The following is a 48,572-nucleotide window of genomic DNA, read 5'->3' on the forward strand; positions in this document are numbered from 1 at the left end:
TTCCGGCCCCGCGACAACTCGCAGTACCTTACGGACCGGCGGCGGCCGCGTCAACCCCCGCCGGTGGGCCGCCGGTACGGGCGTCAGTCCAGGTCGTCGGCCAGCAGATCCATGAGCAGTCCGTCGTGCCACGTGCCGTCCGAGCCTCGCTCGTAGTCGCGCATGATGCCCACAGGGCGGAAGCCGGCCTTGGTGTAGCAGCGGATGGCGGCGGTGTTGTCCGCTGCCGGGTCGATCACGATCCGGTGATGGCCGAGATCGGTGATCAAGTGACGGGCGAGCGTGCGCACGGCGTCGGTGCCCAGGCCGCGGCCGTGGACCGCGGGGTCCAAGTAGATGTCGATGTTGGCGTGCCGGTAGTCCGGGTCCTGCTCCGCGCCCCACTGAATGGCCCCGGCGGTGCGGCCGGCGTACTCGATCACCAGTGTGGTGACGTCGGGGTCGCCGAGGTCGTCGGTGACTGCCGCCACCAGATCGTCGCCGCCACGCCAGGTCGCATGCACCTCGGGCGTGGCGCGGATGCGGGCCAGTGCGGGAATGTCGTCCGTCGTAGCCGGGCGTAACACGACATGGGCGCCATACAGAGTCTTCGTCATGCGCAGCACGCTAGCGCGGCCGTGCGGGCTCGCCTTCAGCCGGCGTCGTCTCCCGCATGGGCATGCGCCTCCGGTGTTCTCGGATGTCAGTGGTTGTCGTCCGGTTCCGCGCCGTGCCACACGGTGGTGACGTTGCAGAATTCGCGGATGCCCTGGCCGGACAGTTCCCTTCCGTAACCCGAGCGCTTGACGCCGCCGAAGGGCAGGGCGGGGTGGGAGGCGGTCATGCCGTTGATGAAGATGCCGCCCGCCTCCAGGTCCCGCACGAACCGCTCGACTTCCCCGTCGTCGTGCGTCCACACATTCGAGCTCAGACCGAAGGGCGAGTCGTTGGCGAGGGTTACCGCCTCTTCGAGGTCCGAGACCCGGTAGACCGCGGCCACCGGGCCGAAGGCCTCCTCGCGGTGGATGCGCATGGCGTCGGTGACGCCGGTGAGGACGGTGGGCTCGTAGAACCACCCCTTGTCCTGCTTCTCGGGACGCTGTGCTCCGCACTGCGCCGTGGCGCCGAGGCGCAGGGCGTCGTCGACGAGCGCTTCGAGATCGGTACGTCCCTGTTCGCTGGCGAGCGGTCCGACGTCGGTGGATTCCTGCATCGGGTCGCCGACGGCCAGTTCCCGCATTCCGGCGGTGAAGCGCTCGCAGAAAGCGTCGTAGACGTCGGTGTGGACGATGAAGCGCTTGGCCGCGATGCAGGACTGGCCGTTGTTCTGGACCCTGGCCGTCACCGCTGTGCGGGCAGCCCGTTCGATGTCGGCCGACGGCATGACGACGAAGGGATCGCTGCCGCCGAGCTCCAGGACGGTCCGCTTCACCTCGTCACCCGCGACGGCGGCGACGGAGCGTCCGGCCGGTTCGCTTCCGGTGAGCGTCGCGGCGGCCACCCTTCGGTCGCGCAGAATGCCCTCGATCGCGCCGGATCCGACGAGCAGCGTCTGGAAGCACCCTTCGGGAAAGCCGGCGCGGCGGAACAGGTCTTCGATGTAGAGGGCGGTCTGCGGGACGTTCGAGGCGTGCTTGAGCAGGCCCACGTTGCCGGCCATGAGTGCGGGGGCGGCGAAGCGTACGACCTGCCACAGCGGGAAGTTCCACGGCATCACGGCCAGGACGACACCGAGCGGGCGGTAGCGGACGCTCGCCCAGGAGGCGCCGGAGTCCGTCACGTCGGCGGCGGAGGGGTGCTCGTCCGCCAGGAGCTGCCGCGCGTTCTCGGCGTACCAGCGCATCGCCTTCGCGCATTTCGCCACCTCCGCGCGGGCGGCCACGATCGGCTTGCCCATTTCGGTGGTCATGGTGCGGGCGATGTCCTGCTGGTCCTGGTCCAGCAGGTCGGCGGCGCGGTTCAGGAGTTCCGCACGCCGGTCGAATCCGGTGGTGCGGTGGAGGGCGAAGGCGGTCGCGGCGCGTGCCAGGCGGCGCTCGATCTCCTCGGCTCCGAACGCGTCGAACGTCTTGAGCGTTTCTCCGGTGGCGGGGTTCACCGTGGCGATGGGCATGCTGCCGTCCTCCTCGGACTCGGTGCTTCGAGATTTGCGCGGTCCGGGCGCTCTCGCAACGCGGCGGGCGCCTCGTTCCCTTCATCTGTCGGGTGGAAGTCCGCCCGGGTACGGGGGGCTCCGGGGAACGCTCCTGGAGCCCCTCGGGCCGTTCCCCGGAACCGGGGGCGGGAGGTGGTTCCTGCGATGCGCGCCGTGGGTGCGGGTCTGTTCGCGGCGCCGGCATGGATGGCTCTCCCGGGCTGTTCCTCTCTCGGCGAGTGGAAGGAGGCCGCCGCGGCTGCTCTGCGTTTCGAGGAGAGCCTGCGTGGGGCGCAGACCCTGCCGGGGTGCGACGGCCTGGCTCCCGGTACCCGTGAGGAGCTGGAGGAAACAGCCGACTCCCTGCGCCCTGCGGCCCTGGCGGAGCTGGAGCTGCCGTCGGCGGATGAGGGGCGCCGGGTGGACGTGTACGGGCATCGTGCCCGCGTCGTCCTCGACGCCGGCACGCTCTTCCTCTCGGCCTTCCGGGACGAGTGGAAGGCCGTCGCGGGCCACGCCGATTTCAACAACCGGCTGGTCGCGGAGAGCCTGCAGTCCGTCACTTTCTGGGGCTGTCTGCACACGTCCGATTTCGCGGTGGACGTGACGGGGAACGGGCAGTCGGAACTGCTCGCGGTGGCCTCGGTGGTCATTCTCTCCGTCTACCTGCGTCAGCGTGGTTCACCCGAGTCGAAGCCGGTCGGCGCACCTCACCGGGCCACGGACATCGGGGGCTGACGCGCACCACCGTTAACCGGAACCCAGAAGGGGAAGCCGAGAAGCATGGCTGCAGAACGCCGGACCGTCGACGAGTCGTACTGGATGGCCACGGCCCCCGGTACCCGCTATCCGCCTCCGGACACCGACCTGACCGCGGAGGTCGCCGTGATCGGTGGTGGCATCGCCGGCCTGTGCACCGCGTGGGAGCTGGTCCGGGCCGGCCTGGACGTCGTACTTCTGGAGGCGGACAGGATCGCCGCCGGAGTGAGCGGGTACACCACGGCGAAGCTGACGGCGTTGCACGGTCTGGGGTACGCGAGGCTGGAGGCGAGGCATGGTCCGGACAACGCCGCGCTGTACGCCCTCTCGCAGCAGGACGCCGTCGGGCGGACCGCGGCGCTCTGCGACGAGCTGGGCATCGACGCCGATCTGGAGCGGGCGGCCGCCTGTACGTACCTGGAGGACCCGCGGCGGGCGGGAGAGCTCAGGGACGAGGCCGAGGCCGCCCGGCGGGCCGGGCTCGACGCGTCGTTCGTGACCGAGACGGAACTGCCGTTCCCGGTGGCCGGGGCGGTGCGGGTGGAAGGGCAGCTGCAGTTCCACCCGCGCAAGTTCCTGCTGTCCCTGGCCGAGCGGATCACCGGTGCGGGCGGGCGCGTCCATGAGCGCACGCGCGTCACCGGGCTCCACGACGGTGCGCGCTGCCGTCTGTCGGCCGAGGGCGGGCTCACGATCGAGGCGCGCGACGTCGTCGTCGCGACGCATTACCCCGTCTTCGACCGCACGCTGCTGTTCACCCGTTTGAAGCCGAGGCGGGAGCTGGTGATCGCGGCGCCGGTACCTTCCGGTGCCGCGCCTGCGGGCATGTATCTGAGTCCGGAGGACAGGGTCCGTTCGGTGCGCAGTGCGCCGTACGACGACGGACGGCGGCTGCTCGTCGTCACGGGTGAGACGTTCGAGCCGGGTGCCGGGGACGTACGGGAACGGTTCGCGCGCCTGGACGGCTGGGCGCGCGAACGGATGCCGGGCTTCGCTCAGGCGGAGCGGGTGTACCGCTGGTCGGCGCAGGACAACGACTCGAGCGACCACCTGCCGTACGTCGGGCACGCGCATCCGGGCACCCAGCACGTCTATGTGGCGACGGGCTTCGGCGGCTGGGGCATGAGCAACGGTGTGATGTCCGGCCGCCTGCTCGCGGCCCACATCGCGGGCGGCCCCCGGCCCGCGTGGACCGATCTGTACGACCCGCGGCGCCTGCCCCAGGTGCGCGAGACGGCGGAGCTGGCGAAGTTCCAGAGCACTGTCGCCCGGCACTTCGTGGGCGACCGTCTGCACACCGGGCACGTCGACTCCGTGGAGGAGATCCCGCCGGGCAGTGGCGCGGTCGTTCGTCTGGAAGGCAACCGCTGCGCCGTGTACCGCAACGAGTCGGGCGGGGCCTCTGTCGTTTCGGCGCGTTGTACGCACCTGGGCTGCCTGGTGCACTTCAACGATGCCGAGAAGGTCTGGGAATGTCCTTGCCACGGCTCGCGCTTCGGGACGGACGGCTCGGTTCTGCACGGGCCTGCCACGCGTCCCCTGGAGCCGCGGCATCCCCCGGAGCCGCGCGGCCGCCCGGCCGATTGAAGGCTTCCGGCGCTTCCGACGGGAGGCTCTCGTCGCTCAGGACTCTTTGAGAGAACGCTGGAGCTCGGACTTGTTCATCGACGAGCGTCCGTGGATGTTGCGGCGCTTCGCCTCCGCGTACAACTGGTCGTACGTCTGCCCCTCCGAGCCGCTGTGGGACCGCTTCCCGCCGCGCTTCGAGGGCGACTCCCCCTGCGTGGAGCTCTTGCTCGCCGTCTTGGACTCGCCGGAGCGCGCGCGCTCCTTGTTGACGGTGCGCGAAGCGATCTCCTTGGCCCTCTTGCTGCTCTCGCCGCGCTCTTCGGCGCCTTCCTTGATGTGCTCGTACTGGCGTTCCCTCTTGGAACTCGAACCCTTGGGCATTTCCACTCCTTCGAACATCGAATCAGGGGGGCTGCTTCCTTCGGATCAGCAGCTTCCGCTCACCCTGCGTCCGGTTTCTCCTCTCCGCAAACGCAGCGTCCATTCATTCCCACCGCTGGGTTTGCGAGCCCGCTTCCGGCATTCGGCGTGACCACCGGCAGACCATTCGGAGCGCGTAAAGAAGCGTCGCAGTCCAAGTGAGCGCGAAGGCCGAGACGAGCACCGGTGCGGATGTCCTGAACGCCGGTACGAACAGAAAGGCGGAGAACGCCACGAGGGCACACAGGAAAACGCCGCAACGCCGGTCCCTCAGCCCTTTGAGAACCTGGGCCGCGGGCGCCGGCCGGCGTCGCATCGTCCGGAGCTTGAGATCCAGCACGGCGTCGCTCCGGCGCGCCACGTCCTCGATCCCGGTCAGGATCTGCCGTTCGTGATCCGTGAGGCCGGCTCCGTCCATCTGTGCATCCTCCCCACGGCTTTGCGGTCACCCCGGGTCACCACCCCGGGGCACCGTGCGCGCATCACGGCCGGATCAATGAACGGCGAGTACCCTCCGAGCACAGGACCAGACACCCGATTTCATGATCGGCCGCCTGCTCCGGGCGTTCACGTGGCTCGCCACTACGACGGCCCGGAGGCAGGATGGAATACGAAACCGGCCCTACACGCCCCCATTCGACCAGGACACAGTGCGATGGAAATGGAAACGACGGCCGCAGGCACCACATCGAGCCACGAGGTATTCGGCGCTCCGTGCTGGATCACCCTGATGGCGCGCGCTCTGGAGCCCGCCCAGGCCTTCTACGGAGCGGTTCTGGGCTGGGAATTCCGGCATGCCGGACTCGGTCGCGGATTCAGCATCGCTCTGCTCGACGGGGCGCCCGTCGCCGGAATCGGTGTACTCGACACCGCCTTGCAGGCACCTGTCACCTGGACGCCCTACTTCGCCGTCTCCAGCGTGGACGAGACCGCGAGCCGGATCCGGGAGCGAAGCGCCACCGTCGCCGTGGGACCTCTGCGGTTCGCCACCGGCCGCGGAGCCATCGCGGCGGACCGGGACGGCGCCGTCTTCGGCATCTGGGAAGGAGAGCTCTTCTCCGACTGGCACGTGTGGCGCAAGAACGCACCCGTCTGGCTGCGCCTGCGGACCCGGGACGCGTTCGACGCGGCGATCTTCTACGGACAAGTCCTCGAATGGGCGAGCGGTCGCCCCGGCTGCTGCGAGGTCGAGTACCAGGAGGACGAAGTCGTACTGCTCCAGGACGGACACATCCTGGCGCGGCTGAGTTCCGGTGCGGTCGACACGGCGCCCGATCCGCTGATCCAGCCCCGGTGGCACGCCCACTTCCCCGTTCCCGACGTGGAGGCCACCGTACGGGCAGCGCTCCGGCACGGCGGCTCCGTCCTCGGGCACGGCCCCACCCCCTATGGCACGGAAACGACGCTGCGCGATCCGAACGGTGCGCTCTTCACCGTCACCAGCGCAGCGCCCGGATAACCGGACAAGGCGACGAGGAAGGTGCACCCGTGCGCGGTTACTCACAAGACGCCTCTCCGCCCGGAGGCCGGACCGGGCCGGCCGGTCTGGGACCGACCGGCCTGGGACCGACCGGCCTGGGACTGACCACGGGAAGCCCTGTGAACAGCGGACGCGCCGGGGCGCAGATCGCCGGGGCGCACGACGGTACCTGGCCGTACGGCGATGCCCGGCCCCTGCCGCCGGACCGCACCCAGGCCATTCTGGAGGCCACCAAGCACGTGGCAGCCAGGCTCAAGGGCGGTGGGTACCCGTTCGCGCTGGTCGGGAGCGTCGCCGCCTACGCGCACGGCGTGCCGGTCAGCCTTCAGCACGACGCCGACTTCTGCATCCTTCGTGAGGACGCGGAAGCCGTGACCGCGTCACTCCAGGCCGCCGGGATCGAGGTGCGCGTCCCGCCGGAGGACTGGCTGATCAAAGCACGGAGTCACGGCGAGGAGATCGACTTGATCTTCGAACTGGCTCAGCAGCCGGTGACCAGAGAGCTGCTGAGCCGGGCCCAGACCCTTCCGGTGGACTCGGTGCACATGCCGGTGCTGTCGCCCACCGATCTCATGGGCAGCCTGCTCGATGCCTTCTCGGAGCACCACTGCGACTTCGGGGCCGTACTCCCCATCGCGCGGACGCTGCGGGAGAAGATCGACTGGAGCCGTCTGCGCCGCGAGCATCAGGACTCACCGATGCCGGACGCGTTTCTCTACCTTCTCGAACGTCTGGACGTCATCGAACCACGGGAGGCAGCACCGTGAACGACACATGCGCCGCCGAGTACCGCATCGCCCATCTGCGGGAGCATCTGGCAGGCGGTGACTTCGCCGAAATGGGCGTACGGATCGAGCTGCGCGGAAACAGTGTCCTGATCGCCGGCACCGTCTCCAGTGCCGCCTGCCGGGACGAGATCCTCCGCATGGCCGAGGACGAGCTGGCCGGACTTCCGCTGCACGAGGACCTGGTCGTGGTCTCCGCCGCCGCCCCCGACCGTCCGGAGGAGCTCGCGTGATCCGGATCGCGGCCGTCGGCGACATCCATCTGGGGCCGGACAGTGCGGGGGTGCTCCGGCCCGCTTTCGAAACCGTGAGCGACTACGCGGACCTTCTGCTGCTCGCCGGAGACCTGACGCGGCACGGCACGGCCGAGGAGGCGGCCGTGGTCGCCCGGGAAATGGCCGGGCTCGGTGTGCCGGTGGTGGCCGTCCTGGGCAACCACGACTACCACAGTGACCAGGAGGCCGAGGTGGCCGAGGTGCTCGGTGAGGCGGGCGTGACCGTTCTGGAGGGCCGGGGCACCGTGCTGGACATCGGCGGGGTGCCGGTCGGCGTCGCCGGGACGAAGGGCTTCGGCGGCGGATTCGCGGGCCGCAGCGGTGGCGAGTTCGGCGAACCGGAGATGAAGGAGTTCATCCGGTACACCCGGCGGTGTGCGGAGGGTCTGCGCCGCTCCCTGGACGAGCTGAAGGAGCGCGGTTGCGCCGTACGCATCGCGTTGACGCACTTCGCTCCCGTCCCGGACACCCTGGCGGGCGAACCCCCGGAGATCTTTCCCTTTCTGGGCAGCTATCTGCTGGCCGAGGCGGTGGACGAGTCCGGGGCCGACCTCGCGGTCCACGGCCACGCGCACCTGGGCACCGAACACGGGATGACCAGCGGCGGGGTGCGTGTGCGCAATGTCGCCCAGCCGGTGATCGGCCGCGCCTTCGCCGTCTACCACCTGCCGGTCCGCGCCGCGGCGGACAGGGCGGCGAACAGCGTTCCTGTCGCGGCCGAATGACCCTGCTCCGGGATCTCCGGGAAAAAGGCGTCCCTGGCTCGCGCGGCTCGGCGGCCTGCGCGTCCAGTACCTGGCCACCTGCGCAGGGGCGACTCCTCCTCAAAGAGCCCGGAGTTCCTCGGGGACACGGGCCTGCCCGTACGTGCCCCGGGAGCGGGCGGGGGCCACTGGTGCGTCCCCGGCCGCGCGTGCGAGGACGAGCGCCGCACCCTCGTCGAGATGATGGCCACACACACCTACGGCTGGATCCTGCCGGCCACCGAGGACCTGGACACCACCTTCGAGAAGGTGCGGGCCCGCGACGCCGACGTCGCCCGGGAACCGACCGAGCAGCCGTACGACCTCCGCGACTGCGCCTTCCGCGATCCCGCGGGCGACCTGACCCGGGCACCTCGGCCGCCAGTTCCGGCCGGCGTACGGCGAGTCGCCGTACGCGTACCTGACGACGCGTCGCATCGAGCGCGCGACGGCGCTGCTGCGTCGTGGCGACCTCGGCGTCACCGGGGCCTGCTTCGCGGTCGGCTGCTCATCTCCGGGAGGCTTCCCATTCCGCAGCAGCTGCCGTGCCTTCGGCGCCCCGGGAGAGGAACCGCACCAGACGTTCCTTCGCCCGGTCCCAGGACTCCGAGACCATCGGTCCGGCCGGTGTCGTTGCCCTCGACGCAGCCGCCGTGGCCGGTACCGCCGACGTCCCCGGCACCCGCCGAACAGGTCGAGCGGACCGGCCCCCCTCCCCGGCTGGGCCCCGGAAACGATCAAGGGCCGGTTTCAGATTCCTCTGAAACCGGCCCTGAACTGCGACTCTTTCGAGTCGGGACGACAGGATTTGAACCTGCGACCCCTTGACCCCCAGTCAAGTGCGCTACCAAGCTGCGCCACGTCCCGATGCCCGTCTGGCCTGGGGTTTCCCCTGGCTGAACGCGCTTGAGAACAATACCGCACTTCGGCCGGTGATCACGAACCCCATTTCGCGCCCCGGACGGCAAGCGACGCGAAGCGCACGTCAGAGGTGCTTGTCGAGCCAGGCGGTCAGGTCGTCCTGGACCTCGTCCCGGTTGGTCTCGTTGAGGATCTCGTGGCGGGCGCCCTCGTACCCCTTCCAGGTGAGATCCTCGGTGCCGAGATAGCGGAAGTCCTCCAGGAGCTCGTACACGAGGGTCATCCTCTGGTTGCAGGGGTCCTCCGTGCCCACGGCGATGTGAACGGGCAGGTCGGCGGGGACGCGGGCGAGATTGCGCGGGTCGTTGATCTTGCGGATCGCGTGCACCCAGTCCAGGGCGAGGCCCGCGCTGAAGGCGAAGCCGCAGCGCTCGTCCGCCATGTACGCGTCGACCTCGGCCTCGTCGCGCGAGAGCCACTCGAAGCCCGTACGGCGCGGATACGCGTCGTTGAAGGAGGAGAAGAGGGTGGGGATGTACGAGGAGAGGGCCGTGCGGCCGCGCTCCGCGACCTCCGCCTCCAGGCCGGCGATCGACTCCTGGAGCTCGGCCCCCGGGAGCGTGCGGAAAGTGCCGGACAAGATGATGCCGGCCAGGCCGTCCGGGTACTCCTGGGCGTAGTCGCGGGCCAGCATCGAGCCGAGGCTGTGGCCGAGCAGTGCGACGGGCAGGCCCGGGTGCAGCGCCCTGGCCTGGTCGCCGACCGCCTTGAGGTCGTCGACCATCGCGCGCCAGCCGTTCTCTCCGGCCACGCCGTAGCCGCCGGTGGCGGCGGCGGTCGCGCCGTGGCCGCGGTGGTCGGAGGCGATCACTCCGTAGCCGTGGGAGACCAGGTGCCGGGCGAACCGGTCGTAGCGCAGGGCGTGCTCGGCCGCGCCGTGGGCGATCTGGACGAGGGCACGGGGTCGGCCGCTGTCCGGCAGCCAGGTGTACGCGGCGATCTGTGCGCCGTCGGCGGCGGTCGCCGTTCCCGTGCGGTACGGAGTGCTCATCGGGCACGCCTCCTGGTGTCTGTGGTCCGGGTGGTGAGTGTGCTGAGGCTGACTCTCCCCAGGGCCGAACGCCTCACACCGGACCTCTGCCGAACATCGGGCCTCTGCCGGCCCATTGACCCCTTTGCGGGCGGGAACCTACTCTGAGCGATGCACTTCAGAAAGCGCTTTCTAGCCCCGTTGGCCGCCCCATCCGCACCGGGAGCGCCCAGGAGTCATCCCGCGTGGAGATTCCTTCTGCCCTTCACCGCCGTCGGAGCCCTGCTGGCGCTGACGCTCGGACTCGGGGTGACCTCGGCTCCCCGCGCCGAGGCAGCGCCTTTCCGCGTTCTGGTCTTCTCCAAGGTCACGAACTTCGTTCACGACTCGATCCTGGCGGGGGTCTAAGCGGTCAAGAAGCTCGGCCGCGAGAACGGTCTCGAGGTCGAGGCCACCGAGGACGCCCTCGGTGTGCGGGGTCACGGCGCGGGCACGGCGCATGTCCTGGCCCTCGCGGGGGAGGCAGGTGACCGTGCGGGCGGCCGCGTCCCAGACGAACCCGTCCGGTTTGTCCGGCAGCTCGCGGACGTTCCCGAGGAAGGCGACTCCGCTGTAGCGGGCAGAGTCGACGGTGGCGGTGTCCCAGGCGGGCCCGGCCCCCGCCCCACCCCGCACACGCTTCCCATCCCCCTCCGAGGAGCCCCCGCGATGCCCGCTCCCTACCTGCGACTCCCCCCGACAGACCGCCTGCGATCGCCCCGCACCGGATGGACCCGCGCCCACTGGGAAGCCATGGCCGACCACCTCCTGGACTCCCTCGTCCCGTACGCGACACCGGGCTTCGCCCAGTACCGGCTCCCCGGCCGTGGCAGCTGGTCGGGAGTGGTCTCGGACGGCCTCGAAGGCTACGCACGCTCATTCCTGCTGGCCTCCTTCCGGATCGCCGGATCGGGCGGTGACGTCGATCCTCGCCTGATCGAAAGGTACGTGCGGGGTCTGACAACGGGCACCGACCCGGACTCGGGCCCGGTCTCCCGCTCCGGCTCGGTCTCCGGCGAGGCATGGCCGCGCCTCACCGACTGCTCCCAGCAGATGGTCGAGGCCGCCTCGATCGCCGTCGGCCTGCACGAGACCCGCCCCTGGATCTGGGACCGTCTCGACACCCGCGTCCAGGAACGGGTGACCGACTGGTTCTCCGGCTTCGTCGGCGGCCGTACCTGGGACAACAACTGGCGGCTCTTCCAGGTCGTGTCCGAGCAGTTCCTGGCCTCCGTCGGTGCGCCGCACAGCCGCTCCGACATCGAGGGCGGCCTGGACCGCATCGAGGACTGGTACGTCGGCGACGGCTGGTACACCGACGGCGACGGCCGGAACTTCGACTACTACACCGGCTGGGCGATGCATCTCTACCCGCTGCTGTGGTCCCGGATGGCAGGTGCCGACGACGGCGGCCGCACCCCCGCCTACCGGGACCGCCTCTCCCAGTTCCTCACCACCTACCCGCACTTCTTCGGCGGCGACGGCTCCCCCGTCCACCAGGGCCGCTCCCTCACCTACCGCTTCGCGTCCGTCGCCCCCGTATGGATGGGCGCGCTCGCCGACTGCACCCCGCTGGAGCCGGGCGTCACCAGGCGCCTCGCCTCCGGCGTGCTCCGGCACTTCGCGGAGCGCGGCGTCCCCGACGAGCGGGGACTGCTGACCCTGGGCTGGTACGACACCTTCCTCCCCTCGACCCAGCCCTACTCGGGTCCCGCGTCCCCCTACTGGGCGAGCAAGGGTTTCCTCGGCCTCCTCCTGCCCGCCGACCACCCCACGTGGACCTCGCGCGAACTGCCGCTCCCCGTCGAGGAGTCCGACCAGTACACCGCGCTGCCAGCTCCCGGCTGGCTGCTCCACGGCACCCGCCACGACGGCATCGTGCGCCTCGTCAACCACGGCAGCGACCACAATCCGCTCACCGGCGGCGCCGAGGACGATCCGCACTACGCGAAGTTCGGCTACTCCACGGTGACAGCGCCCGACGCCGCCGCGCACGCCTGGACGCGCGCCGTCGACAACCATCTCGCGCTCCTCGCGCCCGACGGCACCCCTTCGCGCCGCCGCCGGATCAACCCCGGCGACTGCACGGGGCGTACCGCCTCCTCCTGGCACGTCGCACACCTTCCCGGCGACGAGCGGGAGTTCCGTATCGACACGACCAGCGTGCTGTACGGACCGTGGGAGGTGCGCGTCCACCGGGTGGAGGCCCCGGAAGGGGCGGGCGTACGCGAGGGCGGCCACGCGGTGGCGGGGTCCGAGCGCCCCCGGGCGGAAACGGGCCCCGGCTGGGCCCTGGCCCGTACGGCCGACGGCCTGACCAGCGCGGTCGTCGCGCTGTACGGCTGGGACGGGGAGGAGGCCGCGGTCTCGCGCGACGTACAGGCCAACGCGTACGGTCCGCACTCCGCGACACCGTGTCTGCGGCTCGGCGCCCATCCGGGCGGGCACAGCGTCCAGGTGTCCCTGATCACGCTGTCCCGGGACACGGTCCACCCCCAGGCGCTGCGCGAGGCCGTCACGGTCGAGGTCGAGGGCGTGGCCGGATCGGTCCGGCTGGGCTTCCCCGACGGATCGGTCGCGGACGTATGACGTCACCGCGCGGCGTGTGCGGTGTGCGGACCTCCGTCAGAGCCAGATCCCGCCGTCCTCCCGGCGCCGGATCAGTTCGGCCAGCTCCGCGGCCATCGCCTTGATCGTCTCCAGTCCTGCCCGCCCCCACTGGCGCGGCTCGGTGTCGACGACGCAGACGGTGCCGAGCAGGATGTCCGTACGGTCGATGACGGGCGCGCCCATGTACGACCGGATGCCGATCTCGTCGACGACCGGGTTGCCCGCGAACCGCGGGTAGTCGCAGACGTCCTCCAGGACGAGCGCCTTGCGCCGCGCGACGACATGCGGGCAGTAGCCGTGGTCGCGGGCGAGGAACCGGCCGATGAGGCTCGTCGCGGCCACCGCGCCCAGGTCGGTACCGCTGTGCGTGCCGGCCGGGGTGTGCAGTCCGGCGAAGAACTGCCGGTTCTCGTCGATGAAGTTGACCATGGAGTACGGCGCGCCGGTCACCTCCGCGAGCCGGTCGGCGAACGCGTCGAACGCGGGCACGGCCCGGTCGCCCAGCCCGAGCTGGTGGAGCCGCTGGACACGGGCGGGCGCCTGAGGGTCGGCGGGGGGAAGCAGCAGGGGGCCGATCCTGTGGTGGGTCATGTGGGAGCTCCGTAACTCGGCAGGGCCGGGGTGAGGGTGAGGAGGTGCCGGACGAGGGTGACCAGCGCGTTGATCCCCGAGGCGGCGACACGGGCGTCGCACAGCACGACGGGGATCTCGTGGCCGAGGTCGAGCGCGGCCCGCACCTCCCCCGGTGCGTAACGGTGGGCACCGTCGAACTCGTTGACGGCCACGACGAACTCGATGCCGCGCCGCTCGAAGAAGTCGAGGGCCGCGAAGCAGTCCTGGAGGCGGCGGGTGTCGGCGAGCACGACGGCGCCGAGGGCACCCTTGGAGAGTTCGTCCCACATGAACCAGAAGCGTTCCTGGCCGGGGGTGCCGAAGAGGTACAGCACGTGCCGGTCGTCGAGAGTCATCCGGCCGAAGTCCATGGCGACGGTCGTCGTGGACTTGTCCTCGACACCTTCCAGGCGGTCGGTCCCGACGCTCAGCTGGGTGAGCAGTTCTTCCGTGCTCAGTGGTGCGATCTCGCTGACCGCTCCCACAAAGGTCGTCTTGCCGACGCCGAACCCGCCCGCGACGAGGATCTTGAGTGCGGTGGGAAACAGATCAGAGCCGTCGTCGTAGGCCATCGAGCACTGCCTCCAGCAGGGATAGGTCGGTGGGCTGGTCGTCGAAGCGGGGGGCGTGGGTGGTGAGCGCTCCGCAGCCGACCAGGTCGGACAGCAGCACCTTGGTGACGACCACGGGAAGCCGCAGGTACGCCGCGAGCTCCGCCACCGAGGTGGGACGTGCGCACAGCCCGAGTGCCTGGGCGTGCTCGGGACCGAGGTGCATCAGCGGCTCCACTCCGGTGGCCCGCACCATGGACAGCAGGTCGAGGGCGGTGGTGGGACGGGTGCGGCCGTCGCTCACCGCGTACGGGCGGACGAGCCGGCCGGCCGCGTCGTCGAGCCACGGCACGTCCTGCGAGGGCGGCACCCTCAGAATCCCGTGGCGCTCGGTGCGCCCGCCCTCTGCCTGGCCGGTGTCGCCAGGTACGGCCGTACGCTCTTGACGAGCATCGCCATCTCGTAGCCCAGCACCGCCGCGTCCGCATCGCGGCCCGCGAGTACCGCGAGACAGGTGCCGGAGCCCGCGGTGGAGACGAAGAGGAGGGTGGAGTCGAGCTCCACGACGATCTGGCGGACCTCGCCGGCGTCACCGAAGCGGGCGCCCGCGCTGCGGCCGAGCGAGTACAGGCCGGAGGCGAGGGCGGCCATGTGGTCGGCACTGTCGTTGTCGAGGCCGTGGACCGATTTCACCAGGCCGTCGGCGGAGAGCAGAACCGCGTTGCGCGTGAAGGGAACACGTTGGACCAGGCCGCTCAACAGCCAGTCGAGGTCGGACACTCGGCCGGTCGGCGCATCACTCGCCATGGTGCATCTACTCCTTGGGGTACCGCGGGACGGAAGGACGGGGAGGACGACGGGAGCGGTCAGCCCGCGTCGTCCCCTCGCGGGTGGTACGGCTGCGGCTGGTGCTGCTCCAGGGCCGGTGCCCAGTCCGGGGCCGGCGCCCAGTCCGGGGCCTGGTGGTCCGGCTGTGGGAAGAGGTGCGGGTCCGGCTGTGCCTCCGCCAGGCCGATGCCTCGCTGGAAGGCCGCCATCAGACCCGGGTCGTGGAGGGCGGGGTACTCGTCCTCCTGGCGAGCGGCGGGGGCTTCTCTCAGCTCGGGCACCAGGTTTTCCTGGCTGCGGCGCCTGGGCAGCCGGGGGCGGCCGCTCACCGCGCCGCTCCCGTATCCGTCCGCGGGCGGCTGCGGCTGTGAGTGCGATTGCGCGGGGACCGGTTCGACGGGGAACCCGGGCGCGGTGGAGCGGTTGACGCCCGGGGGGGCGGCGGCCGGGGTCGACCGGTCCTCCCGGTCGCCGCGCACCGGGAGCGGCGCGTTGCCGTGGGCTCCGGTCAGGTGAGCGGGAGTCCGGGGGGCGGCGGGCGCGGGGGCGGGTACGGACGTGAGTGCGGGGGCGCCCGGCGCCGGTGCGGGGGTTTCCTGCCGCGTCCCGGCGGTCGCCACCCACGCGAGACCGTCCTGGTCGTCCCCGCCCAGCAGCACCTGGGGCAGGACGAGTACGGCCTGGACACCGCCGTAGATGTTGGCCTGGAGCCGGACGGTGATGCCGTGTCTGCGAGCCAGCGCGGACACCACGAAGAGGCCGATGCGCCCGTCCTGGAGCAGGTGACCGACGTCGACGTTGTCCGGGTCGTGGAGCAGGGCGTTCATCTTGTTCTGCTCGGTGACGGGCATGCCCAGGCCCCGGTCCTCGACCTCGATGGCCAGGCCCGCCGTGACGTGCTGGGCGCGGAGCAGCACGGTGGTGTGCGGGGCGGAGAACACCGTGGCGTTCTCGACGAGTTCGGCGAGGAGGTGGATGACGTCGGCGACGGCGTGGCCGCGCAGGGTGCCGTCGATCGGCGGCACCAGCTTGACCCGTGAGTACTGCTCGACTTCGGCGATCGAGGAGCGCAGTACCTCCGTCATGGTCACCGGGTTGCTCCACTGGCGCCGGGAGACCGCGCCGCCGAGAACGGCGAGGTTCTCCGCGTGCCTGCGGATGCGGGTGGCCAGGTGGTCGACGTGGAAGAGGCCCTTGAGCAGGTCGGGGTCCTCGACGTCGTTCTCCAGCTCGTCGAGCAGCTGGATCTCGCGGTGCACGAGCGACTGGAGACGGCGGGCCAGATTGACGAAGACCTCGACCTTCTGGTCCGCGTCGGCGCTGCTGGACAACTGGGCGACCTGCACGACGGCGCCCACGGCGGCCTCGTGCGCCCGCCCGAGCTCCAGTTCCAGCAGGTCGAATTCGCCGCCGCCCTGCGCGCCGGGCGGCGGCGTGCGCCGGACGGACGGCTCCTCGCCGCACCGCAGCTGCTCGACGAGCGCGCGCAGGTCGGCCTGCCCGCGGGCGCTGGACCTGCGCAGCGCGTCGCAGCGGTCGAACACGGTCTTCGCGGCCCGGTCGGCGCCCACGACGGCCGCCGCCAGCGCGACGACGGCGAGGGCCGCGGCCCCGGCGAGCGCGACCCATAAGTCGCGCGTCGGCCCGGTGGCGCCGGAACGGAGGGTGAACAGCACGGCAGCGGCGCCGCTGAGAGTGACCACGACGGCCGGAAGCACGGCGGCACGCAGGAGCTGAGGGCGCAGACGGGCATCGGGCATCGGCTGCGCGGGGTGGGGGCGTGCGCCCGGCCGTCCGTGCCGTCCGCCCTCACGGCGGTCTGCGCGCGCGGCGGGTGCGCGGAGTTGAGACATCAGTGTCCTTGGTACGTGGGCCCCAGGGATCGACGCACTACGTCTGTTCGACTGTTCGACCACTGCCGGTCTGGGCTGTTCAACCTGGGCGATGTGGCCCCATGTCGATCACCGGACACTCACAGTAGTCGGCAACCTTTCATGATCGACGGGCAGTTGCCGAACTTGCCCGCACAGCTCCCCACTCTGGTATGACACCTCGCACGCCAGGCCGAAAAACTTACGGCCCGGCCCCCGGCCGCCCGGCCCCCGGCCGCCCGGCCCCCGGCCGGGGCCGCCTCCGCGCCCGGGACCGCGCCCGCCTCCGGGGCCGCTCCGGGACGGCGCGCAGGGCCGGGCGGGGGGAATTCATTCAGCGCCCCCGGAATGGAAACAGGCGCATAACAGCAGACGGTATAAAGCTCGGCAGGGAAGACCACCGGTTTGTCACCCACGGAGTCCCGGAACGCCGCCGTACGGCTAATGGCGCTCCGCTCTTTTTTACGAGCGACCACGGCACCGACGACCCCCTGGATTCACCTTCCGCAGAGCAAACCCGTCCCATTTGAGCGTTACGTCCCGCTTGAGTGGCAGGCGGTCCGTAACTTCGGGCAGGGCATCAGGTGACTGGCTCCCGCCACGGCGAGTAGGCTATTTTTCACAAACAGGAAAGGGACTACTCCGATGGTTCAGCGCACCGTAACGATCTATACCGACGATCTCACCGGAACCGAGGGCGAGGACATCGCCACTCACGCCTTTGGCGTGGACGGCGTCAACTACGAGATCGACCTGGGACCGGACAACTACCAGAAACTGCTGGATGCCCTGGGGCCTTTTATGGGTGCGGGCCGCAAGGTCAACGGCGGTGGTGCCCGCCGGATCGCCAAGCGCGCACAGTCCGGCGGAACAGATGCGGCCAAGGTTCGCGAGTGGGCCCAGAGCCAGGGCATTGAGGTGAACAGTCGCGGCCGTATCCCGGCCGACTTGATGGAGAAGTACCAGGCGGCTCATTGACGTATTCAGCCTTGAAGGAAGCAAAGTCCCCAACCGTGCGAGCGGCGGGGGACTTCGTGTTTTCCGCTGATGCTCCGGCCGCTGACCGCAGACGGTTTTCACGTACGCCGGGGAAGCACTGAAACGCAGTGCCCGGAACCTCCACCACCGAGCCGGTGCCGACGTACAGGAATGGCGTCCTTCCGGCCGGCACCCCAGAAGTGTTCCAGCCGGGCTCGCAGACCGGCCGCCGCGGATCACCGGCACCTGCGGATCACCGGGGCTTGCGGATCACGGCACTCAGTCGGCCGCGAGGTCCAACTGGGCCGACTCCACCGGCGGCCAGACAGGCCAGCCGCCCTCGACGGGTCCGGCCACGGACCGCCACCACGGGGTCACCGCCGGCCTGTCGGCCGGCTGGAACGGCTCCCCCGGCCGGGGCGCGGCAGTGGCCACACCGGCCTCGTGCGCGGCGAACATGGTCCGTTCGGCCGGCTCCGCCCACGGGTGGAAAGCCAGGTTGAACGTGCCCCAGTGGATCGGCAGCATCACCCCGAGCGGCTGCCCGCCCTGCACGTCGAGATGGGTACGGATTCCCTGCTCAGGGGTCATGTGAATGTCCGGCCAGTACGCACTGTAAGCACCGATCTGGATCATGGTCGCGTCGAACGGGCCGTGCTCGGCGCCGATGTCCCTGAAGCCTTCGAAGTAGCCGGTGTCGCCGCTGTGGTAGATCCGGTGCTCCGGCCCCGCGACGGCCCAGGAGGCCCAGAGGGTGTGCTGCTGATTGCGCAGGCCGCGGCCGCAGAAGTGGCGGGCGGGGGTGGCGGTCAGGCCGAGTCCGGCGATCTTCGCCGTCTCGTTCCAGTCGAGCTCGTGCATCCGGTCGGCGGGTACGCCCCAGCGTTCCAGGTGGGCGCCGACGCCGAGCGGCACCGCGAAGACCGTGCCGGTGCCCGCGAGGGCACGGATGGTGGGCATGTCCAGGTGGTCGTAGTGGTCGTGGGAGATCACCACGGCGTCGACGGGGCCGAGCGAGGCCAACGGCACGGGAACGGGATGCAGCCGCTTGGGGCCCGCGAAGGCGAAGGGGGAGCAGCGCTGCCCCCATACCGGATCGAAGAGCACGCGCCGCCCGTCGATTTCGGCGAGCACGCTCGAATGACCCATCCAGGTGAGACGCAGCCCTGTGACCGGAGGCTGGGCCAGATCGGCGAGGAGCGTGGCGTGGAGAGGCACCGGCCCGACAGGAGACCTGCGGCGCCGCTCCTCCTTGCGGAAGTAGAGCTTCGCGAATTCCAGAGTCGTCGCGGAGGCCCTCGGCCCGGCACCCACCGGGTTCTGGAAGACCCCGTCGGCGAAGTGGGGCGAGCGGCGGATGCGCTCCATCCGCTCTCCCGCCGGATCCGCGCCGAAAGCGGCGGTCCGCAGCGCGCGCAGCCGGGATCGCAGCGACGGCAGGGCGTCAGCACCGGTCACAGGGCCTCCAGAGGTTCAGTCTCTTTTCCATTATGTGCGCCGGGTCCGACAGGGCGGGGACGAGACCGTCGCGGGAGCTCCTGCTGGGCGAGCGGGCGTCGTACCTGACGGGCGAGTGTCTGACGCTGGACGGCGGGCAGTGGCTCGGCAAGCAGGTGTACGGACGGACCGCGGCGGCCGTGGCCGCCGCGCGGTAGCACCTGGGGGCCCTCTTCCCCGACCCTGCCCTTCCTGAACGGGGAAGGAGCACGCCCCGGACCCCCGAACGCCCTCCGGGGTGTCCTCAAACGCCGGACGGGCAGGATTCTCCGGTGAGGGCCGCACCATGGCACCGCGGGAAGGGGCGGGTGGAGGAACAGCCCCGCAGGGCCCGGCAGCGGTCCGTCAGACCGTGGTCCTCGCGGTCACCAGCCGGTGTCCGCCCAGCACCCCGGAGAGTTCCGTCAGGAACGGCTCGGCCGGCGGCGGCCAGTTCCACAGCACCAGCCCCAGGTGTGCGACCGCGACCGGCGGGTCCATCCGCCACGCGAGGAAGTCGGCCCGCTCACCGCAGCGCACACAGGTCCCGCTGCCCGGGCCCGTACCGCCGAACCAGGCGTACAGGTCGTCGAGCAGCGGGGCCCACGTGTGCGTCCACATGTCGGGGCCGCTGTCCGCGTGCTCTGTCTTGGCACCGCAGTGCGGGCAGGCGGCGGTCCAGAGGCCCGCGCCCACGTACACACGGCGCTCGATCTCCACGACCACGCCGCACGCCGCGCCCGTCGTCACCGCGTCCTCGGTGACGGCGTGCGCGGCGTGCGCGGCGTGCGGTCCCGGTGGCCTGCCGAGTTCGTCGCCGGGCAGGCAGTTCGTCAGCTCGCCCCGGACGATGCCCCGGTGCTCCAGCCAGTCCATGACCCGGCCGGCGAGCACGGCGGCTTCCTCCGGCCGGGCGTCCAGGTCGGCCACCCACACGTACGCGTCACCCATGCCACGCACGCTATCCCGTCACCGGATCGCTCATCCCTTGGAGCGCCGCGTCTTCGCACCCAGCGCGTAGAAGACCAGCCCGGTCGCCAGGAACAGCAGCAGCGGCACGACCTGGCTGAGCGTGTACTGGAGCCGTTCGCCCGCGAAGGCCTCGGGCAGCGAGGCGGCGGCCGACCCCTCGGTGCCGAACCAGCCGACGCCGAAGCCCGGCCGGATCAGCACGACGACGGTGAAGGCCACGAACCCGGTCGCGAACACCGTCACCAGCCATGTCCCGGCGCGACCGCCGGGTACGGCGTACGGACGCGTGACGTCCGGGTACTTGCGGCGCAGCACGACCAGGCTGGGGAAGGTGATGACGTACGAGACGAAGGTGGTGGAGATCGTCAGGCCGAGACCGGCCGCGAAGTACTTCTCGCCGTCGCCGCCGGACAGGTTGAGCGCGACGACGAAGAGGAGGGAGGCGAGGACGGCGGAGAGCAGGTTGACCCGTACCGGCGTGCCGTGCTTCTCGGAGATGGCGCCGAGCCAGGCCGGGCCCGCCCCGTCGGCGCAGGCGACGGCCTGCGCGCGGTGGGCGCCCATGGCCCAGGTGACGCCGCTGGTCAGCAGTCCGACGATGAGCCCGGCGGCGGCGATCCCGCCGAAGACGGAGCCCGCACCGGTGAGGGTGACCGTGCCGTCGGCGGCGATCGATCCTCCGTAGACGGTGAAGACGGCCTTGCAGGCGTCGATGAAACCGCCGAGGCTGCCGATGTCCTGGCTGGGGAGGACGAAGAGGATGCCGAGGATCGGGCCGCCGTACAGGACGAGGGAGGCGAGACCGGAACGGAGGATGGACAGGGGGATGTCGCGGCGCGGGTTCTTCATCTCCTCGGCGGCGGAGCTGGGGAGTTCGAAGCCGACGAAGTTGAAGATCAGGACGGGGACGAGGGCGACGAAGCCGACGTAGGTGGGGGGCGAACTCACCGGCCGGCAGGGGGTGCACGCCGTGCCGCGCGGCGAAGACGGCTACGGAGACGAGGAAGAAGCCGAGCAGTACGATCCGCGCGACCGCACCGGCGATCGGCACCCACTTGCCGATGCGCACGGACTGTACGACGGCGAGCGCCCCGCCCCGGATGAAGACGAGTCCTGCGGCGTACTTCCAGCCGCCGGGCAGCGGGGTGAAGAACTCCTCCCAGGTGGTGAGGGCGATGATGCACAGGCTGCCGCCCACCCAGACGGGGTTGGAGATCCAGTAGAGGATCTGGTTGAGCCCGGCGGTGAGCCGCCCGAAGGCGAGCCGCGTCCAGACGTACGGGCCGCCCTGCACCGGGAAGGCGGACCCGAGCTCGGCGACGAGCAGCCCGTACGGGAGGAAGAAGACGACCGCGAGGATCGCCATCCAGGTCAGGCCCTGGGGGCCCTGCGCCGCCACCGAGCCGATGGTGTCGAGGCCGACCAGTGTGCAGATGAGGAAGAAGAGGACGTCGAGGCGGCGCAGGTCCTTGCGGAGCCTGCCCCGTTGTTCGCCCCAGCCCTCGGAGAGGTCGGGCGCTTCGGCGGCGGTCCCTGCTGCTGTCGCTGCTGCTGTTGTCGCTGCTGCTGATCGGGAGGGAGGTGCTTGGGTCACGGGGCTGACTCCTACGGCGGTACGGGGAGTGCGTACAGGCGCGGCACTTCGCACTGACTGAATAGACAGTCAGTAGAGGCGGCTGTGGCCCGCGCCACAGCGCACTGTCAAGGGCTCGACGGCACCCCGGCGACCGGCCTGGCCGGGCGGCCCGTGTGTAGGGTTGTCGCGTGGCAAGGGTCCGGTTGAGCGTGGAGGAACGGCGCGAGGAGATGCTGCGCGCCGCGGTCGAACAGATCGAGGCACGGGGTGTGGGCGCCGTACGCATCGCCGATGTCGCCTCGGCCCTCTCGGTGAGCAACGCACTGGTCCTCTACCACTTCTCGACCAAGGAGAAGCTGGTCGCGGCCGCTTTCACGTACGCCGCCGAGGGTGATCTCGCACAGCTGCGCAAGCTGCTCGGCCGTCGTACCAGCGCCGTCCGCAGACTGCGCGCCGCGGTCCGCTGGTACGCGCCGACCGGGCAGGCCAAGGGATGGAAGCTGTGGATCGAGGGCTGGGCGGCCTCGCTGCGCGAGCCGGCGCTCCGCGCGGTGGCCCGTGACCTCGACCAGCAGTGGAAGGCGGCGCTGGCCGAGGTCATCACGGAGGGCGCCGAGGCCGGTGAGTTCCGGTGCGAGGACCCCGCGTCCGCGGCCTGGCGGCTGACGGCCCTGCTGGACGGCCTCGCCGTTCAGATGACCTCGTACGCGGGGTCCCTGTCCCGCAGCGCCATGCTGGAGTGGACCGACGACGCGCTGGCGCGCGAGCTGGGCATCGACCGCACGGTGCTGGCGGCCGCCGCCCGCTGAAGGGCCGGACACGTCACTCCAGTTCGTACACCGCGGTGACGGTGACCTCTTCCTGGACCTCACCGGGCGCCACCGGCACTCTGCCCTCGCTGAACGCCGCGGTGGGCACGTCCAACGGGCGGTGCGCCCCGTCTCCCGTCTCCGCCAGCGAGACGAGCCGCCCCAGCCGGTGGCCGCTGAGCCGCGCGTACTGCTCGGCCTTCGACCGCGCTTCGGCGTGTGCGGCCTCGCGGGCCCTGGCGCGCAGGGCGGACGGGTCGGCCACGTCGAAGGCGACGCCGCTGATCCGGCCCGCGTCACCCGTCGCGTCGGTCACGGCTTCCATGACCGCGCCGGTCCTGCCCATGTCCCGGATCGTGATGGAGAAGGACTGGCCCGCCTGGTAACCGGTCAGCTTCGAGGCCCGGTCGGTGTGCTGGTGGACGGCGTTCAGGGAGAGGCTCTCGGTCCGTACGTCGCTGTCGTCGATGCCCTGCTCGCGTACGGCGGCGAGCAGCGCGTCGGCGGCTGCGGACTGGGCGGCCAACGCCCGCTTCGCGGTGGGTTCCGTCGTCTCGACCCCGGCGGCGAGGACAGCCGTGTCGGGGGCGGTCGAAGCTCTGCCTTCGCCGCTCACGGAGACGGTGGCGGCGGCAGCGGGCGCGGCTGCCGGGAGGACTGTCGCGGGGGCGGACGGCGGCGCCGCCATGGCGGGTGCGGCGGCGCCGGTCACCAGCAGTCCGCCGGTGAGTACGACGGCGGTGAGGGCTCGGGCCGCGGCCGACGAGAGGAGCGACGAGGGGAAGATGGCGGACGTGGACGCCGTTGATGCCGTTGATGCCGTACGTACGGACATGGAGTTGGTCCTTCCGGAGTCAGGAGGCCATCCCAGCATCGGCCGCCACCGGACCGGTCGCACCACTCCAGCCCTGTCACCTCTCCGTACCATCCATACTGTGCCCAGCGGAACCGGAAGGGGTTGCGGTGTCGGAACAGCAGTCTGAACGCGCGAGGTACGACGTCCTGGTGGTCGGCGGCAGCGGGGTGGACACGGTCGTCCGCGTCGACTCGCTGCCCGTACCGCTCGCCGACTCGATCGGCGTGCCACCCGTCCGCGAGTGGCCGGGCCACACCGGAGGCAATGTCGCGCTGGGCTGCCGGGCTCTTGGGCTCGAAGTGAAGTTCATCGACTTCATCGGCGACGACTGGGTCGGCGGGCAGGTCAGGGAGCGGCTCGCCAAGGGCGGTGTCGATTTCGAACCGCTGATCTCGCCCGCGGGCACCCGCCGGGCGGTGAACCTCGTCGACAGCTCGACGGGCCGCCGGATGTCCTTCTACGACGCCCGCGACCCCGACGGTCTGCGGATGCCCCGCGACTTCTACCTCCCCCACCTGCGGCGGACCGGGCATGTCCACCTGTCCATCATGAACTTCGCCCGGCACCTGCTCGACGACATCCATGAACTCGGCGTCCCGGTCTCGACCGATCTGCACGACTGGGACGGACTCACCGACCACCACAAGGAGTTCGCCCTCCGCTGCGACCTGGTGTTCCTCAGCGCGGCGGGCGCCGGCGAACGGATCGCCTCCGTGATGCGGGACATCCTGCGCGAGGGCCGCGCCGAGGCCGTGGTGGCCACGGCAGGCGCGGGCGGCTCGTACCTGCTGACGCGGGACGGCAGCCGCACCCCGCACCCGGTCCCCGCGACCGTGCCGCCCGGCCCGGTGGTGGACTCCAACGGCGCCGGGGACGCGTATGTCAGCGGGTTCCTGTACGGGCGCCTCACCGGCCGGGGCCTGGAGGAGTGCGCCCGCCTGGGCGCGCGGGCGGGCGCCCACGCCTGCGCGACGGAGGGCAACACGGACCTGATCGGACCGGGCGACCTCCTCTCCGCCTAGAGCCCCTGGAGCTCGTGGAGCTCCTGGCGCTCCTGGCGCTCCTGGAGCTCCTGGAGCTCCTGGAGCCCGCGCGGGCTTCTCTCAGGTCTGACGCACCGGTTCGTACTCCTCCTGGCCGAGACCGAACGTCCAGGCCACCCCTTCCTTCGCCGTCCTCGTCCTGGGCGGCACGCGCAGCCAGTACGTCCGGCGTGTGCCGTCCGGCTCGGGCGTGGAGTTGACCACCTCGACCATCACCACGTCCTCGTCACCCTGCAGGGCTATGCGCCAGAGGACGCCGGTCTCGTCGCGGTGGACGGGCTGGGCGCCTGATTCGGTGAGGTAGCGGTCGTAGCCGTAGTGCTCCAGCATCACGCGCCGCAGCTCGGCGTTCTCCTCGGCCCGGATGCGCGCGGGCCTCAGTGACGTCAACTCGTCCAGGAACGCCGCCGGTACGGGCATACCGCGCCAGGCGTACAGCGCGAACCCGTCGGGGAAGGCCAGGGCGGGGCCGTCACCCCGGTCGAGCCGTCCGGCCTCGTCACGGTGCAGCTCCACCGGTCGCTCGCTGATCACCACGGCGTTCTCGTACGGCCACCACCAGCCCGCGTGCCTGGCCACCTGCGCCAACCCCGCGAGCCGGTCGCCCCGGCCGTCGAACGCCGCGAGCCAGGCGGCGTCGTGCTGGCCGAGCACCGCGTCGAGCAGGACCAGCCGTACGTCGGACTCGTCCTCCGGCCGCTCCATGAGCTCGGCGACGACTCCGGTCCGTATCCGCTCGGCCAGTTCCCTGGTGGTGTCCCACAGCTGGGCACCGGTGGCGGACCACAGTTCGGCCCAGCCCGCCGGCCCCAACTCGTCGTGCACGCGGCGCCGTTCCTCGGCCCACGGCCCGGTGCGCACCTCGTCGCGCACCGAACGTCCCGCACCGGTGAGCCGTTCGACGGCCTCGACCGCCGCCTTGGGCGAGGCGGCCCAGACGATCCGCTCCGGCTCCGCCAGCCCCGCCGTGCGGTAGGCGAGCCGCACGCCCTCCTCCGCGGCCGCGCGGTCCGCCGCACCGGTCGCCGCCGCGACGGCCCGCCAAGTGTTCACATGCTGCATCGAATTCCCTGTCCCCTGATCCCTGGCCCGTGGTTCCGTGTCCCTGGTTCCGCGTCGCTCAGTCCGCGACGATGCGGACCGATCCCGGTACGTACTCGCGCTGGCGCACCACCCGGTACCAGCCCTTGGGCAGCGGTATCGCCGCGTGCTCCTCGTGCACGACCCGTCCGCCCTCGGGCAGATGGAGCAGCATCGGATCGAGGGGGCCCGCCTCCCGCAGCAGCCTGCCGGGTCCCTGCACCGCGTGCGCGTGCCCGGTGACTTCGCCCAGCGCGAGCACCAGCCGGCCTCGCGCGTCGCGTCGTTCACCTGAGGCGTCCGCCAGATGCGCCGGCACCGCCGATTCATCCAACGGCACGATCAGTACGTCCCCTTGCCGGTACATGGCTGTCTCCCCTCCCGGGCCGCACACTCTGTGCCGACCCCGTGGAAAACGCTACGGCCCGGGTCTGACAATCGTGGCTGACCTGCGGAAACGAGCCCGCTCACGGGATTGTCAGTGTCACTTGATAAACCTTTCGCACGTCAGTCGCTCGTACAGTGTCAACAGCGTCAGGAGACCAGGGTCATGTCCGGTGTGGACCATCTGCAGGAACTGCTCGGCCTCCCGGCCGTCGACTTCCGTCCCGGCCTCCCGGCGTCGTTGCCCGCCGCGGACGCGGCGGCGTGGCGCATCTCCGTGGATCCGTTCGAGGACGAGGACGGCCCCTGGGAGGAAAGGTTCGACACGTTCCTGAAAACCGTCGATCCCGCGGGGGTACGCGCGCTGATCATCGGCCAGTGGGGCGAGACGTACGAGAAGGACTCGAGCTACCCCGTCAACCTGGTCATCGCCGCGGCCGACCGGCTCACCTCCCTGGAGGCCGTCTTCATCGGTGACCTGTCCCAGGAGGAGGCCGAGATCTCCTGGATCGAACATTCCAACGTCACGGGCCTGCTCAGCACCTTCCCCCGTCTGCTGGAGCTCGGCGTGCGCGGCGGCCCGGGCCTGGGTTTCCCGCCGGTGCGGCACGAGCGGCTGCGCTCGCTCGTCTTCGAGTCGGGCGGCCTGCCGGCGCAGGTCGTGCGCGGCGTCACCGAGAGCGAACTGCCCTCGCTGGACCACCTGGACCTGTGGTTCGGCATCTCCGAGTACGGCGGCAACACCGAGACCACCGACCTCGCGGCGCTGCTCTCCGGCACCCTCTTCCCCGGGCTGCGCCACCTCGGGCTGCGCAACAGCGAGATCCAGAACGAGATCGCCGCGGCCGTCGCGTCGGCCCCCGTCGTCGCCCGGCTGGACACCCTCGACCTGTCGAACGGAACTCTCGGCGACGAGGGCGCCGCCGCGCTGCTCGGAGGCCAGCCGCTCACCCACCTCGAACACCTCGATCTGCATCACCACTTCCTCTCCGAGGAAATGGAGCAGCGGGTGGCCGACGCCCTGGAGCCCCACGGCGTAAGTGTCGACCTGTCGGACCGTCTGGAGCCGTGGGACAACCGCGGCGCCGAGGGCCGCTACACCGCCGTGGCGGAGTGATCCGGCCATGAACGACATCGAGCACCCCGAGTTTTTCCACGGGCTTCCCGTCTTCACCCTGCCCGAGCCCGGCGACCCGCACGCGCCGCCCCTTCCGCCCGCGGACTCCGTGGCCTGGCGCCTGGACTGTCTGTGGGACGAGGAGAATCCGTTCACCGAGCTGTGGCACCGCTTCCTCGGCTCGGTGGACTGCGCACGGGTCCGTGCGCTGGTGATCGGCCCGTGGTGGCACGACGAGTACGAGCCCCTGCGTCCCGCCCTGGACCTGGTCCTCGCGGCCGCGGACCGCTTCCCGGCGCTCCGCGGCCTCTTCCTCGCCGACGTCATCAGCGAAGAGTGCGAGGTGTCCTGGCTGGAACTGACCGACGTCACTCCGTGTCTTGAGGCATTCCCGCGGCTCGAGGAACTGACGGTGCGCGGCTGCGGCGAGTCGCTCTCCGACACGGACATGCTGGCTCTGCGGCCGGTCCGTCACGACGCCCTGAGGGTGCTGCGTTTCGAATCCGACGGCCTGCCCGGCTCCGTCGTCCGGGCCGTCGGCGCCTCCCGCCTGCCCGCCCTGGAGCGCCTGGAGCTGTGGCTGGGTGTCACGCATTACGGCGGCGACGCGACGGTGGCCGACCTCGCGCCCCTGCTGTCCGGCGGCGCCCTTCCGCGCCTGCGCCACCTGGGCGTGCAGAACAGCGAGATCCAGGACGAGATCGCGGCAGCGGTGGCCGCCGCGCCCGTCGTCGCCCGACTGGACTCGCCGGCCCTGTCGATGGGCACCCTCGGCGACACCGGCGCGCAGGCCCTGCTCGACGGCCAGCCGCTCACCCACCTGAGCGAGCTGGACCTGCACCACCACTACATCGCCGAGCCCCTCCGGCAGCGCCTGCGAAAGACGCTCGAACCGCACGGCGTGCGGCTGAACCTCGACGGGCCCGACTACTGGGACCCCGAGGACGACGGACCGCGCTATGTCGCCGTCGACGAGTGACGCGAAGCACCCGGGGCCGCGCTTCGCGGTCGTCGGCAACCCCGCCAACCGCCGCGTCGCACTCTTCCAGGAGGCCGTGGCCGCCGCCGGGCTCCCCGCCGCGCGCGTCGTCCCCTGGCTCGACGTGCTCGGCGGCCGGGCCTCGTTCCGGCCGGGCGAGACCGTACGGATCGACTCGCCCGGTGAGGACCCCGAGGTCGAGCGGCTGCTGCGGGGCGTCGGCGACGGCACCCGGGTGGAGGGGTCGGCGCGCTGGTACGAGCGCTTCACCGAGGCCGTACGGGAAGTGGGCCGGGCGGCGGCGGGCTGCACCCTGCTCGACGACCCCGGCGAGCTGGCGGTGCTGTTCGACAAGCGGCTGTGCCATGCCGTGCTGCACGACGCGGGCGTTCCCGTGCCGCCTTCGCCCACCTCCGGGACCACGGCACCGGGCGTACGCGGCTGGCCGGAGGTACGTGAGCTGCTGCGCGCGCACCGTATGCCGCGTGCCTTCGTCAAGCTCGCGCACGGCTCGTCGGCCTCCGGCGTGCTGGCCGTCGAAACGGCGGGCCCCGGCCGGGTACGGGCCACCACCTCCGTGGAGCGCGATCCGCAGGGACGGCTCTTCAACTCCCTGCGGGTACGCCGTTGTACGGACGAAGGCGAGATCGCGGCGATCGTGGACGCGCTCGCACCGGACGGCCTCCACATCGAGCGCTGGCTGCCCAAGGCCGCCCAGCGGGGCCGGGCCGCCGACCTGCGGGTCGTCGTGGCCGGCGGCAGGGCCACGCACGCCGTCGTACGGACCAGCCGCTCCCCCATGACCAACCTCCATCTCGGCGGCGCGCGCGGAGACCTCGACGAGGCCCGCGCCGCCATGGCCGCGGCCGGTGGCAGCTGGGAGGAGGCCGTGGAGGTGTGCGAGCGGGCAGCGGCCTGCTTCCCGCGCACCCTCTGTGTCGGTGTCGATCTGCTGCCCGCCGTCGGCTGGCGCCGCTTCGCCGTCGGCGAGGTCAACGCGTTCGGCGATCTGCTGCCGCGCCTCACCGGGCTGCCCGGCAGCGGCGCCGAGGGCCTGGACACCTACGCGGCGCAGGTCGCCGCCGTACAACGCGCTGCCCAAAGCGCCGTGCAACGCGCCGTACCTCCCCTCGTGCGGCGCACGACAAGGAACCACCATGCGATCACCTGACATGAACGAGATCGTCGGCAGCCACGACCTGCTGCTCGTCACCCTCGACACCCTCCGCCACGACGTCGCCGTCGAGCTCGCCGCCGCCGGCCGCATACCGAACCTGGCCGCCCGCCTGCCCGGCGGCGCGTGGGAGAAGCGGCACGCGCCCGGCAGCTTCACCTACGCCTCGCACCAGGCAATCTTCGCGGGCTTCCTGCCCACGCCCGCCGCGCCGGGGCCCCACCCCCGGCTGTTCGCCGCGCGCTTCGCGGGCAGCGAGACCACCGCGGAGCGCACCTTCGTCTTCGACACCACCGACCTCGTCTCCGGCCTCGCGGGCGCCGGCTACCGCACGGTGTGCATCGGCGGTGTCGGCTTCTTCAACCGGCAGGGCCCGCTCGGCTCGGTGCTGCCGGGGATGTTCCAGGAGAGCCACTGGGAGCCGGAGTTCGGCGTGGCCTCGCCCACGTCCTTCGAGGAACAGGTCGCCCGGGCCGAGCAGGTCGTCGCCGGGCTCCCGGCGGACCAGCGGCTGTTCCTGTTCGTCAACGTCTCCGCGTTGCACCAGCCGAACTGGTTCCATCTGCCCGGCGCCACCCGCGAGGCCGGCGACTCGCGCGCCACCCACGCGGCGGCTCTGGAGTACGTCGACCGGCACATCGGCCGCCTGTTCGCCGCCGCGAGCAGCCGCCGCCCCTGCTTCGCCATCGTCTGTTCCGACCACGGGACGGCGTACGGCGACGACGGCTACACCGGCCACCGCCTCGGCCACGAGGCCGTCTGGACCGTCCCCTACGCCCACTTCACCCTCGATCAAGGGGCCACCCGATGAGCACCACGACGCCCCGCCCCTACCAGAGTTACGTCTACGCCTATCCGCACAAGACGGCGTACCGCGAGCTGGAGAACCGTCCCTCCCTCCGCGGCCTCTGGGCGGACGAACCCAAGAACGCCCTCTCCCTCTACCTCCACATACCGTTCTGCGAGGTCCGCTGCGGCTTCTGCAATCTCTTCACCCGGATCGGCGCCCCCGACGAACTGACCGGCCGCTACCTCGACGCGCTCGACCGGCAGGCGACCGCCGTCCGCGACGCCCTGGGCCACAGCGAACCCCGTTTCGCCGCCGCGGCGTTCGGCGGCGGCACCCCCACCTTCCTCGACCCCGGCGAGCTCGAACGGCTCTGCGACATAGCGGAGAAGCGGATGGGCGCGGACCTGAGCTCCGTGCCCCTGTCCGTCGAGGCGTCTCCGGCCACCGCGACCCCCGGCCGTCTCGCCGTGCTCGCCGACCGCGGCACGACCCGCCTCAGCCTCGGCGTCCAGAGTTTCGTCGACTCCGAGGCCCGCGCGGCCGTGCGCCCCCAGCGCCGCGCGGACGTCGAGACGGCCCTCGGCGCCGTCCGCGACGCCCGCATCCCGGTGCTCAACATCGACCTGATCTACGGCATCGAGGGCCAGAACACCGACACCTGGCGCTTCTCGCTCGACGCGGCGCTCGCCTGGCGGCCCGAGGAGCTCTACCTCTACCCCCTGTACGTACGCCCGCTCACCGGCCTCGGCCGCCTCGGCGCCGAGGCCGACGCCGCCTGGGACGCCCAGCGCCTGCGCCTCTACCGCCAGGGCCGGGACCACCTCCTCGCCCATGGCTACGAGCAGGTCTCGATGCGCATGTTCCGCCGCGCGGACGCGCCGAAGCAGGCGGCCGACGACTACGCCTGCCAGACCGACGGCATGATCGGCCTCGGCTGCGGAGCCCGTTCGTACACCTCGGCGCTCCACTACTCCTTCGACTACGCCGTCGACATGCGCGAGATCCGCCAGATCATCGACGACTACACCGCCACGGAGGACTTCTCCCGCGCGGAGGTGGGCCGGTACGTCGACGCCGACGAGGCCCGCCGCCGCCATCTCCTCCAGTCGCTCCTCCAGGCCGAGGGCATGCCACTGGCCGACTACCGCGCACGGTTCGGTACGGACCCGGCCGCCGACTTCCCCGCCGAGCTCGACCGCTTCGCGACCCGCGGCTGGCTCGACGACAGCGCGCCCGAGGGCCTGCTGCGCCTGTCCCCCGAGGGTCTCGCCCACTCCGACGCACTGGGTCCCGAGCTGTTCTCCCCCGCCGTACGGGCCGCCATGGCCGCGTACGCACTGAAGTGAGCCCCGCCATGGACCTCACGATCCTCTACCGCGGCCCCCTCGCCTCCTGCGACTACGACTGTCCGTACTGCCCGTTCGCCAAGCGCCGCGACAGCCGTGAGCAGTTGCGCGCCGACCGCGCCGCGCTGGAGCGCTTCACCGGGTGGGCCGCCGCCCGGACGGACGGGGACCGCCTCTCGGTGCTCTTCACGCCGTGGGGCGAGGGCCTGGTCCGCTCCTGGTACCGCCGCGCCCTCACCGAGCTGTCCCGCATGCCGCACATCCGGCGCGTCGCCATCCAGACCAACCTCAGCTGCCGCACCGACTGGCTCACCGGGGGCGAAGACGGCGCCGACCTCGGCACGCTCGCGCTGTGGTGCACGTACCACCCGGGGCAGACACCGTACGGCCGTTTCCTCGCCAAGTGCCGCGAACTGAGCGCCCGCGGCGTGCGTTTCAGCGTCGGCGTGGTCGGCTTCCCCGAGCACCTCGAAGAGGCGCGCAGGCTGCGCGCCGCGCTCCCCTCCGAGGTCTACCTGTGGGTCAACGCGGCCGAGGGCCGCACCTACACGGACGAGGAGGCCGGACACTGGACGGCCCTGGACCCCCTCTTCCCGTACAGCCGCCATCCGCACCGCTCCGCCGGTCTCCCCTGCCGGACCGGCGAATCGGTGATCTCGGTGGACGGCGAGGGCACGGTGCGCCGCTGCCACTTCGTGCGCGCCGAGCTCGGCAACCTCTACGACGGCTCGTACCGGCGGGCACTGCGTCCGCGCGTCTGCCCCCTCGCCGTCTGCGACTGCCACATCGGCTACGTCCACCTGGAGACGCTGCCGCTGTACGACGTGTTCGCGGGCGGCGTCCTGGAACGCGTCCCCCGCGCACCTGCCGCCCTCTCACAGGGGCAGCAGATCGGGCCGCTTCGCCTCGATGTGGTCACCTGAGGACTCCCCGCGCAGCCGGCGCCCGATCCACGGCACCAGGTGCTCCCGCGCCCACTGGATGTTGTCCCTGCGCGCCTCCAGCGAGCCGCGCGGCGCCATCAGCGGCCACGCCTGGTCCGGGTCGGCCGGGACGTCGAGTCCCAGCACCTGCGCGGCGCGCAGCGCGACCCGGGTGTGGCCCTCGGGCGAGAGGTGCAGCCGGTCGACGTCCCAGGCGCGCCGGTCCTGGATGGACTTGAGCGACCACAGGTCGAGCACCGGGCAGTCGTACCGGTCGGCCACCGCCCGCACGTGCGCCGTGTACGTCGCGATCTTGCCGCGCAGATGGCGCAGCACGGGCATGGTGCGCGTGTCGAAGCCGGTGGTCACCATGACGGTGCCGACGGCGCCGGTGAGGTCCGCGACGGCCCGCTCGAAGCGCTCGGCGACGTCGTCGGGGTCGCTGCCGGGCCGGAGGATGTCGTTGCCGCCGGCGCAGAAGCTCACCAGGTCGGGTGCGAGCGCCTTCGCGCGCGGGACCTGCTCCGCCACGATCTGGTCGAGGAGACGGCCGCGTACGGCGAGGTTGGCGTAGCGGAACGTGTGCTCGGGTACGCGGTCGTCGAGGAGTACGGCGAGCCGGTCGGCCCAGCCGATGAACGCACCGTCGGGTCCGGGATCTCCGACGCCTTCGGTGAAGCTGTCGCCGATCGCCGCGTACGACCCGATGGTGCCTGCCCTGAATGATCTCGAATCGTCTGCCACGTCGGCACATCCTTCACTGGAACAAGTGACCTACGCCACCGTAGGGAGGGGTTGACGCGGGGTGATATATGACACCGGTCAAGTTTTGTCCAACCCGGAATAGCCCGAAAACGCACGTACGCCCCCTTCTGCCGCCCGGTGTGGGCAGCGGAAGGGGGCGTACGGGGAGCGTTCGGGCCGGCCCTGGACGGGTCAGACGGTGACGCCGTGGCCGCGCAGGTAGGCCAGCGGGTCGACGTCCGAGCCGTAGCTCGGGCCGGTGCGGATCTCGAAGTGCAGGTGCGGGCCGGTCGAGTTGCCCGTGGAACCGGAGAGGCCTATCTGCGTGCCGCCGCCGACGCTCTGACCGGAGGAGACGGACAGCGAGGACAGGTGGGCGTACTGCGAGTACCGGCCGTCGTCGTGCTTGATGACGACCTCGTTGCCGTACGAGCCGCTCCAGCCCGCGGAGACGACGGTGCCGGCACCGACGGCCTTGACCGGGGTACCGCTGGCCGCGGCGAAGTCGACGCCCGTGTGGTAGCCGCTGGACCAGCTGCCGCCGGCGGCGCGGTACGGGGTGGTGACGCTCGCGGAGACCGGGGCGGTGAAGCCGGAGCCGGTGCTCTGCGCGGCGGAGGCGGAGTTCACGGAAGTGGACTCCTCCGCCTTGGCCTCGACCTTGGCCTCGACCTTGGCCTCGACCTTGGGGGCGGCGGCCTCGGCCTTGGGGGCGGCAGGCTTGGGCGCGGCAGGCGCCTCGGCCGCCGGCTTCGCCGGGGCCTGCTTCGCGGGCGCCGACGCCTTGGCGCCGATCGTCAGCTTCATGCCCGGCAGGATCAGCGAGGGGTTGCCGCCGACGACCTCACGGTTGTCTTCGTACAGCTCCTGCCAGCCACCGCGCACGTTCTGCTCTTCGGCGATCTTCGACAGGTAGTCGCCGGAGACCACGGAGTAGACCTTGGCGTCGGCCTTCTTCTGCGGCGTCGCCTTCTCGGTCACCGCGGAGGCGGACGCGGCGGCCGGGGCTGCGGCCTTCTCCGCGGCGTTCGCACCGGTGGCGGTGATCAGGGGAAGTGCGAGTACGGCTCCACCCGCTCCCGCGGCGACAATTCCGCGAGTGATCGAGTTGGACCTCGGGCGGCGGTGCTTACCCTTTGCGGGCATGGAACATTCCTCTCCGGCGCCTACGAGGTGAGCTGTCGGGTTCGGGCTGGAGATGCCCGGCCGCGCTGCTGCGCGACTTCACCCCAAAGCCGGTCCGGACGCATGAGACGTCCGGATCACCGGCGTACTTACCTGGGTCCCCCGCTCCTGCCAACGCGTGAGTGAGTGAGTGCGGATTCCGGGAGGTGGCAGGATTCGGCGGTCCACCCGGATTGCGGTGACCGTAAGCCGACGGGGCTGCCCCGTACAAGCCAGTCCATTCGGACGGTCGTTGCCTGACGGGAATTCACCACGGAATTCCCGTCACCCTCCGTCGATTACGGATCTTTACGCACCGCCCGTGAACTGGAATTCGCACCCGGCACTCCGCCACGCACTGTCACGAATATGATCCTGCTCACCAGCAGTCCCGCCATTTACCGTCACAGCAAGGGGAGTTGCACCAAAATAGCCCATTTAGCCCCAAGTGCCGCTTACCTCCCTGGCTGCGCTCCGCAAGGGGTCAGACCCTCCTCAGCCGGAAGACCGCGGCATCGAGATCACCGCGCAGCGCGGTGCGCAGTCCCCGGTGGAGCAGTACGGAACCCCGGTGCACCGCCGAGGTGTCGAGGCAGGCGTACGCCGCGCCCGGGTCGAGCCCGCGCAGGCGCAGCGGCGGCTGCTGCTCGCCGTAGTGCTGGGCCTGGAGCCAGGCGAGGACGACGGTGTCGTCCCCGCGCACGTACTGGACCGCGCTCAGCCCGCCCTCGGGCGCCCGCAACCGATGCAGCTCGCCGTGTTGCACGACCGGCCGGATCTCCTTGTACAGGTCCACCCACTCGCGCGCCTCGGCGATCTCGTCCTCGCTCCACCCGGCCAGGTCGCCGCCGATGCCGAGCACCCCCGCCATCGCGCTCACGAAGCGGAAGCGCAGCGAGCTGACCCGCCCGTTGAGCTGCGTGTTGGGGCTGTCGGTGACCCAGGCGGCCATCGCCCGCGCCGGATGCAGCTGGCTGAAGCCGTGCTGGATGGCGAGCCGGTCCAGCGGATCGGTGTTGTCGGACGTCCACACCTGGTCGGTACGGGAGAGGATCCCGAGGTCGATCCGCCCGCCGCCGCCCGAGCACGACTCGAAGGCGACGTCCGGATGCGCGGCCCGCAGCCGGTCGAGGAGCGCGTACAGGGCGTGCACATGCTCGGTCCACAGCTTCTGCGGGTACGGTTCGCCCGGCCAGCCCGCGTCGGTGAAGCAGCGGTTGAAGTCCCACTTCACATAGTCGACGGGCGCGTTCGACAGCAGCCCGTGGAGCTGGTCCCAGAGGTACGCCTGGACGTCGCCGCGCGCCAGATTGAGGACGAGCTGGTGGCGGAACTCCGTGGGGGTGCGGCCGGGATGGTGCTGCACCCAGTCCGGATGCGCCCGGTACAGATCGCTGTCCGCGTTCACCATCTCCGGCTCGACCCAGATCCCGAACCGCATCCCCAGGCCGTGCACTTCGTCGGCGAGCGGCCCCAGCCCGCCGGGGAAGCGGTCCGGATTGGGCGTCCAGTCGCCGAGCCCGGCGCGGTCGCTGGTCCGGGCGCCGAACCAGGCGTCGTCCACGACGAACAGCTCCACGCCGATGTCGGCGGCCCGCCGTGCGAGCACGCGCTGCTGTTCCTCGGAGATGTCGAATCCGGTCGCCTCCCAGGAGTTGTAAAGAACGGGCCGCGCCCGCTCCGCGCCGGGGACGACGTGTGCGAGCTGCCAGGCGTGCCAGGCCCGGCTCGCGCCGCCGAACCCGCCCTCGCTCCACAGCCCCGCGAAGACGGGTGTGGTGTACGTTCCGCCGGGCGCCAGCCGCAGCAGACCCGAGTCGTCGTGCCCGGCCCCGCCGGTGATCTGGACGGTGCCGTCGGGCAGTTGCTGTACGGCGATGCGCCACGACCCGGACCAGCCGAGCGCGCAGCCGTACACCTCGCCGCTCTCCTCCGTGGCGCCCTCCGCGTCGAGCGCGACCCACGGCAGGTGCTGGTGTCCGGTGTGGCCGCGGCGGCTGCCCAGGATCTTCTCGCCGGGGGTGAGTGCGGAGCGTACGAGCCGGGACTCGGCCGCCCACCGGCCGTGCAGCTGGCTCAGCCGCCACCGCTCGCGCCGGGGCAGTGTCCAGGCGGCGGCATCGGCCCGCAGCAGCTCCAGGGCGGGGGCGCCGGCCGGTCCCTCGTGCGCGACGGTGGCCCACCGCTCGACGACGTCGCAGTCCTCGCGCATCCGGTAGTGCAGGGTGAGGCCGAGGTGGTGCACGGGGTCGGTGAAGCGCAGCCGCAGTTCGTCGCCCGCCGCGGCGGAACCGTCGCAGCGCCACTCGGTGCCGCGCACCTCGGGCGTACGCACGGACAGGGCGGGGCGTACGAAGCGGGGCCCGCCCTCGACGGGGTACTCCTCGCGCCCGTCGAGCTGCGACTCGAACGGCCAGTAGGGCGACGGGGGTTCGGCGGCGAGGGACTCGGCGTCGGCGAGGGAGATCCGTGGCCCCCAGTGCAGGTGGACCAGCTCGTCCTGGTCCGTGAGGTGCAGTGCGTAGCTGCCGGCCGCCCCGGAGAGCAGCCAGGTACGGCCGTTGCCGCCGGTCTCGATCATCCAGTCCCCTCGGATCGGCACAGGTGCGATCATCTTGGCCGCCCCGCCGCCCCGGGGCAACGCCCGCACGGCGACGGCCGAGATGCTTGCCCCAGGTACCCATGTCGTATCGTCGAAACGCGCCGAAGTCGGCGAGCAGCGCCGACGGCAGATTTCAGGAGCCCCCGTGACACAGCAGCTGCCGCAGGTCCCGTCGACAGAGCCCGAACCGGAGCCCGAGCTCGCCGCGGTGCGCAACTTCCGTGACGTCGGCGGTCTGCCGACCGTGGACGGGCGGCGGGTCCGGTACGGAGCCCTCTTCCGCAGCGGCCACCTGGCGCACGCCACCGCCGCCGACGCGGCGTTCCTCGGTTCGCTGGGCCTCCACACGGTCTTCGACTTCCGCAACGAGGTGGACCAGAAGCTGGAGGGCCCGGACATCGAGCTGCCGGGTGTGCGCAATGTGAACCTGCCGCTGACGGACCCGGCCGACGGCGCCGTGTTCTGGAAAATGGTCCGCGACGGGAACCTCGACGAGCTGCGCGAGATCCTCTCGGACGGCAAGGCGGCGGACCGGATGTCGGCGACGTACCGCATGATCATCAAGGAGCGCACGGCCGAGCACAGCCAGGTCCTGCACGCTCTCGCCGAGGACAGTGTCCCCGCGCTGATGCACTGCGCGGCGGGCAAGGACCGCGCGGGCCTGTCCATAGCCGTGACCCTGCTCGCGGTCGGCGTCGAGCGCGATGCCATCGAGGCCGACTACCTGAAGTCGAACGACCCGCGCCGCCGCTACAAGGTGCACCGCAGCGACAGCTCGTCGGCCGGGATGTCCCCCGAGGTGATGGAGCTGCTCAGCCCGCTCTTCGAGGCCCGCGCGGAGTACCTGGCCGCGGCCTTCGAGACGATCGAGGAGACCTGGGGCACCACCGACCGCTACCTCGCGGAGGGGCTGAACGTCACCCCCGAGACCCGCGAGCGGCTGCGGCTGCGCCTGCTCGACGAGAGCTGGGCGCGGCCGGCGTCAGCGTGAGCCCCCGAGCGTGAAGAGCAGGTAGACGAAGGCCGCGAAGAGGTGGCCCGCGACGACGTACACGAAGACGCGGATCGCCAGGCCACGGGGGATCCTGTCCTCCACGAAGTGGCGCGCGGTGGTCTTGTCTTCCGGCATCTCAGGTCTCCTGGGGCAGGCACAGCCCGGCGGTGGCGCTCTGCAGCAATGTGTGGACGAACAGCAGGTCGGCCCCGTCCGGGGAGGCGGCCGCGATGCGGTGCGGGGTCAGCGAGTCGAAGTGGGCGCTGTCCCCGGCGTCGAGCCGGTGGACGCTCTCGCCGAGCACCAGCCGCAGGGGTCCCGACAGCACGTACAGCCATTCCTCGCCGGGGTGGACCCGCACCAGGTCCCCCTGCGCGCCGTACGGCACGTGCACCCGCAGCGCCTGCATGGCCCGTCCTGAGCCGCCGGCCCGGTGGTACGTCCAGCCGTCGGCCTCCCGCGGCCGCGCCTCGTCCGCGCGCAGTACGGCGTCCCGCTCGCCCGGCGTCTCGCCGAGGAGCGCGGACACCGTCGTACCGTAGACACGGGCCAGCGCGAGCAGCATCGGCAGCGAGGGCTGGCGCTGTCCCGTCTCCAGACGCGACAGGTGCGCGGGGGAGAGCGCGGCGCGGCGCGCGGCCGCCTCCAGGGTGAGGCCGCTGCGGCGGCGCAGACCGCGCAGTTGCGGTGCGACCGAAGGCAGTCCTTCGGCCGTCTCTTCGAGCCGGGGGGTCATGCCTCCATTGGGCCAGAGTCATTGCCCGTGAGGCAAGCATCTTGCCTCACGGGCAAAATCACCGGTTCGCCACCGCCTGTTTCACGAGCGTCCTGCCGAAGTCCCACATCAGGCCGCCGCCGCTGTGTGCGTCGTCCATCACCGCGGTGAACGCGCCGACGAAGCGGTCCACCTCTTCCTCCCCCACGATCAGCGGCGGGATCAGCTTGATCACTTCGAGGTGGTCGCCGGAGACCTGGGTGAGGATGCGGTGCCTCTGGAGCAGCGGTACGACGACCATCTGCGCGAAGAGTCCTTTGCGGGCGGCCTGGAGCACGGTCCAGCGGCTGCGCAGTTTCAGCGAGGCGGGCCGGCCGAACTCGATGCCGATCATGAGGCCGCGCCCGCGCACGTCGTGCAGCAGCTCGTAGCGGCCGGTGAGCGCGGTCAGCCGCTCGCGCAGCAGGTCGCCCGAGCGCCGGGCGTTCGCGACGATCTCCTCGTCCTCCATCACCGTGAGGACGGCCAGGCCCGCCGCCATGGCCTGCGCGTTCGAGCCGAAGCTGGCCGAGTGCACGAGCACCCGGTCCATCGACGAGTAGACGCGCTTGAAGATCCAGTCCTTGCCGAGGGTCGCGCCGACCGGTACGTAGCCGCCCGAGAGCGCCTTCGCGACGCACAGCAGATCCGGTTCCACTCCCTCTTCGTGCTGGTACGCGTAGAAGTCGCCGGTCCGGCCCAGGCCCGTCTGCACCTCGTCGGCGATCAGCAGCGCCTTGTGGCGGCGGAGCAGCTCCTGGGCAGCGCGCAGGAATCCCGGCGGGGACTCGTGCACGCCCTTTCCCTGGATCGGCTCGACGACGAAGCCGGCCACGTCGCCCTTCTTCAGCTCCCGCTCCAGCGCGTCCAGGTCCCCGAGCGCGATTTCGGTGTCCGGCAGCAGCGGTGCGAACCCGTCCCGGAAGCCCGCCTCGCCGTTCACCGACAGCGAGCCCGTGGTCAGGCCGTGGAAGGCGTGGGCGCAGTACAGGATCCTGGGCCTGCCCGTCGCGTACCGGGCGAACTTCAGCGCGGTCTCGACGGCCTCCGTGCCGCTGTTGCCGAAGAACACCCGGTCCAGGTGCGGACTGTGGGCGAGCAGTTTCTCCGCGAGCAGCCCGGGGAGCGGCTGGCAGTCGAAGCGCGTCAGGTCGGCGAGCGAGGCGTCGATGACGTCGTGCAGCGCCTTGCGTACGACGGGATGGTGCCGGCCGAGGCCCATCACGCCGAAGCCCGCGAGCATGTCGAGGTAGTCGTTGCCTTCCGCGTCCCAGAAGTAGGCGCCCTCGGCGCGCTCGTAGACCTTGTCGAAGCCGATGGTGCGCAGCATGCGCGGCAGCTGGTGGTTCAGATGCCTGGCGTGCAGCTCGTAGCGCTCGGCCCCGCGTTCGGCGAGGAGTCCCGCCAGGTCGAACCCCTTCGGCCCGCCGTCCGTCATCGCGCTCTCCTCAGTGTTCGCCGGCGGGGCCGGGCTTCCCCGGCTGCCCGTGGTGTCCCGAGACGGTCTCGCGGACCGCGCGCAGCGACTCCTTGAGCGAACCCATGGTGGCGAGCACGGCCGTCGGCTCGTAGCCGCAGTGCGCCATGCAGTTGGCGCACCTCGGGTCCTTGCCCCGCCCGTACTTGCTCCAGTCGGTGTCCTCGATGAGCTCCCGGTACGTCGGGACGTACCCGTCGCTCATCAGGTAGCAGGGCCGCTGCCACCCGAAGAGCGAGTAGTTGGGGATCGCCCACGCCGTGCACGGGAAGTCCGCCTTGCCCTCCAGGAAGTCCAGGAAGAGCGGCGAGTGGTTCAGCCGCCAGCGCCGCCGGTTGCCGCCGGAGAACGCCTTCCGGAACAGTTCCCTGGTCTGCTCGACGCCGAGGAAGTGCTCCTGGTCGGGTGCCTTCTCGTACGCGTAGGCGGGCGAGATCATCATCTCGTCCACCTTGAGGTCGTCATTGAGGTAGTTGAGCACCTCGATGATCGTCTGCGGGGTGTCGGTGTTGAAGAAGGTGGAGTTGGTGGTGACCCGGAAGCCGCGCTTCTTGGCCTCCTTGATCGCTGCCACCGCTTCGTCGAACACGCCTTCCTTCGCCACCGACTCGTCGTGCCGCTCGCGCAGCCCGTCGATGTGCACGGCGAAGGCGAAGTACGGCGAAGGTGTGAACTTCTCGATCTTCTTGCGCAGCAGCATCGCGTTGGTGCAGAGGAACACGTACTTCCTCTTCGCCACCAGCTGCCGCACGATCTCGTCGATCTGGGGGTGCATCAGCGGCTCGCCGCCCGCGATGGAGACCATCGGAGCGCCCGACTCCAGTACCGCGCCCACGGCCTGGGCCACGGGCATGCGCTGCTTCAGGACCCCGGCCGGGTGCTGGATCTTGCCACAGCCCTCGCATGCGAGGTTGCAGGCGTAGAGGGGTTCCAGCTCGACGATGAGCGGGAACTTCTCGCGCTTGCGGAGCTTCTGTTCTACGAGGTACGTCCCGACCCTGATGGTCTGACGGAGTGGCATGGCCATCTAGCTCACCTCCTGGGGAGCAGCAAAGAACGGTGCCATTCGAAGAAAGCCGGAAGGACTGCGCGAAGAACACGGAAGGCCGATATTCCACCCCGGACCGTCCCCATGCGCACGAGCTCGTGTTCCGGAGCGTCCACGACCACACGTACGGCCGCAACCGGACGCGGGCCCGCCCGCAGCGCGCTCCAGAGCGTGGCGGCGGATTCCATGTCCACCGCGATGGCCCCGGTGGCCCGCAGCCCGGCCCGCTCGTGGCCGCGTACGACATGGTCGGAGCCGGCCAGCGGGCCGGTGTGGACGGTGCGCCCGGGCACCGCCCTGGCCAGCGCCCCGGCCAGCAGCTCCACGCCCGTGCAGGCCGTGCTGGAGCGGGGGTCGCGGGTCTCGTCGGCGACGACCAGGTCCCCGGGGTGCATGCCGGGGACGAGCCCGGCGCAGAAGCCGGACGCGATGACGGCGGCGTCCCCGGCCGGGCGGCCGGGTCCGAGCGCCCTGCCGACGGCCGCCTCGGCCGCCCCGGGGCCCATGCCCGTACGCAGTACGGTCACGGGCCCCGGGGCCCCCTTGCGGTCGCCGCCGCGCAGCGCGAACCGTTCGATGCCGAGCGCGCAGGCGATCAGCAGCGGCGCGGGCCCCGGGAACGCCGGGGACCGGCCCATCAGGTCCCCTGCCGGAGGCCCGGGAAGGCGGGCTCCCCGTGGACGTACCGCCCGAGGGCGGTGAGCGGGAAGACCTGACGGTAGAGGTGGTAGTTGATGGAGAAGTCCCAGGGGAACCCGGTGCCCGTGAAGTACGGCTCGTCCCAGGAGCCGTCCTCCCGCTGGGTCCCGGCGAGCCAGGCGACCCCCCGCTCGACGGACTTGCGCTCCCGCTCCCCCGCCGCGAGCAGGGCCAGCAGCGCCCAGGCGGTCTGCGACGGGGTCGAGGCGCCGTGTCCGGCCCATCGGGCCTCCCGGTACGAGCGCAGGTCCTCGCCCCAGCCGCCGTCGTCGTTCTGGACGGACTCGAGCCAGTCGACGGCGCGGCGGACGGCGGGGTGCGCGGCGGGCAGTCCGGCCGCGGTCAGCGCGGGCACCACCGATCCCGTTCCGTACACGTAGTTGACGCCCCAGCGGCCGAACCAGGAACCGTTGGGTTCCTGCTCGGCCAGCAGCCACTCGATGCCGCGCCGGGTCCGCGGGTCGTACGCCTTGCCCTCGACCGCCAGCATCTCCACCACGTGCGCGGTGACGTCGGCGGACGGCGGGTCGATGACCTCGCCGAAGTCGCAGAAGGGCAGGCGGTTGGGGAAGGGGCTGGTGTTGTCGGCGTCGAATGCCGCCCAGGCGCCGTTCTTCGACTGCATTCCGAGGTTCCAGCGGACGGCGCGCTCGACGGTCGCTTCTATGCGCCCGCGGTCCGGGTGCGCGACGCGCCGGAGCGCCAGGACGACCTCGGCGGTGTCGTCGATGTCCGGGTAGTTGTCGTTGTGGAACTCGAACGCCCAGCCGCCGGGCTCCAGTCCGGGCCGGCGTACGGCCCAGTCGCCCGGCCGTACGATCTGCTCGCTCATCATCCAGTCGGCCGCCTTGACGAGCGCCGGGTCGTCGGGGCGCACCCCCGCGTCGGCCAGTGCGATGGTGGCGAGGCAGGTGTCCCAGACCGGCGACTGGCAGGCCTCGATCATGCGGGAGCCGTCCTCGCGCCACACCGTGAACCGGTCGAGCGATGCGAGCCCGGCGCGCATCACCGGATGGTCCAGGTCGTATCCGAGCAGGTGGAGCGCGATCAGGGAGTACACGGCGGGCGGCTGGATGCCGCCCCAGCAGCCGTCGTTCTCCTGCCGTTCGATGATCCAGCGCGCCGCGCTCCTCATCGCGGCGCCGCGCAGTCTGGCGGGCGCGATCTTGCGGTAGACGTGCAGGGCCTTGTCGAGCAGCTGGAAAGCGCCCTCCCAGCCGGTCGGCGCGGCAAGCCCCCTGGGCGGGTTCGGCACCCGCGGGTCGGTGTGCAGCTCGTCGAGCGCGAACGGCGCGGGGCGCACGGGCCGTTTCGCCGAGACCACGGTCAGCGGCACGATGGTCTGCCGGGCCCAGCAGCCGAAGTCGTAGATGTTGAGGGGGAACCACGAGGGGAGGAAGATCAGTTCGGGTGGCAGCTCGGGCAGGTCGTCCCATTTCCACCAGCCGAAGAGCGCGAGCCAGATCCGGGTGAAGACACGGCTCGCGGCGATGCCGCCGTGCTCCCTGATCCAGGCCGCGGCGCGCGCCATGTGCGGGTCGCCCGGCAGGTCTCCGGCGAGCCGCAGGGCGACGTACGCCTCGATGGTGGTGGAGAGGTCGCCGGGTCCGCCGTAGAAGGTGGCCCAGGTGCCGTCGTCGCGCTGCTCGCCGCGGATGAAGAGCGCGGCGGCCCGCAGGGTCCTGTCGTCCTCGGTGCCCAGGAAGTGACGGAGCAGCAGGTCCTCGGCGTCCATGGTCACATTGGTTTCGAGGTCGCCCTTCCACCAGCCCTGGGGGTCCTGCTGGGCGAGCAGATGCTCGACCGCGCGGTCCGTGGCCCGCCGCGCCGCGTCCAGGACGCCGGACGGGGCAGGACCGGTATCGGTACCGATACCGATACCGGCGGTGTTGTCGGTGAGTTCGCTGGCCGCGGCTACGCAGGGCTCCACGGCCCCGGTGCTTCCGTCGGTCGTCGCTGTCATGGTTTCCCCTTCGTGCAGTTGGTTTCTCTGCTGTGCTGGGGTCCGACGTCGGCCGGCGCCCGGTTTTCCTGGCACCGGCCGGCGACTGCGAGTCATATGAGGCGGATACTGATCATCTCTTCCGTACGACGACGAAGTCCGCGAGCGCGGTGAGCTGCGCACGCACCTGCGGGGGCATGTCGACGCCGTCCAGCGCCTCGATGGCGACGGCGTGCTGCCTGCGGGCTTCCTGAGCCGTCCACTCACGGCCGCCCGCCTCCTCGATCAGAGCCGCCCTGGTGGCGAACTCCTCCTCGGAGAAACTGTCGAAGTCGTTGCTCTTGGCGTCGGCGGAGAGCAGTTCGCCGAGCCGCTCGGAGGCGGCGCCGCCGGCCGCCAGCGCCGCGACGACGGGCAGGGACTTCTTGCGCTGGCGCAGGTCGCTCCAGGTCTGCTTGCCGGTGGCGTCCGGGTCGCCCCAGATGCCGAGCAGGTCGTCGACGGCCTGGAAGGCGAGGCCGAGGTGGTAGCCGTACGCCTCCAGCGTGTCGGCCGTACGGTCGTCCGCCCCGCCGAGCACCGCGCCGATGGAGACGGCGCAGGCCAGCAGCGCGCCCGTCTTGTTGCCCTCCATCTCCAGGCACTCCTCGACGGTGACCCGCTCGCGGTGCTCGAAGGAGATGTCCTGCGCCTGGCCGTCGATGAGCTTGCGGCTCGCGGTGGTGAGCCGGCGCGTGGCGCGTCCCGCCTCGACGGTGCCGAGCTCCAGCAGCACCTCGTTGGCGAGCGCGAAGAGCGCGTCGCCGACGAGGATCGCCTGCGCGGGACCGTGCACCTTCCACACCGTGTCGCGGTGGCGGCGCTGCTCGTCGCCGTCCATCAGGTCGTCGTGGAGCAGGGAGAAGTTGTGCACGAGTTCCACGGCGACTGCGCCGGGGACACCGGTCTCGGGCGATGCACCCGCCGCCTCGGCGGACAGCAGCGCGAGCGCCGGGCGCACGGCCTTGCCGCCGTCGCCGTCGGCGGGCCGTCCCTGTGCGTCGATCCACCCGAAGTGGTAGGCCGCGACGGTGTCCATGGGTGGCGCGAGCCGGCCCACGGCGGCCTTCAGCACCGGCGTGGACAGGGTGCGGCCGCGCTCCAGAAGCGCGGCGATGTCCACCGTGGTGTTGTCCACCGGATTCACCGGGGTCACAGGCTCTCCTCTTGTGTCAATGCCAGTGCTCATACCGCCTCCTGCAACGGATGTTCATGGGCGCGGCCGAGTTCGCGGAGCGCCGCGCCGGCGGCGGTGACACCGCTGCGCACGGCACCCTCCATGGTCGCGGGCCATCCGGTGGCGGTCCACGCCCCGGCCAGGTACAGGCCGGGCGCATGCGTACGGGCGCCGGGGCGCAGCCGTCCGACGCCGGGGGTGGGGGCGAACGTCGCTGTCCGCTCCCGGGTGACGAAGAAGTCGCGCACGCCCGCGCCGCGCGCGGCGGGCAACAGCCGCTCCAGCTCGGGAAGGTAGCGCGCGCGCAGCTCGGCCACGGGCGCGTCGATCTCGTCCTGGCAGGCCGACTGGGAGACGGCGAGGTACTGTCCGCCGCCCTTCAGTCCGGAGGACTCCGTACGGTCGAAGACCCACTGGACGGGGGTGCCGAGCGCCGCGAAGAAGGGGCGGCGCAGCACCTTGCGGTCGTACACGACATGGACGTTGAGGATCGGTGCGGTGCCGATGTCCAGCAGCCGGCCGGGGTCGTCGACGGCACCTTCGGGCAGCAGCGCGTGCGTCTCGCCCTGGGGCACGGCGAGCACGACGGTGTCGGCCTCGATCCGCTCCCCCGCCGTGCCGACCTCCCAGCCGCCGCTCGCCGCACGGGCGAGGGAGGTGGCCTTGGTCCGCAGCTCCGTCCGCACACCCGCCGAGTCGAGCGCCTTGCGGGCGAGCGTGTCGTGCAGATCGCCGAGCGGTACGTGCGCCCAGCCGATGTCGGCCGCGCCGGGATCGGAGAGCAGCCCGGTCTTGAAGACCATCGCGGCGAGGCCGAGCGAGGCGTGGGACGCGGTCGCGTTGAGCGTCGCGACGCCGACGAGGTCCCACAGCGCCTCGACGGTGCGCGCGGACTGCCCGTGGCGGCCCAGCCAGGTCGCGAAGTCCACGCCGTCCAGGGCGGGGTCGGCCGGGTCGAGCTTCTTGAGGGCGAGCGCGGCCCGTCCGACGCTCGCACGCTCGGCGAGGGAGAGGTGCGGGTACGCCGCCAGACCGGCCGCGAGGTGCAGCGGTACGGGCAGTCCGGTGCGGCGCAGCCGTCCGAGCCGGGGCCCGGCGCCGCGGCCGACGTCGAGCACGGGTACGTCGAGGCGGCTCTGCAGCGGCGCGAGGCCGGCGCCCTCCACCCGGTCGAGGAACCACCGGTAGGCGGTGCAGCAGCGCAGATAGACGTGCTGGCCGTTGTCGACGGTGAGGTCGCCGCGGCGGAACGAGAACGCGAGGCCGCCCAGGCGCGGGCGCCCTTCGAGCAGCGTCACCCGCGTCCCGGCGTCGGCCAGCCGGAGCGCGGCCGCGACGCCGGCCAGTCCCCCTCCGACGACGACCGCGTGCGCGGACGGCCCTGCGGGCGCGGGGGACGTGGGGCCCGTCGTGCCGCGTGTCATGCGCCCTCCCCGCGGGCCTCGCCGACGGGGTACGGACCGCGGGCCGCCGCGGCCGGGGGCGCGCCGGCCCGCCGGGGGGCTGCGCCTTCCCCGTACGCGTTCGTCCCGCCGGCCGCGACGGGCCGCATCAGGCACGCCCCCTGGTGTGGAGCCGGGAGACGGTACGGGCGTCGAGCCCCGAGAGGCCGCGCACGGCGACGTACGCCTTCTCGTGCCCGGGCAGCGAGACACGGCCGCGCAGCACGGCCCCGGGGTCGCGCTCGATGCGGTCGAGGAGCCGCCGGTAGATGCCGGCCATGGCGGCGACGCAGGCGCCGGAGCGCCGGTCGAGCAGGGGGAGCAGCCGGTAGCCCTCGGCGAACAGGGCACGGGCGCGGCGCACTTCGTAGTGGACGAGGCCGGTGAAGTCGGACCCGTCGGGCGGGGTCGCGCCGTGGAAACCGGCCGAGCAGCCGAACTTGGCGAGGTCGTCGGAGGGCAGGTACGTGCGGCCGTTCCCGGCGTCCTCGCGGACGTCGCGGAGGATGTTCGTGAGCTGGAGGGCGAGGCCCAGCGTATCGGCGTACTCGCAGGCGCGTTCCGTGGGGCGCGCGCCGGCCTGGGTGCCGAACACGCCCAGGGAGAGCCGTCCGATGGCGCCCGCGACGCACCGGCAGTAGACCTTGAGGTCGTCCCAGGTCTCGTAGGTCTCGCCGCGCACGTCCATGAGGACGCCGTCGATGAGTTCGTCGAGAGCTTCGAGCGGGATCGGGAAGCGGCGCGCCGTGTCCGCGAGCGCCACGGCGACCGGGTCGGTGTCGTCGTCGTCGACGGTGCCCGCCCGCACGCGGTCGAGCAGCGCGCGGGTCTCCTCGAGCCGCGCCTGCTTGACCGCGGGCGCGAGCACTCCGTCGCCGATGTCGTCCACGCGCCGCGAGAACGCGTACAGCGCGGACATGGCGTTGCGCTTGTCGGTCGGCAGCAGCCTGATGCCGTACGCGAAGTTGCGGGCCTGCGCTCCGGTCACTGCCTCGCAGTAGCTGTACGCGGCGAGTACCGGTGCGGACATCTGCGTGAGTCCCTCCACGGGCCGGCTCACCCCTCTCTTCGGTCTCGTCGCAAGACAGCTCCCACTGCGCACAGCAGACTCAGCCTGGTGGGTCGGGGTGGTCCGGGGAGTACGTCGTAGCCGGCGGCCGCGACCGCCGTGAGGGCGGCGCGTCCGCCACCGACGAAACCCGCGAGCAGCAGCTTGAGTCTGCCGTGGACGCTACCCACCAGCGGGGTGCCTTCATCGAGCAGGCACCCGGCGCGTTCCGCTTCGTACGCGACCAGCGCGCGCACCGACGCGTTCGCGGACGGTGCGGCCAGATCGGCCTCCCCGACGTGGAAGCGCGCCATGTCGTCGGCGGGCAGGTAGATCCGGTCGCGGCCGAGGTCCTCGCCGACGTCCTGGAGGTGTTCGACGATCTGCAGGGCGGTGCAGACCGCGTCCGAGCGGCGGATCCGCTCGGGGCTGGCGGTGCCGGTGATCTCCAGGACCAGCCGGCCGACGGGGTTGGCGGACAGCTCGCAGTACGCGAGGAGGTCGTCGTACGTCGTGTAGCGCCGTACGAGCTGGTCCTGCCGGTTGGCCTCGACGAGCCCGAGGAAGGGCTCGGGGGTGAGCGAGCAGCGGCGCACGGTGGGCGCCAGGGCCCGCAGGATCGGGTGGCGCGGGCCGTCCCCCGAGGCGTCGAAGACGCGGCGCAGGTCGGCCTCGAAGGCGTCGAGCACGGCGAGGCGGTCGTCGGCCAGGACCGGGTCGAGACCGAGGAGGCGGGCGTCGGCGCCGCCGGGGGCGAGGTCGCCGTCGCCGATGTCGTCGACGAGGCGGGCGTAGCCGTAGACGGCCATCAGGTCGTCCCGCCAGGCGCGCGGCAGAAAGAAGGGAGCCACCGGGAAGTTCTCGTCGGCGGCCTTGTCGAGGGTGGTGCGCGTGTGTGCGTCGGGGCGCACGCGCGGCATGCCGGTCATCGCGGGCTGCCCGGCGCGGGGACGGCGGAAGCGTCTCGGAGCTGGAGAGTTCCCGTAGCCATTGCCGTCACATCTTCCGTTCTACACTGCTGACCCAATACATCCCATTTCGGACACGCCGCCGGTCCGCCGGAGCGATGGACCGTCCACGGGCGAGATGCCGAGGCGTTATCGCCCCACTTGCCGTGAATCAGCACCGGTACAGCTTACGTTGTACAACGCCCGGCACTGCGCCGGGGTGGGGCGCGCATGGCGACAACGCCGCAATTCACCCCGACCACCCCGAAGGTGAAGGGAGTTGGCGATTGTGACGTGTTCGCGGAGTACCGCCGCGCCGGGGCGCGTCGCCCCTCCCCGGTGCGCCCGCGCACCCGCCCGTCACCGTCGGCCAGCCGCCCTACGGCCGGATGCTGCCCGGCATCCGCGGTCTGCGCCTTCAGGTCACCGAGGTGCGGGCGAAGTTC

Annotated in this window: 47 protein-coding genes, 1 tRNA gene, 4 pseudogenes and 1 riboswitch; of the genes and pseudogenes, 21 read left to right on the forward strand and 31 right to left on the reverse strand. The window is 71.5% G+C overall.

Going from position 1 to position 48,572, the window contains the following annotated elements; translation table 11 throughout:
* Positions 1 to 83: 83 nt before the first annotated feature.
* Together ACWDZ4_RS29995 and ACWDZ4_RS30000 are read right to left on the reverse strand one after the other, a co-directional pair.
* On the reverse strand, positions 84 to 596 hold the full coding sequence (locus ACWDZ4_RS29995; protein WP_451511538.1) for a GNAT family N-acetyltransferase: 513 nt from the start codon (positions 594 to 596) through the stop codon (positions 84 to 86).
* A gap of 86 nt (positions 597 to 682) precedes the next feature.
* Positions 683 to 2,092, reverse strand: coding sequence for an NADP-dependent succinic semialdehyde dehydrogenase (locus ACWDZ4_RS30000; protein WP_451511539.1), 1,410 nt, complete (start codon positions 2,090 to 2,092; stop codon positions 683 to 685).
* Positions 2,093 to 2,278: 186 nt separating this feature from the next.
* On the opposite strand from ACWDZ4_RS30000, the gene ACWDZ4_RS30005 reads away from it, so the two are divergent.
* Together ACWDZ4_RS30005 and ACWDZ4_RS30010 are read left to right on the forward strand one after the other, a co-directional pair.
* Complete coding sequence (locus tag ACWDZ4_RS30005) at positions 2,279 to 2,851, forward strand: DUF6766 family protein (protein WP_451511540.1); 573 nt, start codon at positions 2,279 to 2,281, stop codon at positions 2,849 to 2,851.
* 45 nt (positions 2,852 to 2,896) lie between these two features.
* Entirely contained in the window at positions 2,897 to 4,459 is a 1,563-nt protein-coding gene (locus ACWDZ4_RS30010; protein ID WP_451511541.1) for an FAD-dependent oxidoreductase, read from the forward strand.
* Between the two features lie 36 nt (positions 4,460 to 4,495).
* Here the strand turns inward: ACWDZ4_RS30010 and ACWDZ4_RS30015 are convergent, their stop codons facing one another.
* Both ACWDZ4_RS30015 and ACWDZ4_RS30020 read right to left on the reverse strand, forming a co-directional pair.
* Complete coding sequence (locus ACWDZ4_RS30015; protein ID WP_451511542.1) at positions 4,496 to 4,822, reverse strand: plasmid stabilization protein; 327 nt, start codon at positions 4,820 to 4,822, stop codon at positions 4,496 to 4,498.
* A 103-nt stretch (positions 4,823 to 4,925) separates the two neighbouring features.
* A complete protein-coding gene (locus tag ACWDZ4_RS30020) occupies positions 4,926 to 5,279 on the reverse strand; it encodes a DUF3040 domain-containing protein (RefSeq protein WP_451511543.1) in 354 nt (117 codons plus the stop codon).
* A gap of 237 nt (positions 5,280 to 5,516) precedes the next feature.
* Between ACWDZ4_RS30020 and ACWDZ4_RS30025 the strand changes: the two genes are divergently transcribed.
* From ACWDZ4_RS30025 to ACWDZ4_RS30050, 6 genes and pseudogenes are all read left to right on the forward strand, one after another.
* Positions 5,517 to 6,320, forward strand: a complete 804-nt coding sequence (locus ACWDZ4_RS30025; RefSeq protein ID WP_451511544.1) for a VOC family protein — start codon at positions 5,517 to 5,519, stop codon at positions 6,318 to 6,320.
* 140 nt (positions 6,321 to 6,460) lie between these two features.
* Positions 6,461 to 7,108: a nucleotidyltransferase family protein gene (locus tag ACWDZ4_RS30030; protein ID WP_451511545.1), complete on the forward strand. Its 648-nt coding sequence runs from the start codon at positions 6,461 to 6,463 to the stop codon at positions 7,106 to 7,108.
* Positions 7,105 to 7,359, forward strand: coding sequence for a hypothetical protein (locus tag ACWDZ4_RS30035; protein WP_451511546.1), 255 nt, complete (start codon positions 7,105 to 7,107; stop codon positions 7,357 to 7,359). The genes ACWDZ4_RS30030 and ACWDZ4_RS30035 overlap by 4 nt, the downstream gene beginning before the upstream one ends.
* The gene (locus ACWDZ4_RS30040) at positions 7,356 to 8,126 is read left to right on the forward strand and encodes a metallophosphoesterase family protein (RefSeq protein WP_451511547.1); all 771 of its coding nucleotides are present in this window, start codon (positions 7,356 to 7,358) and stop codon (positions 8,124 to 8,126) included. The genes ACWDZ4_RS30035 and ACWDZ4_RS30040 overlap by 4 nt, the downstream gene beginning before the upstream one ends.
* Positions 8,127 to 8,204: 78 nt before the next feature.
* Positions 8,205 to 8,513 (forward strand): annotated as a pseudogene (locus ACWDZ4_RS30045) (VOC family protein); the annotation flags it as partial.
* 52 nt (positions 8,514 to 8,565) lie between these two features.
* Positions 8,566 to 8,610: pseudogene (locus ACWDZ4_RS30050) on the forward strand (hypothetical protein); the annotation flags it as partial.
* A 327-nt stretch (positions 8,611 to 8,937) separates the two neighbouring features.
* Here ACWDZ4_RS30050 and ACWDZ4_RS30055 read toward each other — a convergent pair.
* Both ACWDZ4_RS30055 and ACWDZ4_RS30060 read right to left on the reverse strand, forming a co-directional pair.
* Positions 8,938 to 9,011 (reverse strand) — tRNA-Pro (locus tag ACWDZ4_RS30055).
* Between the two features lie 118 nt (positions 9,012 to 9,129).
* On the reverse strand, positions 9,130 to 10,056 hold the full coding sequence (locus ACWDZ4_RS30060) for an alpha/beta fold hydrolase (protein ID WP_451511548.1): 927 nt from the start codon (positions 10,054 to 10,056) through the stop codon (positions 9,130 to 9,132).
* A gap of 687 nt (positions 10,057 to 10,743) precedes the next feature.
* Between ACWDZ4_RS30060 and ACWDZ4_RS30065 the strand changes: the two genes are divergently transcribed.
* Complete coding sequence (locus tag ACWDZ4_RS30065) at positions 10,744 to 12,663, forward strand: DUF2264 domain-containing protein (RefSeq protein ID WP_451511549.1); 1,920 nt, start codon at positions 10,744 to 10,746, stop codon at positions 12,661 to 12,663.
* 36 nt (positions 12,664 to 12,699) lie between these two features.
* On the opposite strand, the gene ACWDZ4_RS30070 is transcribed toward ACWDZ4_RS30065, so the two are convergent.
* From ACWDZ4_RS30070 to ACWDZ4_RS30090, 5 genes are read right to left on the reverse strand one after another with little or no spacing between them, the layout of a single operon-like run.
* Positions 12,700 to 13,275 (reverse strand): GAF domain-containing protein, encoded by a 576-nt coding sequence (locus ACWDZ4_RS30070; RefSeq protein ID WP_451511550.1) that lies wholly within the window; start codon positions 13,273 to 13,275, stop codon positions 12,700 to 12,702.
* Positions 13,272 to 13,868, reverse strand: a complete 597-nt coding sequence (locus ACWDZ4_RS30075; RefSeq protein WP_451511551.1) for a GTP-binding protein — start codon at positions 13,866 to 13,868, stop codon at positions 13,272 to 13,274. Before ACWDZ4_RS30075 ends, ACWDZ4_RS30070 begins: the two co-directional genes overlap by 4 nt.
* Positions 13,846 to 14,217: a DUF742 domain-containing protein gene (locus tag ACWDZ4_RS30080; protein WP_451511552.1), complete on the reverse strand. Its 372-nt coding sequence runs from the start codon at positions 14,215 to 14,217 to the stop codon at positions 13,846 to 13,848. Before ACWDZ4_RS30080 ends, ACWDZ4_RS30075 begins: the two co-directional genes overlap by 23 nt.
* Positions 14,218 to 14,219: 2 nt before the next feature.
* Positions 14,220 to 14,654: a roadblock/LC7 domain-containing protein gene (locus ACWDZ4_RS30085; protein WP_451511553.1), complete on the reverse strand. Its 435-nt coding sequence runs from the start codon at positions 14,652 to 14,654 to the stop codon at positions 14,220 to 14,222.
* 59 nt (positions 14,655 to 14,713) lie between these two features.
* On the reverse strand, positions 14,714 to 16,528 hold the full coding sequence (locus tag ACWDZ4_RS30090) for an ATP-binding protein (protein ID WP_451511554.1): 1,815 nt from the start codon (positions 16,526 to 16,528) through the stop codon (positions 14,714 to 14,716).
* Positions 16,529 to 17,191: 663 nt separating this feature from the next.
* On the opposite strand from ACWDZ4_RS30090, the gene ACWDZ4_RS30095 reads away from it, so the two are divergent.
* Positions 17,192 to 17,524 (forward strand): histone-like nucleoid-structuring protein Lsr2, encoded by a 333-nt coding sequence (locus ACWDZ4_RS30095; RefSeq protein WP_451511555.1) that lies wholly within the window; start codon positions 17,192 to 17,194, stop codon positions 17,522 to 17,524.
* Positions 17,525 to 17,803: 279 nt separating this feature from the next.
* On the opposite strand, the gene ACWDZ4_RS30100 is transcribed toward ACWDZ4_RS30095, so the two are convergent.
* Entirely contained in the window at positions 17,804 to 18,982 is a 1,179-nt protein-coding gene (locus ACWDZ4_RS30100) for an MBL fold metallo-hydrolase (protein WP_451511556.1), read from the reverse strand.
* Between the two features lie 32 nt (positions 18,983 to 19,014).
* Between ACWDZ4_RS30100 and ACWDZ4_RS30105 the strand changes: the two genes are divergently transcribed.
* The gene (locus ACWDZ4_RS30105) at positions 19,015 to 19,179 is read left to right on the forward strand and encodes a hypothetical protein (RefSeq protein WP_451511557.1); all 165 of its coding nucleotides are present in this window, start codon (positions 19,015 to 19,017) and stop codon (positions 19,177 to 19,179) included.
* Positions 19,180 to 19,366: 187 nt separating this feature from the next.
* Here the strand turns inward: ACWDZ4_RS30105 and ACWDZ4_RS30110 are convergent, their stop codons facing one another.
* The 3 genes and pseudogenes from ACWDZ4_RS30110 to ACWDZ4_RS30120 all read right to left on the reverse strand — a co-directional run.
* Complete coding sequence (locus ACWDZ4_RS30110) at positions 19,367 to 19,951, reverse strand: hypothetical protein (protein ID WP_451511558.1); 585 nt, start codon at positions 19,949 to 19,951, stop codon at positions 19,367 to 19,369.
* A gap of 30 nt (positions 19,952 to 19,981) precedes the next feature.
* Positions 19,982 to 20,920 (reverse strand): APC family permease, encoded by a 939-nt coding sequence (locus ACWDZ4_RS30115; protein WP_451511559.1) that lies wholly within the window; start codon positions 20,918 to 20,920, stop codon positions 19,982 to 19,984.
* A gap of 73 nt (positions 20,921 to 20,993) precedes the next feature.
* A pseudogene (locus ACWDZ4_RS30120) lies at positions 20,994 to 21,620 on the reverse strand (amino acid permease); the annotation flags it as partial.
* A 116-nt stretch (positions 21,621 to 21,736) separates the two neighbouring features.
* Between ACWDZ4_RS30120 and ACWDZ4_RS30125 the strand changes: the two are divergent.
* A complete protein-coding gene (locus ACWDZ4_RS30125; protein WP_451511560.1) occupies positions 21,737 to 22,357 on the forward strand; it encodes a TetR/AcrR family transcriptional regulator in 621 nt (206 codons plus the stop codon).
* Positions 22,358 to 22,370: 13 nt separating this feature from the next.
* On the opposite strand, the gene ACWDZ4_RS30130 is transcribed toward ACWDZ4_RS30125, so the two are convergent.
* Entirely contained in the window at positions 22,371 to 23,192 is an 822-nt protein-coding gene (locus ACWDZ4_RS30130; RefSeq protein ID WP_451511561.1) for an SIMPL domain-containing protein, read from the reverse strand.
* A gap of 128 nt (positions 23,193 to 23,320) precedes the next feature.
* Between ACWDZ4_RS30130 and ACWDZ4_RS30135 the strand changes: the two genes are divergently transcribed.
* Positions 23,321 to 24,235 (forward strand): carbohydrate kinase family protein, encoded by a 915-nt coding sequence (locus tag ACWDZ4_RS30135; RefSeq protein ID WP_451511562.1) that lies wholly within the window; start codon positions 23,321 to 23,323, stop codon positions 24,233 to 24,235.
* 81 nt (positions 24,236 to 24,316) lie between these two features.
* Here ACWDZ4_RS30135 and ACWDZ4_RS30140 read toward each other — a convergent pair whose 3' ends face one another.
* Positions 24,317 to 25,318, reverse strand: coding sequence for a DUF6745 domain-containing protein (locus tag ACWDZ4_RS30140; RefSeq protein WP_451511563.1), 1,002 nt, complete (start codon positions 25,316 to 25,318; stop codon positions 24,317 to 24,319).
* A 58-nt stretch (positions 25,319 to 25,376) separates the two neighbouring features.
* A complete protein-coding gene (locus ACWDZ4_RS30145) occupies positions 25,377 to 25,703 on the reverse strand; it encodes a hypothetical protein (protein ID WP_451511564.1) in 327 nt (108 codons plus the stop codon).
* A 183-nt stretch (positions 25,704 to 25,886) separates the two neighbouring features.
* On the opposite strand from ACWDZ4_RS30145, the gene ACWDZ4_RS30150 reads away from it, so the two are divergent.
* Genes ACWDZ4_RS30150 through ACWDZ4_RS30175 form a run of 6 tightly spaced genes read left to right on the forward strand, consistent with a single transcriptional unit; the run spans position 25,887 to position 32,049 of the window.
* Entirely contained in the window at positions 25,887 to 26,837 is a 951-nt protein-coding gene (locus tag ACWDZ4_RS30150) for an STM4015 family protein (protein ID WP_451511565.1), read from the forward strand.
* Between the two features lie 7 nt (positions 26,838 to 26,844).
* On the forward strand, positions 26,845 to 27,816 hold the full coding sequence (locus ACWDZ4_RS30155; RefSeq protein ID WP_451511566.1) for an STM4015 family protein: 972 nt from the start codon (positions 26,845 to 26,847) through the stop codon (positions 27,814 to 27,816).
* Positions 27,797 to 28,987 (forward strand): STM4014 family protein, encoded by a 1,191-nt coding sequence (locus ACWDZ4_RS30160; RefSeq protein ID WP_451511567.1) that lies wholly within the window; start codon positions 27,797 to 27,799, stop codon positions 28,985 to 28,987. The genes ACWDZ4_RS30155 and ACWDZ4_RS30160 overlap by 20 nt, the downstream gene beginning before the upstream one ends.
* A 1-nt stretch (position 28,988) precedes the next feature.
* A complete protein-coding gene (locus ACWDZ4_RS30165; RefSeq protein WP_451511583.1) occupies positions 28,989 to 29,801 on the forward strand; it encodes an STM4013/SEN3800 family hydrolase in 813 nt (270 codons plus the stop codon).
* Positions 29,798 to 31,126, forward strand: a complete 1,329-nt coding sequence (locus tag ACWDZ4_RS30170) for an STM4012 family radical SAM protein (protein ID WP_451511568.1) — start codon at positions 29,798 to 29,800, stop codon at positions 31,124 to 31,126. Before ACWDZ4_RS30165 ends, ACWDZ4_RS30170 begins: the two co-directional genes overlap by 4 nt.
* A gap of 8 nt (positions 31,127 to 31,134) precedes the next feature.
* Positions 31,135 to 32,049 carry an STM4011 family radical SAM protein gene (locus tag ACWDZ4_RS30175; RefSeq protein ID WP_451511569.1) on the forward strand — a complete coding sequence of 305 codons (915 nt, stop codon included), beginning with the start codon at positions 31,135 to 31,137 and terminating at the stop codon, positions 32,047 to 32,049.
* Here ACWDZ4_RS30175 and ACWDZ4_RS30180 read toward each other — a convergent pair.
* From ACWDZ4_RS30180 to ACWDZ4_RS30190, 3 genes are all read right to left on the reverse strand, one after another.
* Positions 32,002 to 32,793 carry an SGNH/GDSL hydrolase family protein gene (locus tag ACWDZ4_RS30180; protein WP_451511570.1) on the reverse strand — a complete coding sequence of 264 codons (792 nt, stop codon included), beginning with the start codon at positions 32,791 to 32,793 and terminating at the stop codon, positions 32,002 to 32,004. The genes ACWDZ4_RS30175 and ACWDZ4_RS30180 overlap by 48 nt on opposite strands.
* 192 nt (positions 32,794 to 32,985) lie before the next feature.
* On the reverse strand, positions 32,986 to 33,939 hold the full coding sequence (locus ACWDZ4_RS30185) for a M23 family metallopeptidase (protein ID WP_451511571.1): 954 nt from the start codon (positions 33,937 to 33,939) through the stop codon (positions 32,986 to 32,988).
* Positions 33,940 to 33,941: 2 nt separating this feature from the next.
* Positions 33,942 to 34,117: riboswitch (cyclic di-AMP (ydaO/yuaA leader) on the reverse strand.
* A 324-nt stretch (positions 34,118 to 34,441) separates the two neighbouring features.
* On the reverse strand, positions 34,442 to 36,538 hold the full coding sequence (locus tag ACWDZ4_RS30190; protein WP_451511584.1) for an alpha-galactosidase: 2,097 nt from the start codon (positions 36,536 to 36,538) through the stop codon (positions 34,442 to 34,444).
* Between the two features lie 166 nt (positions 36,539 to 36,704).
* On the opposite strand from ACWDZ4_RS30190, the gene ACWDZ4_RS30195 reads away from it, so the two are divergent.
* Positions 36,705 to 37,550, forward strand: coding sequence for a tyrosine-protein phosphatase (locus ACWDZ4_RS30195; RefSeq protein WP_451511572.1), 846 nt, complete (start codon positions 36,705 to 36,707; stop codon positions 37,548 to 37,550).
* On the opposite strand, the gene ACWDZ4_RS30200 is transcribed toward ACWDZ4_RS30195, so the two are convergent.
* The 10 genes from ACWDZ4_RS30200 to hpnC form a co-directional block, all read right to left on the reverse strand.
* Complete coding sequence (locus tag ACWDZ4_RS30200) at positions 37,542 to 37,688, reverse strand: DUF6126 family protein (RefSeq protein WP_451511573.1); 147 nt, start codon at positions 37,686 to 37,688, stop codon at positions 37,542 to 37,544. The two genes, ACWDZ4_RS30195 and ACWDZ4_RS30200, sit on opposite strands and share 9 nt — an antisense overlap.
* Position 37,689: 1 nt before the next feature.
* Entirely contained in the window at positions 37,690 to 38,289 is a 600-nt protein-coding gene (locus tag ACWDZ4_RS30205) for a helix-turn-helix domain-containing protein (RefSeq protein WP_451511574.1), read from the reverse strand.
* Positions 38,290 to 38,347: 58 nt separating this feature from the next.
* Positions 38,348 to 39,745: an aspartate aminotransferase family protein gene (locus ACWDZ4_RS30210; RefSeq protein ID WP_451511575.1), complete on the reverse strand. Its 1,398-nt coding sequence runs from the start codon at positions 39,743 to 39,745 to the stop codon at positions 38,348 to 38,350.
* 10 nt (positions 39,746 to 39,755) lie between these two features.
* On the reverse strand, positions 39,756 to 40,811 hold the full coding sequence (gene hpnH, locus ACWDZ4_RS30215; RefSeq protein WP_451511576.1) for an adenosyl-hopene transferase HpnH: 1,056 nt from the start codon (positions 40,809 to 40,811) through the stop codon (positions 39,756 to 39,758).
* A 5-nt stretch (positions 40,812 to 40,816) separates the two neighbouring features.
* On the reverse strand, positions 40,817 to 41,470 hold the full coding sequence (locus tag ACWDZ4_RS30220) for a phosphorylase family protein (protein WP_451511577.1): 654 nt from the start codon (positions 41,468 to 41,470) through the stop codon (positions 40,817 to 40,819).
* Entirely contained in the window at positions 41,470 to 43,494 is a 2,025-nt protein-coding gene (gene shc, locus ACWDZ4_RS30225) for a squalene--hopene cyclase (RefSeq protein WP_451511578.1), read from the reverse strand. The genes ACWDZ4_RS30220 and shc overlap by 1 nt, the downstream gene beginning before the upstream one ends.
* 112 nt (positions 43,495 to 43,606) lie before the next feature.
* Entirely contained in the window at positions 43,607 to 44,701 is a 1,095-nt protein-coding gene (locus tag ACWDZ4_RS30230; protein WP_451511579.1) for a polyprenyl synthetase family protein, read from the reverse strand.
* Complete coding sequence (hpnE, locus tag ACWDZ4_RS30235) at positions 44,698 to 46,113, reverse strand: hydroxysqualene dehydroxylase HpnE (RefSeq protein ID WP_451511580.1); 1,416 nt, start codon at positions 46,111 to 46,113, stop codon at positions 44,698 to 44,700. The genes ACWDZ4_RS30230 and hpnE overlap by 4 nt, the downstream gene beginning before the upstream one ends.
* A gap of 127 nt (positions 46,114 to 46,240) precedes the next feature.
* Positions 46,241 to 47,191 carry a presqualene diphosphate synthase HpnD gene (gene hpnD, locus ACWDZ4_RS30240; protein ID WP_451511581.1) on the reverse strand — a complete coding sequence of 317 codons (951 nt, stop codon included), beginning with the start codon at positions 47,189 to 47,191 and terminating at the stop codon, positions 46,241 to 46,243.
* The gene (gene hpnC, locus ACWDZ4_RS30245) at positions 47,188 to 48,099 is read right to left on the reverse strand and encodes a squalene synthase HpnC (protein WP_451511582.1); all 912 of its coding nucleotides are present in this window, start codon (positions 48,097 to 48,099) and stop codon (positions 47,188 to 47,190) included. The genes hpnD and hpnC overlap by 4 nt, the downstream gene beginning before the upstream one ends.
* Positions 48,100 to 48,485: 386 nt before the next feature.
* Between hpnC and ACWDZ4_RS30250 the strand changes: the two are divergent.
* Positions 48,486 to 48,572, forward strand: a pseudogene (locus ACWDZ4_RS30250) (FMN-binding negative transcriptional regulator); the annotation flags it as partial.

The sequence above is a fragment of the Streptomyces sp. NPDC003016 genome (assembly GCF_053591455.1).

Excerpts from the sequence above, each read along its gene's own strand:
- ACWDZ4_RS30075 (WP_451511551.1), bottom strand. The coding sequence starts at position 13,868 with ATGGCCTACGACGACGGCTCTGATCTGTTTCCCACCGCACTCAAGATC.
- ACWDZ4_RS30175 (WP_451511569.1), top strand. The coding sequence starts at position 31,135 with ATGGACCTCACGATCCTCTACCGCGGCCCCCTCGCCTCCTGCGACTAC.
- ACWDZ4_RS30200 (WP_451511573.1), bottom strand. The coding sequence starts at position 37,688 with ATGCCGGAAGACAAGACCACCGCGCGCCACTTCGTGGAGGACAGGATC.
- ACWDZ4_RS30210 (WP_451511575.1), bottom strand. The coding sequence starts at position 39,745 with ATGACGGACGGCGGGCCGAAGGGGTTCGACCTGGCGGGACTCCTCGCC.
- ACWDZ4_RS30185 (WP_451511571.1), bottom strand. The coding sequence starts at position 33,939 with ATGCCCGCAAAGGGTAAGCACCGCCGCCCGAGGTCCAACTCGATCACT.
- ACWDZ4_RS30150 (WP_451511565.1), top strand. The coding sequence starts at position 25,887 with ATGTCCGGTGTGGACCATCTGCAGGAACTGCTCGGCCTCCCGGCCGTC.
- ACWDZ4_RS30020 (WP_451511543.1), bottom strand. The coding sequence starts at position 5,279 with ATGGACGGAGCCGGCCTCACGGATCACGAACGGCAGATCCTGACCGGG.
- ACWDZ4_RS30140 (WP_451511563.1), bottom strand. The coding sequence starts at position 25,318 with ATGCAGCATGTGAACACTTGGCGGGCCGTCGCGGCGGCGACCGGTGCG.
- ACWDZ4_RS30000 (WP_451511539.1), bottom strand. The coding sequence starts at position 2,092 with ATGCCCATCGCCACGGTGAACCCCGCCACCGGAGAAACGCTCAAGACG.
- hpnC (WP_451511582.1), bottom strand. The coding sequence starts at position 48,099 with ATGCCGCGCGTGCGCCCCGACGCACACACGCGCACCACCCTCGACAAG.
- ACWDZ4_RS30090 (WP_451511554.1), bottom strand. The coding sequence starts at position 16,528 with ATGTCTCAACTCCGCGCACCCGCCGCGCGCGCAGACCGCCGTGAGGGC.
- ACWDZ4_RS30130 (WP_451511561.1), bottom strand. The coding sequence starts at position 23,192 with ATGTCCGTACGTACGGCATCAACGGCATCAACGGCGTCCACGTCCGCC.
- ACWDZ4_RS30010 (WP_451511541.1), top strand. The coding sequence starts at position 2,897 with ATGGCTGCAGAACGCCGGACCGTCGACGAGTCGTACTGGATGGCCACG.
- ACWDZ4_RS30170 (WP_451511568.1), top strand. The coding sequence starts at position 29,798 with ATGAGCACCACGACGCCCCGCCCCTACCAGAGTTACGTCTACGCCTAT.
- ACWDZ4_RS29995 (WP_451511538.1), bottom strand. The coding sequence starts at position 596 with ATGACGAAGACTCTGTATGGCGCCCATGTCGTGTTACGCCCGGCTACG.
- ACWDZ4_RS30095 (WP_451511555.1), top strand. The coding sequence starts at position 17,192 with ATGGTTCAGCGCACCGTAACGATCTATACCGACGATCTCACCGGAACC.
- ACWDZ4_RS30160 (WP_451511567.1), top strand. The coding sequence starts at position 27,797 with ATGTCGCCGTCGACGAGTGACGCGAAGCACCCGGGGCCGCGCTTCGCG.
- ACWDZ4_RS30070 (WP_451511550.1), bottom strand. The coding sequence starts at position 13,275 with ATGACCCACCACAGGATCGGCCCCCTGCTGCTTCCCCCCGCCGACCCT.
- ACWDZ4_RS30085 (WP_451511553.1), bottom strand. The coding sequence starts at position 14,654 with ATGGCGAGTGATGCGCCGACCGGCCGAGTGTCCGACCTCGACTGGCTG.
- hpnH (WP_451511576.1), bottom strand. The coding sequence starts at position 40,811 with ATGGCCATGCCACTCCGTCAGACCATCAGGGTCGGGACGTACCTCGTA.
- hpnE (WP_451511580.1), bottom strand. The coding sequence starts at position 46,113 with ATGACACGCGGCACGACGGGCCCCACGTCCCCCGCGCCCGCAGGGCCG.
- ACWDZ4_RS30205 (WP_451511574.1), bottom strand. The coding sequence starts at position 38,289 with ATGACCCCCCGGCTCGAAGAGACGGCCGAAGGACTGCCTTCGGTCGCA.
- ACWDZ4_RS30190 (WP_451511584.1), bottom strand. The coding sequence starts at position 36,538 with ATGATCGAGACCGGCGGCAACGGCCGTACCTGGCTGCTCTCCGGGGCG.
- shc (WP_451511578.1), bottom strand. The coding sequence starts at position 43,494 with ATGACAGCGACGACCGACGGAAGCACCGGGGCCGTGGAGCCCTGCGTA.
- ACWDZ4_RS30005 (WP_451511540.1), top strand. The coding sequence starts at position 2,279 with ATGCGCGCCGTGGGTGCGGGTCTGTTCGCGGCGCCGGCATGGATGGCT.
- ACWDZ4_RS30145 (WP_451511564.1), bottom strand. The coding sequence starts at position 25,703 with ATGTACCGGCAAGGGGACGTACTGATCGTGCCGTTGGATGAATCGGCG.
- ACWDZ4_RS30015 (WP_451511542.1), bottom strand. The coding sequence starts at position 4,822 with ATGCCCAAGGGTTCGAGTTCCAAGAGGGAACGCCAGTACGAGCACATC.
- ACWDZ4_RS30105 (WP_451511557.1), top strand. The coding sequence starts at position 19,015 with ATGTGCGCCGGGTCCGACAGGGCGGGGACGAGACCGTCGCGGGAGCTC.
- ACWDZ4_RS30065 (WP_451511549.1), top strand. The coding sequence starts at position 10,744 with ATGCCCGCTCCCTACCTGCGACTCCCCCCGACAGACCGCCTGCGATCG.
- ACWDZ4_RS30165 (WP_451511583.1), top strand. The coding sequence starts at position 28,989 with ATGAACGAGATCGTCGGCAGCCACGACCTGCTGCTCGTCACCCTCGAC.
- ACWDZ4_RS30220 (WP_451511577.1), bottom strand. The coding sequence starts at position 41,470 with ATGGGCCGGTCCCCGGCGTTCCCGGGGCCCGCGCCGCTGCTGATCGCC.
- ACWDZ4_RS30060 (WP_451511548.1), bottom strand. The coding sequence starts at position 10,056 with ATGAGCACTCCGTACCGCACGGGAACGGCGACCGCCGCCGACGGCGCA.
- ACWDZ4_RS30025 (WP_451511544.1), top strand. The coding sequence starts at position 5,517 with ATGGAAATGGAAACGACGGCCGCAGGCACCACATCGAGCCACGAGGTA.
- ACWDZ4_RS30110 (WP_451511558.1), bottom strand. The coding sequence starts at position 19,951 with ATGGGTGACGCGTACGTGTGGGTGGCCGACCTGGACGCCCGGCCGGAG.
- ACWDZ4_RS30230 (WP_451511579.1), bottom strand. The coding sequence starts at position 44,701 with ATGAGCACTGGCATTGACACAAGAGGAGAGCCTGTGACCCCGGTGAAT.
- ACWDZ4_RS30155 (WP_451511566.1), top strand. The coding sequence starts at position 26,845 with ATGAACGACATCGAGCACCCCGAGTTTTTCCACGGGCTTCCCGTCTTC.